This window comes from Streptomyces phaeolivaceus (genome assembly GCF_009184865.1).
Lineage (GTDB): Bacteria > Actinomycetota > Actinomycetes > Streptomycetales > Streptomycetaceae > Streptomyces > Streptomyces phaeolivaceus.
This window is the reverse complement of sequence record NZ_CP045096.1, coordinates 9,524,239-9,581,909: the sequence shown is the minus strand read 5'-3', so window position 1 is coordinate 9,581,909 and position 57,671 is coordinate 9,524,239. Positions and strand designations below refer to the sequence as shown.

Sequence of the window (57,671 nt, the reverse complement as noted above, 5' to 3'; positions counted from 1 at the left end):
TCGACACCCGATGGATGAGGCAGCGCAGCCTACGAGGGAGCACCGATGACCATCGCCTCCAGCAGTCCACCGTTCCGCAGGCGAGGCGACGGTGTCCTGGCCGCCGTCTTCATCGCCCCGGCGATGCTCGGCTTCCTGGTCTTCCTGCTCTGGCCGACCCTGCGGGGCGTCTATCTGAGCTTCACCCGCTTCAACCTGCTCACCCCGGCGGAGTGGGTGGGCCTCGACAACTACGTCCGGATGGTCAACGACCCGATCTTCTGGGACTCACTGGGGGTCACGGTCGAGTACGTGATCCTCAACATCGGGGTGCAGACGGTCGCCGCGCTCGCCATCGCCGTACTGCTCCAGCGGCTTACCCAGTCGGCGCTGCTGCGCGGCATCGTGCTCACGCCGTATCTGATGTCGAACGTGGTCGCCGGTCTGGTCTGGCTGTGGATCCTCGACACCCAGCTCGGCATCGGCAACGAGATCATCGGCGCTCTCGGCGTGGACCGCATCCCGTTCCTCGCCGACGAGACCTGGGCCATCCCCACCATCGCCCTGATCAACGTGTGGCGGCACGTCGGCTACACGGCGCTGCTCCTGTTCGCCGGGCTCCAGGCGATCCCGAACGACGTGTACGAGGCGGCGAGGGTGGACGGCGCGAGCGAGTGGCGGATGTTCTGGCGGGTCACCCTGCCGCTGCTGCGTCCGGTGCTGGCGGTGGTGCTGATCATGACGGTGATCGGATCGTTCCAGGTGTTCGACACCGTGGCGGTGACCACGGCGGGCGGTCCCGCGAACGCGACCAACGTCCTGCAGTTCTACATCTACGGCTCCGCGTTCGGCCGCTTCCAGTTCGGCTACGCCTCGGCGATGTCCGTCGCCCTGCTGGTCGTGCTCAGCGCGATCACCGTCCTGCAGTACCGGCTCACCAGGGCCGGCCGAAGCGACCTCGGCTGACGGACTCGGCTGACGGAAGGGAGACACCGACATGGCCGCCACCACAGCGACGACACCACCGACGCCGACAGACATGCCGGCCGTACGGCCGACGAGGCGCCGCCTCTCCCTCGGACGGGCAGCCGCCTGGACCGTGATGGGGCTGATCGTGCTGATCACCCTGCTGCCCTTCTACTGGATCCTGCGCACCGCGCTCTCCACCAACGCCGGCCTCGGCGCGGATCCCGCGAACCCGCTGCCCGTCGATCTCACCACCAGCGGTTTCGAGCGGGCGCTCGGACTCCAGTCGGCGGAGGAGGCGATCGCGCAGGGCGGGACGGGCGGCGGACTGGACTTCTGGCGGTATCTGGTCAACTCGGTGATCGTCTCGACGCTGATCACCGGCTGTCAGATCTTCTTCTCCGCGATGGCCGCGTACGCGTTCGCGCGGCTGCGCTGGCGGGGCCGTGACCAGGTGTTCGGGCTGTTCCTGGCCGGGCTGATGGTGCCGACCATCTTCACGCTGCTGCCGAACTTCGTACTCATCAAGCAACTGCACCTGGTGGACTCGCTGCTCGGCATCGCGCTGCCCAGCCTGTTCATGACGCCGTTCGCGATCTTCTTCCTCCGCCAGTTCTTCATGAACATCCCGCACGAGGTCGAGGAGGCGGCGTTCCTCGACGGGGCCGGGAAGGTCCGGATCTTCTTCCGGGTGATCCTGCCGATGGCGTCCACCCGGATCCTCACGCTGGCGGTGCTGACGTACATCACCTCCTGGAACGACTACTTCTGGCCGCTGATGGTCAGTTACAGCGACGGCTCCCGGGTGCTGACCGTGGCGCTGGCGATCTTCCGGGCGCAGACCCCGGCGACCGGCGTGGACTGGTCGGGGCTCACCGCCGCGACGCTGATCGCCGCGCTGCCGATGCTGGTGCTCTTCGCCGCCTCCGCCCGCCGCATCGTCAGCTCCATCGGCTTCACCGGGATCAAGTGAGGGAACGCAGATGCGACTTCGTACGCTGACCGCATGGGCCGGGGCGCTGACGCTGTCCCTGGTGACCGGCTGCGCCCAGGGCGACGGCACCGGGGCGTCCTCGAACACGGTGACGTACTGGCTGTGGGACGCCAACCAGGTGCCCGCCTACCAGGCCTGCGCCAAGGGGTTCGCGAAGGAGAACCCCGGACTGAAGGTGAGGATCACCCAGTTGGGGTGGAGCGACTACTGGACCAAGCTCACCGCCGGGTTCATCGCGGGCACCCAGCCGGACGTGTTCACCGACCACATCCAGAAGTTCGGCCAGTTCGCCGACCTCCAGGTCCTCGAACCGCTGGACGACCTGGGCATCGACGAGTCCGACTACCAACCGGGGCTGGCCGCCAACTGGATCGGCCAGGACGGCCACCGCTACGGCGCCCCCAAGGACTGGGACACCGTGGGGCTCTTCTACAACAAGGCGATGGTGAAGGACGCGGGTCTCACCGCCGGCGAGCTGAACGGCCTGTCCTGGAACCCCGAGGACGGCGGCACCTTCGAGAAGGCCGTCGCCCACCTCACCGTCGACGACAAGGGCAGGCGCGGCGACGAGCCCGGCTTCGACAAGGACAACGTCAAGGTGTACGGCCTGGCCAGCAACGGCGGCGGCTACGCCGACGGGCAGACCCAGTGGAGCCCCTTCGCCGGGTCGGCGGGCTGGAGCTACACCGACAAGGCCCGCTGGGGCACGAAGTACCAGTACGACAGCGCGACCTTCCAGTCCGTGATCGAGTGGTACTTCGGGCTGGCGGAGAAGGGCTACATGGTTCCCTTCGCCGACTACAACGTCCAGTCCAACCAGGCCAACACCCAGATCGCCGCGGGCAAGGCCGCCGTCACCTTCGACGGTGCCTGGATGATCTCCACCTACGCCGGTTTCAAGGGGATGGAGATCGGCTCCGCCGTCACTCCGGCCGGGCCGAGCGGCAGGCGCGCCACCATGATGAACGGCCTCGCCGACTCCATCACCAAGGCGTCCAAGAACAAGGCGGGCGCCCGGAAGTGGGTGGCGTATCTGGCCTCCGACGCCTGCCAGACCGTGGTCGGCCGGTACGGGGTCGTCTTCCCCGCCACCCCGGCCGGCACCGAGGCCGCCGTCGCCGCGTACGAGAAGAAGGGCCTCGATGTGTCGGCCTTCACCGAACCGGTCGCCGACAAGCGGGACTTCCGGACCTTCTCGTACCCGATCACCAACTACGCGGCGGACGTCACCGCGCTCATGCAGCCCGCGATGGAGGACATCTACGGCAACGGGGCACCGGTGAGCGGCCTCGACGAGACCAACGACCAGATCAACCTGATTCTCGACCAGTGAAGGACATTTCATCCATGACGTTCTCCCTCGGCATCGTCGGCGCCGGCCAGTTCTCCGGCCAGTTCGCCACGCTGTTCCAGGCGCACCCGGGCGTCGGTGACGTCTACGTCACCGATCTGCTGCCCGAGCGGGCGGAGGAGCTCGTGGCCGCCCAGGGGTTGGCCGGCACCTTCCCGTCGTACGAGGCGATGCTGGAGTCACCGGCCGTCGACGCGGTCGCGATCTTCACCCAGCGCTGGACGCACGGGCCGCTGGTGCTCCAGGGCCTCTCGGCCGGCAAGCACGTCTACTCCGCGGTGCCCATGGCGATCACCGCCGACGAGATCGCGGCGATCATCGACGCGGTCCGGGCGACCGGGCTGACGTACATGATGGGTGAGACGAGTCAGTACAACCCGGCGACCGTGCACGCCCGGAACCAGATTGCCGAAGGGGCGTTCGGGCGGATCTTCTACGCCGAGGGCGACTACGTCCACGACATGGATCTGGGGTTCTACGAGGCGTACCAGTACAGCGGCGGCGAGGAGTGGAAGGCGACCGCCAGCTATCCCCCGCTGCTGTACCCGACGCACTCGGTGGGCGGGGTGCTCGGCGCCTGGCAGACGCACGCGGTCAGCGTGTCCGCGATCGGCGTCGTGGACGAGCGCGGGGACGGGGTGTTCGACAAGGAGGTCAGCCAGTTCGGCAACGACTTCTCCAACGCGACCGCGCTGTTCGAGGTGGCGGGCGGCGGTTCGTTCCGGACGAACGAGTTCCGGCGGGTCGGCTACCCCTCACAGATCCGGGAGTCGCGGTTCCGCTTCTTCGGTACGGACGCCAGCATGGAGCAGCTCGCCACGGTCGCGTTCTGGCAGGACAAGAAGGGGGTCGAGGACATCAGTGAACTCCTGGAGCCCAAGCCCACCCTGTCCCCCGACCACCCCTCGCTCCAGCACATCGCGCCGGATCTGCGGGCCGCCTTCACCTCCGGGTCGGCGCCGGTGCACGACCGGTCGCGGCTGCCGCGGGAGTTCGACGAACTGCACAACGGGCACGAGGGCAGCCACCACTTCCTGGTGGACGACTTCGTGACCGCCGTGAACACCCGGACGCTGCCCTCGGTGAACGCCTGGGTGGCGGCCCGCTACACCCTGCCGGGCATCGTCGCGCACGAGTCCGCGCGGCAGGGCGGGGTACGGCTGGAGATCCCGGACTTCGGGGACGCGCCCCAGGCGTGACGTTTCGCCACGGTCGTCGGGCCGGGCTCCTGGCTGTCCGTCAGGTGCCCGGCTTGCGGCCGTACACGAAGACGTCGTCGCCCGTCTTCAGCAGCGACCAGTACTTCTTGGCGTCGGTCTTGGTCATGTTGGTGCAGCCGTGGGAGCCGGGCGGGTTCCACATGCTGACGCCGACGGAGTGGAAGGCCTGGCCTCCGTCGAAGAACTGGGCGTAGGGCATGGGCACGTGGTAGATCGACGACACGTGGTCGATGTTCCGCCAGTAGATCTTCTTCAGGCCGGTGCGGGTCTCGTAGCCGTCGCGGCCGGTGCGGACCGGGACGGGCCCGTAGACGAGCTTGTTGCCGTCCTGGATCCAGCTCAGCTGGAGCGTGAGGTTCACACAGGCGATACGGCCCTTGTTCGTGGGGCACTTGCCGGCCTTGTTGGGGTTCTTGCCCACGGCCTTCTGCTTGTTCATCAGGTCCATCACGCCCCAGGTGACGGATCCCGCGTAGCCGATGTTCGGCGTGATGCCGTGCTTGGTCTGGAAGGCCTTGATCGCCTTGCAGTCGGCGGCGGACTGCTTGCCGTCGACCGGCCGGCCGAGGAACTTCTCCACCTGCTTCTGGTACGGGCCCGTCGACGTCGTACAACTCGCCGCCTGCGCGGGCGTGATGCCCATCGCGAGTGTGAGCGGTGTGAGCAGTCCGGTGACGGTGAGTCCGACTGCGGCTCTTCTGCCTATGTCCCCCATGGCGGGCCTTTCCCTTCACGCGTTTCGCTGGTCCTGCCTGCCTAGACAGATGTTCGGGCGCAACGGTTGTGGGCGGGCCCGGGTCGAGACGAAACAGTTACACAGCCGGGAATTCGGATATAGAGTTCTCCCCATGAGCAACAGCGATTCCCCCTCTCGTGTGGCCCTCAAGAAAATCACCCCCGATGTGTCCGGAGCGATGGGCGCCCTGCACGGCGCCGCCGTTTCCGCGGCCCGGGACGCGAAGGTCGAGCCCGAGATCCTCGAACTGATACGCATTCGCGCGTCGCAGATCAACGGCTGCGCGTTCTGCCTGGACATGCACACCAAGGACGCCCGCGCGCAGGGCGAGACCGAGCAGCGGATCTACGCCCTCAGCGCCTGGCGCGAGACCCCCTTCTTCACCGTCCGCGAGCGCGCCGCCCTGGCGTTGACCGAGGCCGTGACGCTGGTCACCGACGGTCATGTGCCCGACGAGGTCTACGCCGAGGCGGCGGAGGTGTTCGACGAGGAGCAGGTCGCGGCGCTGATCTGGGCGGCCACCGTGATCAACGCGTACAACCGGATCGCCATCGCGACCCGGATGGTCCCGGGCGCTTACCAGCCCGCTCAGAAGTAGCCCGAGCACCCTGGAAGCACCTCGGCGACATATTCCAGAATAATTCAGTAACGACTTTTGGCGCCGGGCCGATTTCCTTTCGGCCCGGCGCTTTCGCGCGTCTCTGTATCGCTGTGAATTCAGTGGTCCGGCAGGGGATCCATGAGATCGTCCAGCCATTTCCGCCATTCCGGGGCGTGGAGGGCCGGTCCCGGGGTCATCGGACGCCCGGTCCAGGCGGCGACCGGGCGGATGCCGTGGAGGGCGTTGACGAGCCACACCTCGCGGCCGTCCAACTCGGCCAGGGAGCGCTCGCGGTGGGCGAGCCGGACGCCGGTGCGGGCGGCCCGCTCCTGGACGAGGGCCATGGTCACCCCGGGGAGCACGGGCAGTCGGGGCGGCGGCAGACAGAGCGTGTCGTCCTCCCACCAGAAGAGGCTGGAGTTGGCGGCCTCCAGCACCAGACCGGAGGGCGCGATGAGCACGGCCTCGTCGGCGTCGGCGCCGCACGCCCGTCGGCGCACCCGGGCCAGGGCGTCCAGGTCCGGGCCCTTGCGGCGGGGCACGGTACGCGGGTCGGGCTGGCCGGCCGCCCACACCCGGACGTCGGCCGTGATGGTCGGCGCGGGCCGCAGCAGGAGCCGCAACTCCAGGGAGCCCGCCGCGAGTTCGACGCGGGGGAACCACTCCCCCGTGCGCGGCAGGGCGCGGGTCATGTCCTGCCAGAAGTCGACGACGTGCCCGAGGGGCGGTGCGCCGCACTCGCCGCAGGACCGCAGGAACCGCTCGCGGTGCCGGTCGAAGGCGCGCACCCGTCCGTCGCGCAGCAGCCATGAGTCCGCGACGAGAAGGCGTCCGCCCTGGGCCTCGCCGCGGACGAGGCCGTGTTCGGGGGACCAGGTCGACAGACCTTCCGCGATGGCGGGTTGTGTCACTCGGTGCTCCTGTCGGTCTTGCGGTCCCATGGCCGCTGCCGGTCGCCCGGCTGCCGCTGGTTCAGTACTTGCGGCCCACGACGGCCGGGGCGCCGTTCCGGGGGCCGTACGGCGCGTGCTCCAGCCAGGCGCCGCAGCGGGGCACCACGGGGGCGAGGGCCGCCGCCGCCCGCTGCTTGACGCGGACGATACGGCGCCGGGGCCGCAGATGGTCCAGGGCCGTGCCGGCGGCGGCGCTGTTGAACAGGCCCGCCGAGCGCCGGATCCCGGCGAAGGAGTCGACGGCCTCGGGGGTGCCGTCGGCGATCGCGCGGGCCGCGGCGACCGCGTCGGCGATACCGCTGTTCATGCCGCGCGCCCCGAACGGCGGGAAGAGATGGGCGGCTTCACCGGCCAGCAGCACCCGGCGGTGCGGGTCGGTGAACGCGGCGGCGACCTTGCGCAGGAAGCGATAGGTCGACACCCACAGGACGCGCTCGCCGTAGCCGTCGCCGACGACCCGAGGGAGCCAGCGCCGTACGGCCTCCCGGGTGCCGAACTCCTCCGTGGCGTCGTCGTCTTGGCACTGCAGGTCCAGTTGGAAGCCTCCGGTGAACGGCACCCGCATGACACTGCGACCGCCGAGCGCCGGGTGTTCGTAGTGGAAGACCCGTTCCAGGGGCAGTTCGGCGCCGGGGATGTCGGCGATGTCGGCGACGACGTGGAAGCCCTCGCCGTGGGTGCCCTCCAGCGGGATGCCCAGTTCCCGTCGTACGGCCGAGCGGGCGCCGTCGGCGGCGACGGCGTGGGTGGCCCTCCAGGTGCGGCCGTCCTCGGCGGTGAGGGTCACCCCGTCCGGGTCGGTCCGTACACCGCTGATCCGGGCGTCCCACACGAACTCCACGCCGGCGTCCCGGCAGGCGTCGAGCAGGAAGCGCTCGGTGTCGACCTGGCGGAGGCTGGTGAAGGGCGGGGTGCCGGTGGGCGGCGGGAAGGTGCGGGCGTACACCTCGCGTCCCCGGTACAGGGTGCGCTTGGTGTGCCAGGTCCGGCCGTACGCGGCGATCTTCACCGCGAGTCCCGGGTGGGCCTCCTCCAGGAGTTCCAGGGTCTCGCGGTGCACGAACAGGGCGCGGCTGCCGGGGCGTTCACGGCCCTCGGGGTCGGCTTCGAGCAGGGTGACGGGGAGGTCGTGGGCGCGCAGGGCGAGGGCGGCGGAGAGGCCCACGGGGCCGGCGCCCACGACGAGAACGGGGACGGGGGTGGTCATGCGCGGGTGCTCTCGGTGAGCATGCGGGTGATCTCGACCCGCTTGACCTTCCAGGTGGAGGTCATCGGCAGTTCCTCGAACCGCCATTGGCGGGGCTCCGCCATGGCCGGCAGATCGGCGGTGGCCTCGTGCCAGCGGCCCAGGTCGAGCGGGCGTTCGCCGCGTACGCAGACCACGGGGACGGGTTCGCGGTCGACGCCGGGGACGATGACGACCTCGCGCAGCTCCTCCAGCCGGGACATCAGGGTGTCCTCGACCTCCAGGTTGCTGTGCACGGAGTCGATCTGGTCGATCTCGCGGTCGATGAGGTAGAGGGCGCCCCAGCGGCTCTGGTAGCCCATGTCGCCCATCTGCCACCAGCCGCTGTCGAGTTGGCGCAGATAGCGCTCGCGGGCGCCGAGGTAGGTGAGGATGCGGCCCCGGGTGCGGGCCTCGATCCGCCCGGCGGTGCCGGGGGCGACCTTCCGTCCGGCGTCGTCGGCGACGCGGACGCGGGTGAAGCCGGGGATGCCGATGCCGACCCGGCGGCCGTCGGCGCGGGCGGCGCTGCGGCGGGTGAACCACTGGAAGGCGACCGGTCCGGTCTCGCTCTGCCCGTACAGCTGGATCAGCCACGGCGAGCGCCGCTTCGACGCGTCCAGCAGCCGCTGCACGGTACGCGGGTGGATGGCGTCGAAGGTCGAGCCGTACGAGCGGACGCGGGACAGCGGTGCTCCGGGCGCGTCGGCCAACTCCTCCCACAGGACGAAGGTGTTGGGGTGGGTCTCGACGATGCCGGGGCGGTGGCGCGCCAGCAGCGGGCCCACGTTCGAGGGTTCCGGGTCGATGATCAGGACCAGCGGGCTGCCGAAGTGCAGCAGGACGCCGAGCAGATGGTAGAAGCGCGAGTGCACGAACGACATGTGCAGCGCGGCGGTCTCGCCCCGGGTGGGCCAGCCCATCGCCTTCTGCGGGACGAGCCGGTTCCACATGGTGTTCGGGCAGTGCACGGCCAGCTTGGGCAGGCCGGTGGTGCCGGAGCTGTGGGTGATCAGGGAGGGGTCGCGGGGGTGGAGGCGGACGGCCGCCGGGGTGGGGGCGCCCGCGTACTTCTGGAGGGGTTCGGCGCCGGGGGCGTCGTCGACGGAGAGGGTGCCGCGGACGAGGCCGGCGAGGTCGACGCCCTTCAGGGTGCCTTCGAGCTTGGCCCGGTCGGTGATCAGCCAGGGCCGGTGGAGGCGTTCGAGGAGCCGTCCGACCACCGGGCCCGCGAGGCCGGGCGACAGCAGCACGGGGACGGCGCCGATACGGGAGACCGCGCAGGTCAGCAGGACGATGTCGACGTTGTCGGTCTTGTGGACGACCACCTCCTCGGAGGGGCGCACGCCCGCTTCCCACAGTCGGCCGGAGAGTTCGTCGACCACGTCGGCGAGGGCCGTGTAGGAGAGGTCCGTCCCGAGGTCGGGGTTGACGTCGAGGGGCCGGTCCAGGGTGACGAAGACCCGGCCGTGGCGGTCGGCGGCCTCTCTGAGCATCGAGCCCAGATAGAAGCCGCGGCCGGCCAGAGCGGACACGGGGGCGGACGGCCGGTCGGCCTGGAGCTGGTCGCGCATGGGACCGGGCCTTTCTGCGGGGACGAGAGTGTCGGCCATGGCTCACCACGCCCCTTGGCGGACGAGGTGGCGGCGGAGCTTGCCGGTCGCGGTGCGGGGCAGCGTGGGGACGAAGCTGACGCTGCGGGGGACCTTGAAGGCGGCGAGCCGGTCCCGGGCCATGCGGATCAGTTCCGCCTCCAGGCCCACCCCGATCGGCGGGACGGGGACGACGAAGGCCCGCAGCCTGCTGGCGCCGCGCTCGTCGGTGACGGCGGCCACGGCGACGTCCCTGACCCCGGGGTGGGTGCGCAGCAGTGCCTCCACCTCCAGCGGGGAGACGGTGATGCCGCCGACCATCTCCATGTCGTCGGCGCGGCCCAGATGCCGGTAGCTGCCGTCGGGTTCGCGGACGGCCCGGTCCCGGGTGTTGAGCCAGCCGCCGACGAGGGTGCGCTCGTCCTCCTCGGGCCGGTTGAGATAGCCGGGCGTCACCGTCGGGCCGCGGACCCAGAGTTCACCCGTCTCGCCGTCCGCGACCTGGACGCCCGCGCGGTCGCGGAGTTCGATCTCGAAGCCGGGGACGGGCCGGCCGACCGTACCGGGGTGGTTGTGGTCGAAGCTGTTGGCGCAAAAGGCGTGTCCGGCCTCGGTGGAGCCGATCTGCTCCAGGACGGGCGCGCCGAGCAGTTCGGTGACCTGCTTGCCGAGTCCGGCGGGCATGCCCTCGCCGGCCGACACCGCCGCGCGCACCGAGGCGAAGCAGTCCTCGTGGCCGCCGCCCGCCCGGTCGGCGACGAGCGCGGCGTACGCCGACGGCACCGAGTAGAGCAGGGTCACCCGGTGCCGGGCGACGAGTTCGTCGACCGCCGCGGGGGTGGGACGGCGGTCGGCGAGGACTGCGGCGGAGCCGGAGAAGAGCGGGAAGACGAGGGCGTTGCCGAAGCCGTAGGCGAAGTACAGCCGGGAGACGGAGAGTGTGACGTCGTCCGGGGTGATGCGGAGCAGTCTGCGGCCGATGAGGTCGTGGTACGTCTTGGGGTCGCCGTGGACGTGGACGACGCCCTTGGGGTGGCCGGTCGTTCCCGAGGTGTACTGGATGTAGAGGGGGGTGTGGGCGTCGACGGGGTGGGCCCGTTCCCTGGGCGTGGCTGTGGTGCTCAGGGCCATCAGTTGGTCGGAACCGAGGCGCGGCGCTTGCTCGGCCGTCTTGACGGTGCGGCTGGTCCGTGGCTGGTCGCGCCCACGCGGCGGAGCCGCAGATGTCACAGCCCCGCGCCCCTTTCGGGGCGCGGGTATACCCGCCGAACCGTAAGTGGCCAGCCCGGGTCCCGTCACCCACAGGACCGCGTTCGTGTCCTCCGCCATGAACTGGAGTTCCGGCGGGGTGAGTTCGGGGTTGACCAGGACGGCGACCGCGCCGAGGCGGGCCAGGGCGAGGAACGTGGTGACCCAGGTGACGGAGTCCGGGAGGGCGAGCACGACGCGGTCGCCGGGGCGGACTCCGTGGTCGGCGAGGACGGTGGCGGTGCGGGCCGCCAGGTCGTGGATCTCGCCGTGGGAGTGGGCCCGGTGGCCCTGGTGGAAGGCGGGGCGGTCGCTCCAGCCTCGGCGTGCGGCGAGGGCGGCGAGATGGGCCGCGAGGTTGCCGGGGGCGCCGGCGTCGGCCGGGAGCCGGGTGGGCCGGCCCGTCGTCGTGATCGTCGTCGTGATCGTCATCGCGTCGGCTCCTCGGTGACGGCCGGGGCGGTGGCGTGCTCCCGGTGGGCCCGCATCTGTGCCGCCGTCTTCAGCAGCATCTCGTCGTACTCGGCGGCCGGATCGGAGTCGAGGACGATCGCGCCGCCCGCGCCCAGATGCATACGGCCGCCCTGGAACACGGCGGTACGGATGACGATGTTGAGGTCCGCGCCGCCGCTGCACCCGAGGTAGCCGAGGGCTCCCGAGTACACGCCTCTGGCCTCGGTCTCCAGCGAGTCGATGATCTCCATGGTGCGGAGCTTGGGCGCGCCGGTCATCGAGCCCCCGGGGAAGCAGGCCCGGACGCAGTCGACCGCGTCGGTGCCCTCTCGCAGCCTGCCCTCGACCGTGGAGACCAGCTGGTGCACGGTGGCGTAGGTCTCGGTGGCCATGAGGCGGGTGACCTTCACGGTGCCGGTCCGGGAGACCCGGCCGAGGTCGTTGCGGAGCAGGTCGACGATCATCAGGTTCTCGGCGCGGGTCTTGGCGTCCGCGGCGAGTTCGTCGCGCAGCCGGTCGTCCTCCTCCGGGGTCTCGCCGCGGGGAGCGGTGCCCTTGATGGGCTTGGCCTCGGCGACGCCGTCGCGGGTGATCCGCAGGAAGCGCTCGGGGGACGAGCCCGCGATGTCGAGGTCGCCGAACCTGAGGAACGCGGCGTACGGGGCCGGGTTGGTCCGGCGCAGCACCCGGTAGAAGTCGTACGGGTCGTACGGAGCGGGTAACCGGGCCGCGTTGGTCAGGCAGATCTCGTAGCTCGTGCCCGCGTTCAGTTCCGCCTTGCAGGCGTCGATGTCGGCGAGGTAGGTGGCGCGGTCGCGGACGAGCCAGGGCTCGGCGGCGCGCGGGTAGGGCTGCGAGGCCGACCGGAGGGGGACCGTGGCGTCGGAGGAGACGAAGGTCAGCTGGGCCAGCGCGGTGTCGAGCCAGTCGCCGGCCTCACGGGACGCGGCCGGGGTGTCCTCGGACAGGCAGACGGCGTAGGTGTGGCCCTCTTGGTGGTCCACGGCGATCAGGCGGTCCGCGAACAGCCAGGCGGCGTCCGGGGTCTCGGCCTTGTGCCGGTTGGGGGAGCCGGTGTCGGCCTTGAGTTCGTAGCCGAAGTAGCCGACGTAGCCGCCGGTGAAGTCGAAGGGCAGGCCGGTCGCGTCGACCTTGCGGCCGGCCAGCTGCCGCTTCAGATAGTCGAAGACGCTCGCCCGGACGCGGCGGGTGGGCCGTCCCTCCCGCTCGATCTCGCACTGGCCGCTGTCGACGTCGTAGCGGACGACCTCGGCGAGCGGGCCGCTGCCGTCGCCGAAGAACGAGAACCGGGAGAGGCCCGGCTCGACGCGGGAGCTGTCCAGCCAGAACGCGTGCGGCGCGTCGGCGTACATACGGGTGAAGGCGGCCTCGGCGTCCACGGCGCCGGCGATACGGCGGGTGTGCAGCCGGTAGGCCGGTCCCGGGGGGCGCCGGGGGCGGGGGATCGCGCCGGGGAGCGAGGTCGCCTCGGTGTGGCGGGTACCGGCGACGGAGGCGACCGCGGTGTTCTTGGTGCGCGGGCTGCCGGCCCGTTCCGCCGTGAGGTTGCGGAAGTTGACCAGCAGGCGGTGACCGTGGTCGGTGAGGATCGACTCGGGGTGGAACTGGACGCCCCACAGCGGCCGTTCGCGGTGACGCAGGCCCATGAGGACGCCGTCCTCGGACCAGGCCGTGGCCTCCAGGGTCGACGGCAGCGGCTCGCGCACGGACAACGAGTGGTAGCGGACGACCGAGAAGTTCTGCGGCAGGCCCCGGAACAGGTCACGGCCGTCGTGCCGGACCGTGGACAGATGTCCGTGCCGGGGCCACGGGGCGGGCTCGACGTCGGCCCGCTCCCCCACCGCGATGCCCTGATGGCCCAGGCAGACGCCCAGGACGGGGATCTCGGCCTCGGCGATCAGCCGGGCGGCGATACCGAAGTCACGCGGTTCCGAGGGGTGGCCGGGTCCCGGCGACACCACCACGTTGTCGCATTCCCGCAGCTCCGGAATGGCGTCGTCCGCAGCGTCGTTGAGCACGACGACCGGCTCCTCGCCGTTGACCTCGGCGATCAGCTGGAACAGGTTGTACGTGTACGAATCATAATTGTCGATGAGCAGGGTCTTCACCCGCCCACCCCCCTCTGATCGCTCTCGGACCTAGGCGGTCCGTCGTTTGTGCCGGCCGCGCAGCGCCTGCAGCGGCGGATACAGCCATTTCTTCAGGAATCGCTGGAGTCTCGGCATGAGGATCCAGGTGACGATGGCTGTCACGGACAGACACAGCAGAAGTGTACGGAAAAGCGGATTCAGGTCGTTGAGATAGGGAAGAATCGCCAGGTTGAATAAGAGCACGGGCGGGAAGACCGCGCTCATATTCACCAACCACAGTTTCCATTTCGGGGGTGGCCCCGGAGGTCCGGCCGGCGCCGGGGTCCGGGAGGTCTGGGAATCGAACCAGGCCCTCGAACCCGTGATGCTCCGACGTCCGGTCTCCTGGGCCAGACCGTCGGCGCGGGCCGACCACTGCGCCCAGACCACGGAGTTCTCCCAGGTCCGAGCCGAATCCTCGCTGTCGAAGCGGTAGACCACATGCCACTCAGCCTCTCCGTCGACAAGTACGCCACCCCCCAGAAAGCCCGGCTGCCGCGCACTCGTACGCAGCACGGCCCACCCCCAGGAATGGAAGTCGGCCTCGCGCCCCGGCACCACGTGGTACGCGAGGGTGACGGTAACGGGATTCCTGCTCACGACGTCGAATACGGGAGGAACCAAGGCCCCGTTCAAATCTCAACGAACTTTTTCGAGGTGTCCGGATCGTGCGTTTATGACGGACTTTCAGATGCCTTGACGCCTTTCGTCGAGTATTACGGCTGGGTAACTTTCGGTAATTCTGGGAAGCTGTTGCCGGGGCAAGCGGAACAGGCGCACCATCGCCAACAGAATCCGGGGGAATTGCACGAAAGTGAAGGAGAGTCATGTCCAGGTACGACTGGGATATGAACCACGAGGGAATCGACCGGGCGCGCTCCGCGATCGAGCCCGTACGGAAAGAAGTCACCGCGCACCCGATCTATCAGCGCATCGACAGCCGCGCCGATATGGCGGTGTTCATGGAGCACCATGCCTTCGCGGTGTGGGACTTCATGTCCCTCCTCAAGTCCCTTCAGCGGGATCTGACATGTGTGGACGTCCCCTGGGTGCCGCGCGGGTCCGAGGTCAGCCGGCGGCTCATCAACGACATCGTGCTCGTCGAGGAGAGCGACGAGCTGAACGGCGGGTTCACCAGTCACTTCGAGTTGTACCGGTCGGGCATGGGCGAGGCCGGGGCGGACACCTCCCGGCTCGACTCCTTCCTCGGGCTCGTCGGCGAGGGGCACGAGGTGTCGGCGGCGCTGCGGGTCGCCCAGGTGCCCGGTCCGGCCGCCGAGTTCGTCCGGACGACCTTCGGGATCATCGGGGAGCGGCCGTTGCACTGCCGGGCGGCGGCGTTCGCGTTCAGCCGGGAGGACCTGATCCCGGACATGTTCGACCAGGTGATCAAGAAGGAGGGGACGGAGCGGTTCCCGTTGTTCTGCGACTATCTCGCGCGGCACATCGAGGTGGACGGCGAGGAGCACACGCCGATGGCGATGGCGATGGTGGCGGATCTGTGCGGTGGGGTGGAGGGGCGGTGGGAGGAGGCCGTGGAGACGGCGGTGCTGGCTCTGGAGGCACGGGCTCGGTTCTGGGACGGGATTGTGGCCGCGATGGGGTGAGCGGCCCCGCGCCCCTACCGGGGCACGTCCCCTTCCACCTCCCGCCAGGCCCGTGCCGCCCTGTCGAACGATGTGTTGACGGCCAGTAGGCCGCCGTCCACGCGGAGGGTCGTGCCGGTGATCCAGGACGCGTCCCTGGAGGCCAGGAAGGCCACCGCCGCCGCGATGTCGGTCGGCTCGCCCACACGGCCGAGGGGGTAGATCTCGGCGAGATCGTCGAGGTGGGACTCGCGGCCCGCCCAGCCGGGGGTGCGGATCGTGCCGGGGGCGACCAGGTTGACGCGGACACCACGGGGCGCGGCATCGCTCGCGAGGGTGCGGGTGAGGGAGGTGAGACCGGCTTTGGCGGCGCTGTAGGCGTGGTTGCCGAAGGCCTGGAGGCCGTTGACGGAGCCGATGTTGACGATGGCGCCGCGCCCCGAGGCCACCAGATGCGGCAGGGCCGCGCGGGAGCAGCGGAACGCGCTGGTCAGGGTGAGGTCGAGGTCGCGGGCCCAGGTCTCGTCCGTGGTGTCCTCGAAGAGCGGTGTGTCCGGGGTGCAGCCGAAGGCGTTGTTGACCAGGACGTCGAGGGAGCCGAGGGTCGTCACCGTGTGCGCGACCGCCGCCTCCACGGACTCCCGGTCCCCGACGTCGCACCGGTACGCCTCGGCGGCCAGCCCCTCTCCCCGCAGCTCCGTCACCGTGCGCTCGGCCGCCGCGAGGTCCACGTCGGTGACGAGCACTTGGGCGCCCTCCCCGGCCAGCCGCCGGGCCGTCGCCGCGCCGATCCCGCGCGCCGCGCCCGTGATGAGAACCCCGTACCCCTCGAAGCGTGCCGTCGCATCATGCATACGGCAGAACGTACTGCGCCGCCGATCACCGGGACAGATGCGGCGCGATCTTCGCCCCCGCTACCGTCTGGTCATGTCGACGTTCATCCAGCAACTCCCGGCCCTGCTCGGTGTGGTGATAGGCGCGTTCGGCTCGTACCTGGTGGTGATGCGGGGCGAACAGGTGCGGTTCCGCCGTGAGCGGGCGACCCGTTGGGAGGAGCGGCGGCTCGCGGTGTACGCCGACTGGGCACAGGCCCTGAAGCAGTCGATCACGCTGACCTACCGGGTCGCCTCCCATCTCGGCAACGACCCGCATCCCCACCCGCTGTCGCCGGAGAAGGCCGCGCCCCTGATGGCGGAGGCGACGGCCGCCCGGGACCCCTCCGGCGAGGCTCTGCTGCTGCTCGGCAGTCCCGAGGTGGTGGAGAAGGCCCGGGTCTGGGTCGTCACGGTGATGCGGATGGAGGAGTTCCTGCGGGCCGGGACGCGGGACCCGGGGGCCTGGCAGGTGTTGCTGGAGCGGCAGCGCGCCGGGCGGGAGGCGTACTACACCGCCGTACGGGAGGACCTCGCCCTGCCGCCCGGCCACGGGGCGCGTTGGCAGCTGCCGCCCGCCCCGACGACGGGGCTCACCCCTCCGCACGCACCTCCGCACGCACCTCCGTCGGCGCCGCCGTCGGTTCAGCGGTAGCCGGTGGTGTCCGCCGGCTTGCCCGCGTCCTGGACCTCGACGAGGTAGCGCCAGGCGTCCGGGCGGCTGCCGTCGAGGTCGGTGAAGCCGTAGGTCCGGGCGAGGGAGCCGCTGGAGAGGGAGTCGCCGTTGAAGCGGGCGACCTCGGGGTCGGCGGCGAGGGCGGCGACGGCCCGGCCGACGTACCGGGGTGTCTCCGAGATGGCGAAGTGGGGGACGCGGTCGAGGGCGTCGCGCCAGGTGTCCTCGGTGACGCCGAACCCTTCGAGCATCATCTCCGAGCGCAGCCAGCCGGGGGTGAGCGCGACGGCGGTGGCGCCGCGCGGGCCCAGCTCGTGGCCGAGGGCGAACGCCATGCGCAGGACGGAGGACTTGGCGAGGTCGTAGAAGAAGGTGGCCCGGTAGTGGGCCGCGTTGTACTCGGCCGTGCCGTCCGTCATCTCCACGACCAGGCCGCCGGGCCGGCGCAGCAGCAGGGGCAGGGCGAAGTGGCTGGTGATGGCGTGGGTCTCGACGGCGAGGCGCAGCAGCCGCAGGCCGTTGTCGAGGTCGTGCTCCCAGACGGGGCTCTCCCACTCGAACAGTTTCTCGCCGCCCCAGATGTCGTTGACGAGGATGTCGAGCCTGCCCTGCTCCTCGCTGATCCGGTCCACCAGGGTCCGGACCTGGGCCGGTTCGAGATGGTCGGTGGGTACGGCGATGCCGTGGCCGCCCGCCTCGGTGACCAGGTCGGCGGTGTCCTCCAGGGTCTCCGGGCGGTCGTACTCGGATCGTCGTTCGCGGGTGGAGCGGCCGGTGACGTAGACCGTCGCCCCGGCGGCGCCGAGTTCCACGGCGATTCCGCGGCCGGCGCCTCGGGTTGCTCCGGCGACGAGTGCGACCTTGTTGTTGAGCGGCTTCGACATGTCCGGTCTCCTCTGTGTACGGGTGCCACCTTGGTGGACGCGGGGTCCGTCGCGGTGGCTTCGACACGAGGGTGTCGTGGAAGGCGGACATCTTCTGTCGGGTTTTCTCGGGGGGCGCCCAAGGACTCGGTCGGGTGCGTGGTCGGGCGGCTGCGGGTTCGTCGTGGCCTGTCGCGCCCACGCGGCGGAGCCGCATATTGATACAGCCCCGCGCCCCTTCAGGGCTGAGCCCGGCTGCCATGCCTTCGCGGCAGCCGGGCTCGACGGGTTCATGCGTGCTCAGTGACCGCGCGCGATCCACTCCTCCAGCTGCGGGGCCTCCGCCCCGATCGTCGTGCCGTCGCCGTGGCCCGTGCGGACGATCGTGTCGGGCGGGAGGGCGAGGAGGCGGTCGCGGATGGAGTCGATGATGGTCGGGAAGTGGGAGTAGGAGCGACCGGTGGCTCCCGGGCCGCCGGCGAAGAGGGTGTCGCCGGTGAAGACCGTGCCGAGGCCCGGGTCGTACAGGCAGACGGCACCCGGTGCGTGGCCGGGCGTGTGCAGGACGGTCAGGTCGGCACCGGCGGCCTCGATGACCTGGCCGTCGGCCAGCCAGTGGTCCGGGAGGCGGTCCGGGTGGGTCTGCTTCCACAGCGGCAGGTCGTCCGGGTGGAGCCAGATCGGCGCGCCGGTGCGCTCGGCGAGGGCGGGCGCGGCGTCGATGTGGTCGTTGTGGGCGTGGGTGCAGACGATGGCCGACAGCCGGCGCTCGCCCACGGCCTCGGCGATGGCGTCGGCGTCATGGGCGGCGTCGATGACGATCACCTCGTGGTCGTCACCGACGAGCCAGACGTTGTTGTCGACGTCCCAGGTGCCGCCGTCGAGGCTGAACGTGCCCGAGGTGACGAGGTGTTCGATGCGCGCGGCCATCAGAGGACCACCACCGAGCGCAGGACGTCGCCGCCGTGCATCCGCTCGAACGCCTTCTCCACGTCGTCGAGTCCGATGGTCTCGGTGACGAACGCCTCCAGGTCCAGGCGGCCCTGGAGATAGAGGTTGATCAGCATGGGGAAGTCGCGGGAGGGCAGGCAGTCGCCGTACCAGGAGGACTTGAGGGAGCCGCCGCGGCCGAAGACGTCCAGGAGGGGGAGTTCGAGCTTCATCTCCGGGGTGGGCACGCCGACGAGGACGACCGTGCCGGCCAGGTCGCGGGCGTAGAACGCCTGCTTGTACGTCTCCGGGCGGCCCACCGCCTCGATGACGACGTCGGCGCCGAAGCCGCCGGTCAGCTCGCGGATCGCCTCGACGGGGTCGGTGTCCTTGGAGTTGACCGTGTGGGTGGCGCCGATGCTCTTGGCGGTGGTCAGCTTCCGGTCGTCGATGTCCACGGCGATGATCTTCTCGGCGCCGGCCAGCCGGGACCCGGCGATCGCCGCGTCGCCGACACCGCCGCAGCCGATCACGGCGACCGAGTCGCCCCGGCCGACGTTGCCGGTGTTGATCGCGGCGCCGATGCCCGCCATGACGCCGCAGCCCAGCAGTCCGGCGACGGCGGGCGCGGCGGCCGGGTCGACCTTGGTGCACTGTCCGGCGGCGACGAGCGTCTTCTCCGCGAACGCGCCGATGCCCAGCGCCGGGGACAGTTCCTGACCGGTCGAGGCGAGGGTCATCTTCTGGGTGGCGTTGTGCGTGCTGAAGCAGTACCAGGGGCGCCCGCGTCGACAGGCCCGGCAGTTGCCGCACACCGCACGCCAGTTGAGGATCACGAAGTCGCCGGGGGCGACGTCCGTGACCCCGGCGCCGACCGACTCCACCACACCGGCGGCCTCATGGCCGAGCAGGAAGGGGAAGTCGTCGTTGATGCCGCCCTGCTTGTAGTGCAGATCGGTGTGGCACACCCCGCACGCCTGCACCTTCACCACGGCCTCCCCCGGCCCCGGGTCGGGTACGACGATCGTCTCGATCCGCACCGGTTCGTTCTTGCCCGGTGCGATCACGCCGCGTACTTCCTGCGCCATGGTGAACCCTTCCGTCGATCCGAGATGGGGCGGTCGCCCGCCCATGGTCACCCTACGGAGTGACCAGCGGGTAGGGCCTCCCGGGTGGGCGGAACCGTGGCCGAAAAGGTCGCCCGGAACACCTGTGCGCGGGACTGTTCCCGCCCGCCGACCCACAGCGCCTGGATACCCCCCTGGGTATCTCTGCTACGGTTGCCCATATACCCCCGGGGGTAATTTGAGCGAGCTAGGAGAGGAGCGCTGCCATGTACTTCGTCGACACCATCGAGGTGCCGGGGCTGGGCAACCGGGGCTATCTGGCGGGTGGCCCGAGCGGCGCCGCGGCGGTCGATCCGCCGCGTGACATCGACCGGGTGATCGCGGCAGCCGCCCGGCGGGGCGCGCGGATCGCGTACGTCGTCGAGACGCACGTCCACAACGACTACGTCGCCGGCGGGCTGGAACTCGCCCGGCTGACCGGTGCCGCCTATCCGGTGCCCGCCGGGGCGCGGGTCGCCTACGAGCGGGTGCCGGCGCACGACGGCGACACGGTGGAGATCGACGCGGAGCTGACGCTGCGCGCGATCGCCACGCCGGGGCACACCCCGCACCACATGGCGTACGTGCTGGAGGAGAGCGGTGTGGCGGTGGCCGCGTTCACCGGTGGGTCGCTGCTGATCGGCACGGTCGGGCGGCCGGATCTCGTCGAGCCCCGGCTCACGGGCGAGCCGGCCCGCGCCCAGCACGCGTCGGCGCACCGGCCGGCCGAGACGCTGCCGGAGGAGACGGCCGTTCTGCCCACGCACGGCTCGGGAGCTTCTGTTCCGCCGGGCGGTCCGCGAGCGACACGTCGACGATCGGGCGGGAGCGGGTCGGCAACGAGGCCCTGGTCAAGGACGCGGACACGTTCGTCGCGGAGCTGCTGGCGGCGCTCGACGACGTACCGGCGTACTACGCGCGCATGGGTCCCGCCAACGCGGAAGGGCCGGCGCCGGTGGATCTGACACCGCCCGCCCCGGCCGGTGCCGAGGAGATCGCCGCGCGGCTGGCGGCGGGCGAGTGGGTGGTGGATCTGCGCCACCGGGTGGCGTTCGCCGAGGGGCATGTCGCCGGGGCGGTGAACTTCGAGACGGCGGGGCGGCTCGCCACCTGTCTGGCCTGGCTGCTGCCGTGGGGCAAGCCGGTGACACTGCTCGCCGACTCCCCCGGACAACTGGCCTACGCACAGCGTGAGTTGGTACGCGTCGGCATCGACCGTCCGGCCGCGGCGACCACCGGCTCCCCCGCCGACTGGCTGCGCGAGGGTGAGCGCCCGCGGTCCTTCCCGCGCGGCACCTTCGCCGATCTTGCCGAGGCACGTGCCGCCGAGGGCCCCCGGGCGGCAAGGCCGTGATCCTCGACGTCCGCCGCACCGCCGAACGCGCCGCCGCCGGGCACCTGGCCGGGTCGGTGCACATTCCGGTCCACCAACTCCGCGACCGGCTCGGCGAGATACCCGACGGCACGGTGTGGGTTCACTGTGCCGGGGGCATGCGTGCCGCCATCGCCGCGTCCCTGCTGGACGCGGCCGGCCGTTCCGTCGTCGCCGTGGACGACGGCTTCGCCTCGGCGACGACCGCCGGCCTGCCCATGGCCGGCACCGAGACCACGACCGAGACCACGACCGACATCAAGACCGAGACCAACGCCAAGACCAAGGCGACACCGGGCTCCGCGCCGGGCGTCGCACCCACCACGGACGCGGCCCTCGCCGCCTTCGCGCCCGCTTCCACCCCCGCCGGTGTCGCCAGCGGTGTCCCGGCCCGGTGAGCGCGCTCGTTCTCGCCCTGCTCGCCGGGGGCGTGATCGGGCTGTCGCTGGGGGCGTGATCGGGCTGTCGCTGGGGGCGCTGGGCGGCGGTGGCAGTGTGCTCGCCGTGCCCGCGCTGGTCTATCTGCTCGGGTTCGGTCCGGCCACGGCGGCCACGGCGGCCACGGCGGCCACGGCGAGTCTGGTGATCGTGACGGTCACCTCGGCGACCGGGCTGGCCGCGCATCTACGGGCCGGTACGGTCCGGCTGCGCGGCGGGGCACTGTTCGCGGCGGCGGGACTGGTGCCCGCGGCTCTCGGCGGGGCACTGTTCGCGGCGGCGGGACTGGTGCCCGCGGCTCTCGGCGGGGCACTGTTCGCGGCGGCGGGACTGGTGCCCGCGGCTCTCGGCGGGGCGCTGTCGGCACGGTTGCCGGGCACGCTGCCGACCGGGACCTTCGCCCTGGTCGCGGGGCTGGCCGCCTACCGGATGCTGCGCCCCTCGGGGACACGGCGGGCGGAGTCGACGGTACGGCCGGGCCGGGTCGCCCTGTCCGGCGCGGGGCTCGGCGGGGTCACCGGGATCCTCGGGGTGGGTGGCGGCTTCCTCGCCGTACCGGCCCTGGTGAACGTCGTGGGCCTGCGGATGCGGGACGCCGTCGGCACCAGCCTGCTGGTCATCACCGTGAACTCGTACCCGCGCCCGCCGGCCGGACCGGCGCCGCCGAGGGGCTCGACTGGGCGGTGGTCGCCCCCTTCGCCGGGGCGGCGATCCTCGGCGCCTGGGACGGCCGGCGGCTGGCCGACAAGGTCTCCGGGGACACCCTCCGGCGGATCTTCGCCTGGGTACTGCTGGCCGTGGCCGCGTCCATGCTGGTCGACACGGTCACCTCGCTCGGCTGAGCCACGGCCCCAGGCCGAGAGCGCCCCTCATGCCAGCGACAGGAACAGCTTCTCCAGTCGCGCCCGCATCTGCTCGTTCGTCTCGCCGTTCCGCCCGTCCTTCTCGGCGTCGGTGAGGCACTGCTGCAGCCCGGTGGCGATGATCGCGAAACCCGCCCGGTCCAGGGCACGGGAGGCGGCGGCGAGCTGGGTGACGACGTCCTCGCAGTCCCGCCCCTCCTCGATCATCCTGATCACTCCGGAGATCTGCCCCTGGGCCCTCCGCAGCCGGTTGAGCACCGACTTCAGCTCATCGCCTTCGAACTGCAGCTCCACGACCACTCCACTCCTCTACATACCCTTGGGGGTATTTTACCGCCCCCCGCAGGAAAGGATCGCAGGCCACGATGTCCTCCACTCCCCCGCTCCTCAGCTCCTCGGCGTCGACCAGGTCCGCGCCCGGCTGTCCGAGCTGACCGTCGTCGATGTCCGCACCCCCGGCGAGTACGCCTCCGGCCATGTCCCCGGCGCCGTGAACATCCCCCTCGACCAGCCGGAGCGCGCGCTGCCCGTCCTCAAGGAGTCTCGGTCCGACGCCGAGCCGCTGATCGTCTGCCGGTCGGGCGCCCGCTCGGCGAAGGCCTGCGCGTTCCTCACCGAGCACGGCGTCACGGCGGCGGATCTCGCCGGCGGTACGCACGCCTGGGCGGCCGGTGGCCATGAGCTGCACCGCCCGTCCGGCGGGGCGCGGGCCGGCTGGGACATGGAGCGGCAGGTGCGGTTCACCGCCGGTGCGCTCGTCCTCGTCGGGCTGGGCCTCGGACTGCCGTACCCGGCCTGGCAGTTGCTCTCGGCCGGGGTCGCGGGCGGCCTCGTCCTCTCGGCGGTCACCGACACCTGCGGCATGGCGGCGATCCTGAGCAGACTGCCGCACAACCGCCCGCGCCCCGCGGATCTCGACGCCCCGCTCGCCACCCTCGCCGCGCCCGGGGCGCCCGGGGCGCGGTAGCCGCTCCCGTCAGCGCATGAACTCCCGCACGGCCTGGGCGATCACCTTCTCGTCCAGGCCGTCGGCGTCGCCCAGGGCCAGCAGGCGGTGCGGTACATGGACGAGGGTCTCGGCGACACGGCCGGCCGAGGTGCCTGGCAGGCAGGGCTCGACGAGGACGACGTCGGCGTGGTCGGCGGCGAGGACGGCCGTGCGCAGACCGATCTCGTCGAAGGGGCGGATCGTGGTGGCGTAGAGGACGGCGAGGTCGAGTCCGGTGGTGGCGCGCAGCACGGGATCGAGGGCGGCGCCCACGGCGAGGACGACACCGTCGAGGCCCGGCCGGACGAGCCGGAAGCCGCCCGCGGTGTCGTGCGGGGAGGCGTTGGAGCGGGCCGAGACATGGATGTACGCGTGTTCCCCGTGGGCGACGGCGGCCGTGACCGCGTGGCGCACCTCGTCGGGGTGGCCGGGCACGTGCACGGTCCAGCCGGGGGTGACGGCGTACCGGTTGAGCTCGTCCACGGCCCCGTGGCCGACGAGCACGGCGCCCTCCGCGCGCTGCTCGGGGAGAGTCTCGGTGAGCGCGAGAAGCATGTCGTTCCGCATGGCACGGCCCTTCTGTGAAGGAATTTTTTCGGACAGTGGAAACATGAGAAACGGGTGAGGAACAACGCCCGGCCAAAGGAACCCACGGCCCTCTTATAGCGCGCCCTATCTTGCGGAATCCAACCTTCCGCACACCGGAATTCAACCTTTAACGAAGCGAGAGGAAAGTAGCCATCTCTTTGCCTTGTCGAGGCGTACTTCTGGTGTTTGCGCGGACCGGTCCTGCGTAACTTGATGTTGATCAACTCTCTCGTGCAAGCTCCGGAACCAGGAGGCGGCACCCAGCCATGGCCGACAGCGGAACACCCTCCGAGGCACCACCCTTCGTCCACCTCATCGCCGGGCCGACCGGCGTCGGGAAGAGCGCGGCGGCCACGGATCTGGCCCGGGTGACCGGCGCCCCAGTCGTCGTCGCGGACCGACTGCAGTGCTTCACGGACCTGGCCACCACCAGCGCCCGCGCGGGCGCGGCGGTACCGGGCGTGCACCGGTACTGGCTGGGCGACCGGACGGTGGCCGACGGTGACCTGTGTGCGGCGGAGGCGACGGACGCGCTGGTCAGAACGGTGGACGAGCTGGGCGCCCGGCATCGGTTCGTGATCGTCGAGGGCGGTTCGATCTCCCTGCTGCGGGAGCTGTCCGCCCGCCGGGACGATCTGGGCTGGCGGCTGAGCGTACGGCTGCTGCCGGTCCCCGAGCGTGCCGAGTACGTCGCCGCGCTCACCCGTCGGGCCCGGGTGATGCTCGCCCCTCCGGCCCCCGAGCGGGGACTGCTCGACGAACTCGCCACGCTCTGGCAAGATCCACATCATCGCTGGTTCGCGGCGTCCGTCAACGGCTTCGAGGCCGTCCTGGAATGCTGCGCGAAATATTCACTGAATCTGGAGACGCTCCACAAACGGAATCTTCCCGAACACATCCTGGCGCGCATGGCCGGTCTGATCGCCGAGCGGCACGCCGAGCACGGATTCCTGCAGCACCGGGTCTTCGCCGAGATTTTCGAAACCCCGATTTCCGGGAACGGCTTCGACCTCGGATCCCTGGAGCGCGCGGCATGACGGGAATCGGTATGACGGGAATATCCGGTCCTGTTTCACGGCCGGACGTCGACGCGTGTCTCGCGCGGGCCTCGGACGATTTCGGTCACATCGTCACGTCCCGACCGCTGAGCGTCCACACCCCCCGCTCGACCGCCGAGATCCAGGACGTCCTGGCGCACGCGACCGCGCGCCGGCTGCCGGTGTCGGCGCGCGGCGGCGGCTACGCGCTCTACGGGCAGGGGCAGGTGGACGGCGGCTGTGTCGTCGACATGGGCGCGCTGAACGAGGTCCGCTGTCTGCCGGACGAAGGACTGCTGGTCGCCGGGGCGGGCGCGCTGTGGAGCGATGTCGTCCGGGTCGCCCTCGCCGAGGGGCTGACCCCGCCGGTGCTCCCCGACCATCTCGGCGGCAGTGTCGGCGGGGTGCTCGTCACCGGTGGCTTCGGCGGCGCCAGCCACCGCCACGGTGTGGTCGCCGACCAGGTGCGCGAACTGGACGTCGTCACCGGCGCCGGGGAGGCGGTCACCTGCTCCCGCGAGCGGCACCGGGACCTGTTCCACGCCGTCCTCGCGGGCCTCGGCCAGTGCGCGCTGATCGTCCGCGCCACCCTCCGGCTGGTGCCCGCGCCCACCCTCGTGCGCCGCTACCGCCTCTACCACCAGGACCCGGCGACGTACTTCGCCGATCAGCGCCGGCTCGCCCGGGACGACCGCTTCAGCCATGTCTCCGGTCAGGCCCGGCCTGCCGTGGGCGGCACCTGGGAGTACGTGGTCGAGGCGGTCGCCCCGCACGCGGGCCGACTGCCGCCCGACGACGCCCTGTTGATCGGCGGGCTGGCCCACGACCACGACATCGAGGAGATCGAGGACCTCGGGTACGCGGAGTACCTGCGTCGGCCCGACCGCGACGAGCGGCTGCTGCGGGTCACCGGCGAGTGGACGCGTCCGCATCCCTGGCTGACGCTGCTGCTGCCGGAGGAGGCCGCCGCGTCCTTCGTCCCGGCCGTGCTCGCCGACCCGGCCCAGCACGGGCTGCGCACCTGCGGGGCGGTCCAGCTCCGCCCCCTCGACGGCGCCGCCCTGCGCGCCCCGCTGCTGCGCCGGCCCAGGGGCGAACGGCTCTGCCTGCTCTCGCTGATGCGCACGGCACCGCCGGGGGACCCGGACGGTGTACGGCGGTTGGTGGCCGCCAACCGGGCGGTCCACGAGCGGGCCCGGGAGGTGGGCGGGGTGCTGTACCCGGCCAGTGCGGTGCCGATGGCGCCGGAGGACTGGCGGGCGCACTTCGGGCACGCGTACGAGGGGCTCGCGCGGGCCAAGGCGCAGTACGACCCGTACGGGATCCTCACCCGGGGGTACGCACTGTGGCGGTGACCGGGGTGACCGTGTTCTGCGGGGCCTCGTCCGGCCGTCGTCCGGAGCATCTGCGGGCCGCCGCCGAGCTGGGGGCGGCGCTCGCCGGGGCCGGGCTCCGGGTGGTCTACGGGGGTGCCCGTACCGGGCTGATGGGCGCGGTCGCCGACGCGGCGCTGGCGGCCGGGGGCGCGGTGACCGGGGTGATCCCGCGCCGGATGCTGCCGTACGAGATCGCGCATCCCGGGCTCACCGAGCTTCAGGTGGTGGGCGATCTCCATGAACGCAAGGCGCGGATGGCCGAGTCGGGCGACGCGTTCGTGGCGCTGCCCGGGGGTCTGGGCACGGCGGAGGAACTGTTCGAGGCGCTGGCGTGGGCGCAGCTGCGCATCCACCGCAAGCCGTGCCTCCTCCTCGACCCGACGGGCTTCTACCGTCCGCTGCTGGCCTTCCTCCGGCATGCCCACGACGAGGGTTTCCTGCACCCCGGGGACCTGGAACGGATCGTGGTGTGCGGGTCGGCGCGGGACGTGGTGGAGCGGCTGACGGCCCCACCGGCGGCGGTCCCGGCCGTCCCCGCGGCGCCGGAGCTGGGCCGGACGGCGTTCCTGTTCTCCGGCGGTGGTTCGCAGCGGCCGGGCATGGGACGCGAACCGTACGCGTCCTTCCCGGTGTTCGCGGAGGCCCTCGACGAGGTCTGCGCGGCCCTGGACCCGTATCTGGACGTACCGCTGCGGGATGTGATGTTCGCCGAGGCAGGTACGCGGACGGCCGCGCTGCTCGACCGGATCGCCTTCGCCAACCCGGCGGTCTTCGCGCTCCAGGTCGCGCAGTACCGCCTGCTGCGGAGCCGGGACCTGCGGCCGGACGTGCTGTTCGGGTACTCGGCGGGGCGGATGGCCGCCGCCCACGCCGCCGGGGTCTTCTCCCTCGCCGACGCCTGCCGGGCGGTGGGCACGCTGTCCCGGCTCATGGGGGCGGTCGCCACCCCGGGGGCGATGGCGGCGCTGGAGGTCGCCCCGGACGAGCTGGAGCCGGCGCCCGGGGTGGTGGTCGCGGCGGTCAACGGCCCCCGGGCGCTGGTCGTCTCGGGCGACCGGGACGCGGTGACGGCCGTCCACGACCGCTGGGCGGACCGGGGCCGCCGGACCCGGCTGCTGCGGGTGGACCTGGCCGCCCACTCGCCGCACCTCGATCCGCTCCTGGACGCCTACCGCGAGGTACTGCGGACCATGGAGCTGCGGCCCCCGCACACCCCGCTGATCTCCGACGTCACGGCGAGGCCCGTCGAGGCCGAGGCGGCCGAACCGGAGTTCTGGGTACGGGAGTTGCGTGATCCGGTGCGGTTCTCGGACGCGGTCGACCTGCTGCGCCGGGACTGCGTGGACACCTATCTCGAACTGGGTCCGGGCGAGGTCCTGGCGCGGATGCTCGACGAGTATCCGGATCCCGCCGCCGACGGTAGGGGCAGGGCACCGGCCGTACTCGCCGTCGCCCGGGACCGGAGGGTGCTGCTGGGCGGTTGAAAGTCGTTCCCGGTGCTCCGGGGGTCCGACGTAGGCTGAAGCTCCGCGCCCCGTCCCCACTCCCCGACCGATTCGCCGAGGAGCTTCGTGAGCACCCCTGAGACCACGGCCGAGCGGCAGCCGCCCACCTGGCGGCTGCTGCTCGGCTATGTACGACCCCATCGCTGGGCACTGCTGCTGGGCGCGCTGCTGTCCCTCGTCACCGGAGCCACCGGCCTCGCGCTGCCGCTGGTGGCCCGGGAGCTGATCGACGACCTCTCGCACGACCGGACCATCACCTGGGCGCTGGTCCTGATGTCCGTGCTGGTGGTCACCAACGCGGCCGTGGGCGCGGTGGGTTCGTACGTGCTGCGGCGCACGGCCGAGTCGGTGGTGCTCGGCGCGCGGCGCGCCCTGTCCTCGTATCTGCTGCGGCTGAGGATCACGGCGGTGGACCGCAGCGAACCGGGCGATCTGATGGCCCGGATCACCTCCGACACCACCCTGCTGCGCGAGGTCACCACGGACACCCTGGTGGGCCTCGGCACCGGCGGGCTGACGCTCGTCGCGACGGTGGTGCTGATGGGTCTGGTGGACCCGGTGCTGCTGGCCGTGACGCTGGGGGTGATCGTGGGCGCGGGCCTGGTGTTCGGGGTGATCGTGCCCCGGATCAACCGGGCGAGCAGGGCCGCGCAGGACGCGGTCGGCGCGATGGGCGCCTCGCTGGAGCGGATCCTCGGCGCGCTGCGCACGGTGAAGGCGTCCGGTGCCGAGCACCGCGAGGAGGAGACGATCCACGCGGCGGCCGAGGAGTCGTGGCGGCAGAGCGTGCGGGCCGCCAAGTGGTCGGCGGCGGCCGGGAACACGGCCGGGCTCGCCATGCAGATCGCGTTCATCACCGTGCTGGCGGTGGGCGGCGCCCGGGTCGCGACCGGTGCGATCGACGTGGGCACACTGGTGGCGTTCCTGCTGTACGTGTTCTATCTGATGTCGCCGATACAGCAGGTCGTGGGCGCGATCACCCAGTACCAGACCGGTGCCGCCGCGCTCGCCCGCGTCCAGGAGGCGCTGCGCCTGCCCGCCGAACCGGCGGCGCGTCCGGCCCCGCTGCCGGCCCCGGACGCCGAGCCCGCCGCACTCGCCTTCGACGAGGTCCGCTTCCGGTACGCCGACGATCTGCCGTACGTCCACCACGGGGTGACCTTCGAGGTCCCGGCCCGGGGCATGACGGCGTTCGTGGGCCCGTCGGGCGCGGGCAAGACCACGGTGTTCTCGCTGATCGAACGGTTCTACGACCCCGAGGCGGGCCTGATCACGGTCGACGGCCGGGATGTCGCCGAGTGGGAGCTGTCGCGGCTGCGGTCCGCGATCGGGTACGTCGAGCAGGACGCGCCCGTGCTGTCGGGGACCCTGCGCGACAACCTGCTCCTCGGCAATCCGCGGGCCGACGAGAGCGACGTGACACGGGTGTTGAAGACGACCCGGCTGGACGGTCTGGTCGCGAAGCTGCCGCAGGGGCTGGAGACCCTGGTCGGCCACCGGGGCACCAAGCTGTCCGGCGGTGAGCGGCAGCGGGTGGCCATCGCGCGTGCCCTGCTGCGGCGCCCCCGGCTGCTGCTGCTCGACGAGGCGACCAGTCAGCTGGACGCGGTGAACGAGGCGGCGCTGCGGGACACGGTCGCCGATGTGGCCCGTACGACGACGGTGCTGGTGGTGGCCCACCGGCTGTCGACGGTGACGATGGCCGACCGCATCGTGGTCATGGACGCGGGCCGGGTGCGCGCGGTCGGCACCCATCGTGAACTCGTGGCCGCCGACCCGCTGTACGCGGAGTTGGCGGCCACCCAGTTCCTCGCGACGGCCGGATAGGCCGGAGGCCGGGGCCTCGGCGAGGCCCCGGACGCGTCCGTCGGAATCAGAATCCGTCGGAATCAGAAGGGGAAGTGCGCCTGCTGGCCGGCGATCGTCACCCAGCGGGTGTTGGAGAACGCCTCGATGCCCCAGCGTCCGCCGAAGCGGCCGTAGCCGGAGGCCTTCACACCGCCGAAGGGGGCCATCGGCTCGTCGGCCACGGACTGGTCGTTGACATGCACGATGCCGGTGCGGATCCGGCGGGCGACGGCCAGTCCATGGGTGGCGTTCTCGGTGATGATGCCGCAGCTCAGACCGTTGTCGGTGTCGTTGGCGATCTTCACGGCGATGTCGTCGGCGGCGAACGTCTCCAGGACGCAGAGCGGGCCGAAGGACTCCTGGTAGTAGAGGTCGGCGTCCTCGGTGACGTCGGTGAGCACGGTCGCCGGGTGCACCGCGCCCTCCGGCTGTCCGCCGCCGGTGAGGACCGTGGCGCCCTTGGCGACGGCGTCCCGCACCAGCGCGGCGATCCGCCGGGCGGCGTCGGCGCTGACCAGCGGGCCGACCACGGTGTGCGGGTGGTTCGGGTCGCCGGCCTGGAGGGTGCCGACCTTGGCGGTGAACTTCTGCGCGAACTCCTCGGCCAGCGACTCGTGGACGAGGATCCGGTCGCCGGACATGCAGATCTGCCCGGCGTTCATGAAGACGCTGAAGGTGACGGCGTCGACCGCGTAGTCCAGATCGGCGTCGTCGAGCACGATGACGGAGTTCTTGCCGCCCAACTCCAGCACGGCGGGCTTGAGATGACGGGCCGCGAGCTCACCGATGATGCGGCCGACGCCGGTGGAGCCGGTGAAGTTCACGGCCCGCACCCGGGCGTCGGAGATGAGGGCCTCGGCGATCTCGGCGGCGTCCTCGGGCGCGTTGGTGACCACGTTGAGCACGCCGTCGGGCAGCCCCGCCTCCCGGAACACGTCCGCGACCAGCAGCCCGCAGGCGATCGGCGCGTCCTCGCTGGGCTTGACGACGACGGTGTTCCCGGCGGCCAGCGGTGCCGCCACGGCCCGTACGCCGAGGATGACCGGCGCGTTCCACGGCGCGAACGCGGCCACCACGCCCAGCGGTTCACGCACCGCCAGGCTGAGGGCGCCCTCCTTCTGGGTGCCGAGGACCTCACCGCGCGGCGCGGTGATCGCGGCTGCCGCCTCGCGCAGGATGTTCGCCGCGAGCGCCACGTTGAAGTACGCCCACGGGCGGGTGCCGCCCGCCTCCCGGGCCATGATGTCGGCGACCTGGTCGCCCCGGCCCTCCAGCAGCTCGGCGGCCTTGAAGAAGATCGCCCGCCGGGCGAAGGGGCTGAGCGCGGCCCACTCCTCGAAGGCGGCGTCGGCGGCGTCCACCGCCCGCCGGACGTCCTCGGGACCGGCCGCCGCGACCGTCGCGTACACCTCCCCGGTGAACGGGTCGAGGTCCTCGGCGGTGCGGCCGGACGTGGCGGGCACATCCTTGCCACCGATCAGAAGGTCACGGATTATGGCCATGGTGCGACTTCCTCGGATACATATCGACGACGGTACGTGATCGAGCTTGATCGCTCAGCTGCGTTCGTCCTGCGAAATTCGCTTCACGTTACCCTTCCGTGATGTTCTGCCCGGACCCGGGGAAAGTCAAGAGCCCCGCCGCGCTGTCCGCGCGGCGGGGCTCTCGTCGGATTCGACCGGTTTCGCTACTGGACGGCGCCCACCAGGCCGAGGGCGGGCGCGGCCAGGTCGGTGACCTGGTGCAGCTCGTTCAGCCGGTTCAGCTCATGGACGTGGTTGAGGCTCTTGAGCTGCTCCGAGGGGCGCGGCAGGGCCGCCCTGTGCTCCTCGGGGAGGTCGCTGACCGCGAGCGAGTCCAGCGTGGTCATCGGGTTGAGCCCGGTCGCTTCCGCCGTGGCGTCCGCGTTCGCCATCGGTGCGGCCAGTCCCGTGACACCGATGGCGAGACCCACGGCGGCGACGATGCGTCGAGTTGAGATCATGCCCTCAGCAACGCTCCCCGGCCCCGGACGGTCACGGCCGCTCACCCGTGAGGCGCACGCCGCCCGCCGTACCGCACGCCCCGGCCGCGCTTGCCGAGCCCGGCCCGGCGGAGGAGGCTCGAGAAGGAGAGGCCGTTCGCGGCCCGCTGCCCGCTGCCGGGCCACGGCCTTCGAAGGAGGTCATCCATGGGAACCTCGACGAGCCCCGCCTTCGATGTCGAAGCGCTGCGCCGGGGCACGGAGGAAGCGAACGCGGCGACCCTGTTGTCGCTCTACGCGGACGACGCCGAACTGCGCGTCGTGGACCGCGACACCCAGCCCAGCCACCCCAAGGTCCTGCACGGCCGGTCCGAGATCGCCGCGATGTTCGACGACGTGTTCAGCCGCGACCTGACCCACAAGGTCGAGCAGTGCGTCGTCCAGGGCGATCAGGTCGCCTTCACCGAGTCCTGTCTCTACCCCGACGGGGTACGGGTGCTGGCCAGCTCGATGATCTCCCTGCGCGACGGAAAGATCGTCGACCACACCATGATCCAGGCCTGGGACGAGTAGCCGACCGGGACGAACGGAAGGACCTCCGATGCGGATCAGGGTCACCTCTCGGCTGAACTGGACCTTCTCGGCCAGGCTCTCGCTGGGGCACGCCGGACCGCCGCGCCGTCCCCGCCCGCTCACGGCGATGGGCCGACGGCTGTCCACGGCCCTGGTCCGCTCGGCGATGCGCGCGACGCTCCCCCGCCGGCTGCCGCCCACGGCGACCGCGCGGCGGGCGGCCCACCTCCGCCATCACCGGTAGGCGGGTGTCCCGCCCTCGGAGGCGCGGGCTACCGTGGGCGGTGGGTCGTGACTGGCGCTGAGGTGGAGTACCACCGGGGAGCGGCCCGTCGTGATCCGCCGCGCGCCTGGGCGACCGTCGACCTCCGACCACGACGCCCAGGAGCGGCTCATGACCCAGGCACACCAGCTCTCCCCGTCCTCACCCGCATCGTCCGCCTCGTCCGCCTCGCCGACCGGGCGGGCCCGGCTCATGGACGGGACCGGGCTCGCGCGGCGGATCCTCGCGGAGACCGCGCTGCGGGCGGCGGCGCTCACCGCGCGCACGGGTACCGCCCCGTGCCTGGCGACCGTGCTGGTCGGCGCGGACCCGGCGTCCGTCACCTATGTGCGGATGAAGCGGAACCGCTGCCGCGAGGCCGGTATCGCGTCGCGGCAGGTCGAGCTGCCGGCCGGGACGACCACCGCCGAACTGGTCCGCACCCTCACCGAGTTGTCCGACGATCCCGGCGTGCACGGCATCCTGCTGCAGCACCCGATGGGCGAACACATCGACGAGCGGGCCGCGTTCGAGGCGATCGTGCCGGAGAAGGACGTCGACGGGGTGACCCTCGGCTCCTATTCGGCCATGAGCTTCGGGCTGCCCGGGTTCCAGTCCTGCACACCGGGCGGCATCATGCGGCTGCTCGACGCGTACGACGTGGACCCGGCCGGGCGGCGGGCCGTGGTCGTGGGCCGCAGCGCGATCCTCGGCAAGCCGGTGGGCATGCTGCTGCTGGGCCGGGACGCCACGGTGACGTACTGCCACTCCCGGACGAGGGACCTCTCTGCGGAGGTGCGGAGGGCCGACATCGTGGTGGCGGCCGTGGGGCGGCCCGAGTTGATCCGGGGCGAGGACATCAAGCCGGGGGCCGTGGTCGTCGACGCCGGGTACAACCCGGGCAACGTCGGCGACGTCCACTTCGACTCCGCCGTCGAACGGGCCGGACTGATCACCCCGGTACCGGGTGGGGTCGGCCCGATGACGATCGCCACGCTGCTGGAGCAGACGGTGACCGGGGCGGAGCGCCGGTCGGAGCGGTGAGCGGCCCCACCGGGCAAGGGGGCAGGGGCCTTTTCGGGTCATCGCGGTCCGGTCCCCCTGTCTCGCCCCGCCCGCGCCGCCATACTGTCGGGCGTGCGTGTAGCGATCATGACGGCGGGCTCCCGGGGTGACGTGGCCCCGTTCACCGGGCTGGGCCACGGGCTGGCGCGGGCCGGGCACGAGGTCACGCTGGTGACGCATGCCCGGTTCGAGCCGCTCGTGGCGGGCTCGGGAGTCGCCTTCCACTCCATGCCGGTGGATCCGCGGGAGGAGTTGGAGTCGGAGCGCGGGCAGGGGCTGCACCGCAGTTCCACCGGGGCCGGGAAGCTGTACCGGGCGGTGGAGATGGCCCGGAGTCTGGTGGGCCGGATGGCCGGCGATCTGGTGGCCGCCGCCCGCGCCAGTGACGTCCTGCTGCTGGCGGGCACCCTGGCGCCGCTCGGACACACCATCGGCCAGGGACTGTCGACCCCGACCATGGGGGTGAACCTCCAACCCCTGGCGCCCACAAGGGAGTTCGCGCCGCCGATGACCGGGGTCCGCTCCTGGGGCGCCGTCGGCAACCGGGCGGCCGGGCACGCGGTGAACGCGGCCGTCGAGTGGATCTTCACCGAGGAGGTGCGCAGGCTGCGGGCCGAGTACGGCCTTCCGCGCACCGGCCGGGTGGCCGCCCGGCGCGCCCGGGAGCGGCTGGGCTGGCCGGTGTTCCACGGCTTCAGCCCCCGGGTGGTCGCCCGCCCCGGCGACTGGCGGGCCGGGCTGGACGTCACCGGCTACTGGTGGCCGTACGACCGCGAGGACCAACTGCCCGGCCCGCTGCTGGACTTCCTCGACGCCGGGCCGCCCCCGGTCTTCGTGGGGCTGGGCAGCGCGACCGTGCCCGATGCCGAACGGATGAGCGACGAGGTCGTACGGGCCCTGCGGGCGGCCGGGCTGCGCGGGGTGATCCAGCGAGGGTGGGGCGAACTGCGCGGCGAGGGCGAGGACATGTTCACCGTGGGCGAGGTTGCGCACTCCCTCCTCTTCCCCCGTACGGCGGCCGTCGTCCACCACGCGGGCGCGGGCACCACGGCGGCCGGACTGCGCGCCGGTGTCCCTGCCGTGCCGCTCCCCGTCCAGTTCGACGAGGCGTTCTGGGCCGCCCGTCTGGTCGCCCTCGGTGTGTCACCGGGAGCCGTCCCGCTGCGCGGGTTCACCGCCACCGCCCTGACGGCCGCGCTGCGGCGGGCGACCGGCGACCCGTCGTACGCCCGCCGCGCCCGGACCGTGGCCGATGAACTGCGCGCGGAGGACGGGGTCGCCCCGGTCCTGGCGGCGGTGAACCGGCTGGGGTGAGAGGAGTGAGCCGGCCGGTGTGTGGCGTCCTCAGGAAGCCGGCTCACCGCCCCGGGCGCCCTCCGGTCTCCACCCGTCCGGTCGCAGTACCCCCAGCAACAGGCGGACCAGTTCGTCGACCACCTCGTCGAGGGGGGCGTCGACCCAGCCGGCCTGCCAGTCGTGGAGGAGGCCGTTGACGCTGCCGATGAAGGCGGTGGCGGCGATGCGGTAGTCGCGGTGGACGGCCTCGCCGCGCTCGGCGGCGGCGGTCGCCTCGGCGCAGATGAAGTCGATCCAGCGGGAGCGGCGTTCGAGGCGCTGGCGCTCCAGTCGGGGGCTGACGCCGATGATCTCGGTGAAGGTGATGCGCAGTCGGCGCGGGTCGCCGGTGACGTTCGCGGCGTAGGCGCGGAACGCGGCGGTGGCGCGCTCGGCGACGGGCCGTCCGTCCATCGTGGCGAGGCCGGTGAGCGCGGCCTCCTCCGCCCAGTCGTTGACCTGGAGGTGGAGTGCGGCCAGCACGTCTTCGAGGCTGCTGAACTCCTCGTAGAACTGGCGGGTCGACAGTCCGGCGGCCTCGCTGAGCCCCGCGATGGTGGTCGCCCGGAACCCCGGGCTGTCGCCGAAGAGCTGGAGGCCCGCGTCGAAGAAACGGCCGCGGCGCTCGGCCCGGCGCTCGGCCGCGGACCTGCCCCCGTATCGGCCGGTGGGCTGTTTGAGCCTGCCCGCCACGCTGTTCCTCCCGACAGAACGTCACTTGTGCGACGGCCGGGTCCGGCCGCCGCACAAGTCTGTCGTGTCCCGATTCCTCTGGTGAAGTCAGGCCATCCTTACTTTTCGCGAACGGGTGTCGGTCGTCGTTCAGCCGAACTTCGAGGCCAGCCAGCCCGACAGCTCGGTCCGTGCCGCGCTCAGCTGTGCGGCGGTCGGGGCGGTCGCGCCGTTGGTGACCAGGGCGTAGTGGAGCTTGCCCGTGTCGGCGGCGGTGAGCAGGAGACGGCGGCTGCCGGTGCCGCCCGGTTCCTTGGCGGCGGCGATCGGCGTGGACGTGGTGTACGCGGGCGGCGCGGCCGTCACCCCGAGATCGGACACCACGGTGGTGGACGCGGTGGGGAACGACGCCGGGAGGTGCAGCTCGGTCGGTTCGGTACTGCCGTCCGAGCGCCAGACCAGCAGGGAGTACTGGCCGGAGCCGACGAGCGAGGAGACGTTCGGCAGGGAACCGGGCACCGGGTTCCACGTCAGGGTCGTGGAGCCGTCGCGCGAACGGTCCTCGTAGGTGAAGGCGACCGTGCTGCCCGCCGTGGCGCTCGGGTAGATCCGGTCCAGCATCCGGGCGTCCTGGCGGAGCACGGCCGTACCGGAGTCGTCGAGACCGACGGCCGACAGATCCTCGTCGTTCCAGGCGTCGCCCTCGACCTGCGCCTTGTCGGGGTTGTCGTTCATCAGCTCGTGGTGGCGGCCGTTGTAGATGTCCCACTGCCACTGGGAACCGGAGAGGACCGGACCGGAGGAGGCCGGGTTCGCCCACCAGTTCGCGCCCTTCACCCGGGAGTCGAGCGCCTGGTACATGGCCTTGTAGACCGTGGGCGCCTTGTCGGAGACCGAGCCGATGAGCGGGTGTCCGAACTCGCTGATGATCGCGGTGGTGCCACCGGCGGCGGCCCGGTCGCGCACGGTCCCGAAGTCCGTCACGTACTGGCCGTCCTCCGCCTTGCCCCACATGAAGACGCCGGAGATCGCCTTCTGGTCGTAGAAGTGGGTGTTGAAGACGAAGCGCGGTCCGATCGTGCCCGCGTCGAGGAGTCCGCCCTCCTGCCGCTGGAAGTCGAGGTTGGCGTTCCAGAAGACGTTCGGCTCGACGAACGCGGGCTTGGACTGCCAGCCCGCCGCGTCCATCCGGGCACGGACCTTGACGAAGAACGGCCACAGGACGTCCTTCTCCCACGTCCTGCTGGTCTGCCCCGAGTCGAGGATCCCGGGATGCGGCTCGTTCCACGGGTCGAAGCCGACGACGCCCTGGAACTGGGCGGCCGTGAGGTTCGCCCTCATGTACGCCATCGTCTTCTGCGCGGTGTCCAGGAAGGAGTCCTGGACGCCCCGGGTGTTGTGCCAGAAGTCGTATGTCGCCTCCGTCACCGCCGCGTTGGAGGTGATGTTCTGGCCCCAGAACGGGCAGATCCCGCAGTACTCGTCGGGGTAGTCGCCGAGGTCGACGGCCCATTTGGGGGCGCCGTCGCCGGTGTACCAGCTGTCGGAGTCGAACAGCCAGCGGGAGTACAGGTCCTGGTGGAAGTCGGGGTAGATCCTGATCCCGGCGTCCAGGAACGCGCCCATCTGCGCGGTGGCCGCCGCGAGATAGGAGCTGCTGACCTGCCCGCGCACCGGTTCCGCGTACGCCCAGGACAGCAGGAAGCGGACGGAGTTGCCGCCGCCGAGTGCCCTCAGCGCGGTCGCCGACTTCTTCGCGTCGGCGACCGAGGCGAAGGGCAGACCGTTGTTCTCCTTGAGTTTCGTCTCACCCGAGACGTTGTAGCCGCGCAGGACGACCTCGCGGCCGAGGCCGTCCTTGAACGTTCCGCCGTCGACCGTGAGGGTCGCGGCGGCCCGGGCGTCGAACCAGAGTTCGTCAGTGAGAGCGGAGGCGGGCTGGGTGGGGCCCGCCGTGGTCAGGAAGCCGGTGACGAGGATCAGGACACCGAGCAGACGAGTGCGCAATCTTGACATGTCCGCCACATTCGACATGCGCACTACCGTCCCAATGGGCAGGCGGGCCGTCAATAGCAACTGACGCACGAGTAAGTACCCGTTTTCGCAAGACAGTTCACCTGTCACGGCTGATTCTTTGCCCTGGGCACCCCCGGGCGACCTTGCGAGGCCTTGTGCGCCCGCGCGGAGACCCGGTGACGGGGCCCCGCGCGATCACCGGTCGGGCTCAGCAGGTTCTCCGTGCGGTCGAGGGGGTCGAGGTCGGCGGGCGGCGGGGGCGAGGGAACTGTTGGACGCTGGGAGCACGGGGGGACGGATGTGAGAGGAGGTGCGGCCCGTGCGGGAGATTCTTTCGGTGGTGGGGGCGTGGTACGCGGCAGGCGCCCCCTTCGGCCTGGCCACCGTCGTCGCGGTCAGCGGGAGCGCACCGCGCGGACCGGGCGCGGCCATGGCCGTGGGCCCCGGCGACGAGGTCGTGGGGAGTGTGTCCGGCGGCTGCGTGGAAGGCGCGGTGTTCGACCTGGCCCAGGAGGTCGTCACCTCCGGTGAGGCACGGCTGCACACCTTCGGCTACAGCGACGAGGACGCGTTCGCGGTGGGGCTGACCTGCGGCGGGGAGATCACGCTCCTGGTGCGGCGGGTGTCGGCGGCCGAGGACCCCACGTTCGGGCGGGTCGTGGAGTCGGTGGCCGCCGGCCACCCGGTGACGACGGCGACCGTGATCGACGGCCCGGCCCCGCGCGGCGCCACCCTCGCCGTACGGCCGGACACGGCCACCTGCGCGCCCACCACCCCTCCCGGCGCCCCCACCGCCGCCGCCCCCGGCATTCTCGGCACCCTCGGCTCACCGGGGCTGGACGCCGCGGTCGCCGCCGACGCGCGCGGGGAGTTGGCGCAGGGGGCCACCGGGCTGCGGCACTACGGCCCGGACGGCGAGCGGCGCGAGGACTCGGTCGCCGTCTTCCTGCACTCCTACGCGCCCCCGCCCCGCATGCTGGTGTTCGGCGCGATCGACTACGCGGCGGCGGTGGCCCGGATCGGTGACTTCCTCGGATACCGGGTCACGGTGTGTGACGCCCGCCCGGTCTTCGCCACCCCGAAACGCTTCCCGGCCGCCGTCGAGGTCGTCGTCGACTGGCCGCACCGCCATCTGCGCGACACCGCCACCGACGACCGTACGGTGATCTGTGTCCTCACCCACGACCCCAAGTTCGACGTGCCGCTCCTGGTGGAGGCGCTGCGCCGCCCGGCCGCGTACATCGGGGCGATGGGCAGCCGCCGTACGCACGACGAGCGGATGCGGCAGCTGCGGGAGGCCGGGCTCGGCGCGGCCGAACTGTCCCGGCTGCGCTCGCCCGTCGGCCTGGACCTCGGCGCCCGTACGCCGGAGGAGGTGGCCGTCTCCGTCGCGGCGGAGATCGTCGCGCTGCGGTGGGGCGGCAGCGGGATGCCGCTGACGGCGACGACCGGGGTGATCCATCCGCCGCACCCGAGTGGTTGAGGGCGGCGGCGGGCGCCCGGTTCAGGTCCGGGGCGGGAGTCGGTGCAGTTCCACGTCCGTCAGCTCGCCGTCCGTGACCGCCGCCGTCATGTAGGTGCAGTGGGGCTGGCGGCGGCGGTCCGTCGGGGAGCCGGGGTTGAGCAGGCGCAGGCCGGTGGACGCGGTCGTGTCCCAGGGGATGTGGCTGTGACCGAAGACCAGGACGTCGGTGTCGGGGAAGCGGGCGGCGCAGCGGGGCTCGCGGCCCTGGGCGCCGCCGGTCTCGTGGACGACGGCGAGCCGTAGCCCGGCCAGGTCGGCGCGGGCCACCTCGGGGAGGCGGGCGCGCAGGCCGGGGCCGTCGTTGTTGCCGTACACGGCGACCAGCCGGCGGGAACGGGCTTCGAGGAGGTCGAGGGTGGCCTCGTCGACCCAGTCACCGGCGTGGACGACCACGTCGGCGCGCGGGAGTTCGGCGAGGAGCGGCTCGGGCAGCGCCTTCGCGCGCTTGGGCAGATGGGTGTCGGACATCAGCAGCAGACGCACCCGGCCAGCTTGTCACTCGCCCCAGGGCCTGTCGTCACATTCCCGTCGTCGCCCGAAGGGCGGCCCCGCGCCGTCGTGGGGGTACCTCCCGGTCGAGCGAAGCCGAGACCGGGGGAGCGTGCTCTCGGCGTGCCGGGCGGAAGCCCTCGTACTGGATGTACTTGGGCTTTCGCCCGGTGCGGCGAGAGCACGTGCCGGGCGTCGCGGGGCAGACGGGAATGTGACGACAGGCCCTGGGCCGTCACTCGATGGGGATCTCCGCCCACACCTGTTTGCCGCCGCTGACCGGGACCGTGCCCCAGGCCGAGGACATGGCCTCGACGAGGAGGATGCCGCGCCCGCCCGTGGCCTCCCAGCCGATGATGGTGGGTTTCATGGGGGTGCGGGGCGAGGAGTCGGCGACCGCGACACGGAGGCGGTCGGCCAGGAGGGTGAGGTCGAGGCGGACCCGGCCGTCGGTGTGGACGAGGGCGTTGGTGACGAGTTCGGAGACGACCAGGAGCACGGTGTCGGCCGTGGACTCGACGCCCCAGCGGCGCAGCACACGCCGGGTGTGGCGGCGGGCCTGTCCGACGGCCTGGGGGACGCGCCACACGCTCCAGTTCTCGCGCTGGGGGCGCAGGGCCATGCCGTCGTAGCGGATGAGGAGCAGGGCCACGTCGTCGTCGCGGTTGGCGCCGCCCAGCAGGGTGTCGGCGACCACGCCGAGGTGGGCGGGGTCGGCGCCGGACAGTTCGGCGGCGAGGTGGTCGAGGCCGTCCTCCACGTCGACGTCGGCGGACTCGACGAGACCGTCCGTGGTGAGGGCCAGCAGGGTGCCGGGGGCCAGCCGCAGGGGGCTCATCGGGAAGTCGGCCCGCATGACGACGCCGAGCGGGGGTCCGCCCTCCGCCTCGCTGATCTCGGTGGTGCCGTCCGGGTGCCGCACCACGGGTGGGATGTGGCCGGCGCGGACGTACCAGGCGGAGCCCTCCTCCATGTCGATGTCGACATAGCAGCAGGTGGCGAAGAGGTCGGTCTCCATGTCCATGAGGAGCCGGTTGGCGTGCGAGACGACGACGTCCGGGGGGTGCCCCTCGACGGCGTACGCGCGCAGGGCGGTGCGCATCTGGCCCATGAGGGTGGCGGCGCCCGCGTTGTGGCCCTGGACGTCGCCGATGACGAGGGCCACGTGGTTGTCGGGGAGCGGGATGACGTCGTACCAGTCGCCGCCGACCTCCAGACCGGCCGTGGTGGGCAGATAGCGGGCGACGGCGACCGCGCCGGGCAGCTGGGGCAGGCGGCGCGGGAGCAGGGTGCGCTGGAGCATGCCGACGAGTTCGTGCTCGGCGTCGAAGGCGTGGGCGCGCATCAGGGCCTGCCCGGCGAGGCCCGAGGCGGCGGTGAGCAGGGCGCGCTCCTCGGGGCCGAAGTCGTGGGGGTTGTCCCAGCCGATCAGACAGGCCCCGGCCATCCGGCCGCCGGCGGGCAGCGGGAGGACGGCGAGGCCGCCGGGGCCGACGTGGGCGAGGGCCGGTTCCAGATCGGCTCCGGCGGGCCAGATGCCGGCGCGGCCCTCACGGAGCGCGGTGGCGAGGGTCGGCATGGTGCGCACCGGCGCGTCCGGCCACTCGCCGCGCCACTCCGAGCGCCACACCTCGGGCCAGACCTCCGGCTGCGGTGGATCGAGGACGGTGACGACCAGGCGGTCCCCCTCCAGCTCGGCGAGGGCGATCCGGTCGGCCTGGAGGGGCTTGCGCAGGGCGGTCACCACGGCCTGGCTGACGTCGCGCACGGTGCCGGCGGTGGCGAGGGCGGCGGCGAGGCGCTGGATACGGGCCACGTCGCCGCGGCCGGTGCGCAGGGTGGAGGCGTCGGCGACGGTGCCGACGAGCCGGGTGGGGCGGTCCTCGCCGCCGGGCAGCATCCGGCCGCGCAGCCGGAGCCACTTCTGGCCGCCGGAGGGCTGGAGGATGCGGAACTCCAGCTCCCGGTCGCCGATGGACATGTGGTCCGCCTCCACGACGGACATCAGCGCGGGCAGGTCCTCGGGCACGGTCAGCGCGATCAGGGTCTCGACGCGGCCGTCGAAGTCGTCCGGGCCCATGCCGAACAGCTCAAGCAGCTTGTCGTCGACCTCGACCCGTCCGGTGTCCATGGCCAGGTCGAAGGCGGCGCCGGGCCCGGCGGGCGGGGCGGGAGCGGCGCTGGTCACCGCCTCGGCCAGCAGATCCAGACACCGCCGATCCTCCGCGTCGAACGCGTCCACCCCATCACCGACGGCAACCAGACAACCACGCTCACGCAACGGCAACACACCCAGCGAGAACCCCTCGTCCGGGATCCGCCGGACATCCGACGCCGGTGAGGGGGCGGGGCTCGGGGAGGGGGCGGGGCCGGGGGAAGGGCCCGTGTCCGGGGCTGAGGCGGAGTCCTGGGAAGGGTCGGCGTCCCGGGCCGGGCCGGAGTCGTGGGAGTTACCGGCGTCCCGGGCCGGGCCGGAGCCCTGGGCCTCGCCGCCGTCCCGGACAGGGCCGCCGTCCCGCGCGTTCCCGGCGTCCCGCGAAGGAGCCGAGTCCGGGGAAGGGCCGGCGCCCGGGGAGGGGCCCGTGTCCGGGTCCGGGGCGGACCCCAGGGAGGGACCGGCGGTCTCGGAGGGAGGCATGGCTTGGGGCAGGTGGTGCGACGTGGACCAGGTCGGGTGGCCCGTGCGGCAGGTTTCGGCGATGGGGGTGGGGCCCGTGGACGGGTAGCTGTCGCGCAGGCCGTAGAGGCTTCTCGGGACGCCGGCCGAGCCGGCCAGGGAGAGTGCCTCGCCCTCGCCGTCCGGGAGGTAGACCATGACGACGGTCGCGCTCGTGAACACGAGCACCTGTTCGAGGATGGCGTGCAGCCGCTCCTGCGGATCGAGATCGCCTGCGAGCGTCTTGAGCGCGAGTTCGGCACGCAGCGTCCTCGTTCCGCGTTCCGCCGCGCCCTCTCTGACCACGTCCGCAATTACAGCGCTTCCGGCACGCGCGCGCAGCCCCTGGGACCGTTCCGCGAGGCCGGGGCCCCGCTCCCCGCCCGCACCCGCGTTCGAATGCGGCCGAACAGATCTTTACGTATGCGTTCCGCACGGTGGGCGCGTGACAGCCGTGACGGGTTTCTGGTGACAGCCGTGACTGTCCGGCCCTCCGGCGGGCTGGAAGGCTCGTCGTCACCCGGCACAGAGGGCCGGGGCGACGCCGGCACACGGACTCGGGGGACGCGCACGGACAAGCGGTACGAGGCGTACGCGCTCGCCGACAGGCACTTCTACGAGACACCGGACCGCCTCTCGGCCACCACCCCCTCCGCCCCGGCGGCCCCGGCGGCCCCGGCGGCCCCGGCGGCCCCGGCGGCCCCGGCGGCCCCGGGCTACGAGACCGCCCGGCGCCCGGTCCCCGACGGCTGGCGGGCCGCCCGGATCGGTGACTGGCTGACCCTGCCCCCGGTCGACGACGGCGGCCGGCCCCGTCCCGGCCCCACAGGGATGGAAGGTGCACGCCTCCGCCACCCGGGCGAACGCGGACCGGATCGCGGCGCTCGTGTGGGACTACTGCGTGCCCCGGTCGATTCCGTTCAAGTTCGTGCCGGGCCCGCGTCTGCTGCATCTGCGCAACGCCAAGTACGCGTCCCGCGACACCAGCGGCAAGTTCGTCACGATCTACCCGGCCGACGAGGAGGGGCTGCACTTCGTCCTGCGCGAGCTGGGCGCGCTCCTGGACGGCCTCGACGGCCCGTACATCCTCACCGACCTGCGCTGGAACGAGGGCCCCCTCTACGTCCGCTACGGCGCCTTCGCCCGCTCCTTCGTCGTCGACGAGCGCGGCACGCTCGTCCCGGCGGTCCGCGACGGCGAGGGCACGCTCGTGCCGGACCAGCGGAAGCCGACCTTCCATGTCCCCGACTGGGTGCCCCTGCCCGCGTTCCTGGAGCCGCAGCTCGCGGCACGCAACACGACCACGGTCGGCGATCTGCCCTACCGCATCGAGAAGGCGCCGCACTTCTCCAACGGCGGCGGGGTCTACGTCGGCACCGACACCCGCGACGGCCGCCGGGTCGTCCTCAAGGAGGGGCGCCCGCACGCCGGGCTGGCCGCCGACGGGGCCGACGCGGTCACCCGGCTGGAGCGGGAGAGGGCCGCCCTGGAGCGGCTGGCCGGGCTCGGGGTGGTGCCCGAGGTGCGCGACCACTTCACTCTCGGCGACCACCGCTTCCTGGTCATGGACTTCGTCGAGGGCCGCCCGCTCAACTCGTACGTCGCCGAACGGCACCCCCTGCTGGCCACCGATCCCGAGCCGGGCGCGGTCGCCGCGTACACGGCCTGGGCGTTACGCGTCCACCGGGCCGTCGAACAGGCGGTCGAGGCGGCGCCCGCGCGCGGCGCCGCGCATCACCGAGGGGGCATGACGGGGACGAGAGCGGGTACAGCGGTTCGTCCACGGCACGGCGCTCGCCGTGCGCGGGCGGCCCCCGGGGAGGAGCCTTGACCCTGGGGTCCGGCACGCGGTCGTACGAGGTGCGAGGAGGTGGTCGGCATGGCCGGCGCCCACGCGTCCGGAGGACGGACGACCGTCGAGACGGCCCGCGTCGGCCATCCGCTGCTGTCGCTGGCGCTGGCCGCGATGATGGACGACGTCGAGGCCCACTCCGGCGCGGTGTATCTGCTCACGCCCGACGAACCGGTCCTGGAGATGGCGGTCATGGCGGGGCTGCCCCGGTCGTTCGCCGCACCCTGGGAGCGGGTGGGGCTGAGCGCGCCCGTCCCGGTCTCCGAGGCCGTGCGGGGGCGGCGGCTGGTGTGGGTCAGCGGCGAGGAGCAGATGGCCCGCCGCTATCCCCGGATCGCCATGGTGCTGCCCTATCCGTTCGCCCTGGCCGCGCTGCCGGTGGCGACCCGCGACACCACCTACGGTGCCGTCTTCCTGACCTGGCCCGGCTCCCACCCGCCGGAGCTGAGCGAGCGCGAGCGGGACCAGCTGACCTCGGCCTGCGACCGGCTCGCGAAGCGGCTGCGGCGCGCGGAGGAGGAGGGCCGGCCGGTGCTGCCGGAGCCGGACCTGTCGGCGCCGTCCGCGACCATGGTGGCCGGCACGCTCGGCACGGTGGAGGCGGCGCGGATGGTGGCGCGGCTGCCGTACGGGATGTGCGCGCTCGATCTGCACGGGCGGATCACCTTCGCCAACGCGGCCACGGCCGAGCTGCTCGGGATCCCGGTGAGCGCCCTGCTGGGCACCCAGCTGTGGGCGTCGGTGCCGTGGCTCAACGATCCCGCGTACGAGGACCGGTACCGGGCGGCGCTGATGAGCCAGCACGTGACGTCGTTCGTGGCGCTGCGACCGCCGAGCGACTGGCTGTCGTTCCGGCTGTACCCGGGGACGAACGGGCTGAGCGTACGGATCTCCCGGGCCCGCGCGGTCGCCGAGGCCGAGCACGCGGCACGCCTGGAGGGCGAGGGGCCGGGCCGGCTGGTGACGATCAACCATGTGCTGGCGCTGGCGAGCGCGCTCACCGAGGCGGTCGGGGTGCAGGACGTGGTGGAGCTGGTCGCCGACGAGATCGCCCCGGCCATCGGCAGCCAGGCCCTCGTGATGTTCGGCTCGCGCGGCGGGCGGCTGCATGTCCTCGGGCACCGCGGCTACACCGATCCGCATCTCGTGGAACGCTTCGACGGGATGCCGCTCTCCGCGCCGATGCCGGGGGCGCACGCCCTGACCACCGGGGTGCCCGCGTTCTTCGAGTCCCGGCAGCAGCTGGAGCACCTCTATCCGATGCGGCAGGACACACCGGACGGGCTGGGCGCCTGGGCGTATCTCCCGCTGATCGCTTCGGGGCGGCCGGTGGGCACCTGGGTGCTCGGGTACGCGGACCCGCATCCGTTCCCGGCGGACGAGCGCGCGGTGCTGACCAGCCTGAGCGGTCTGATCGCCCAGGCGCTGGAGCGGGCGCTGCTGTACGACGCCAAGCACCGGCTCGCGCACGGGCTGCAGCAGGCGCTGCTGCCGCACTCGCTGCCGTCGATCCCCGGGATCGAGGCGGCCTCCCGCTATCTGCCCGCGACTCGGGGCATGGACATCGGCGGTGACTTCTTCGACCTGGTCCTCTCGCACGGGCGGGCCTCCGCCGTGATCGGTGACGTGCAGGGGCACAACGTGACGGCGGCGGGGTTGATGGGGCAGATCCGTACGGCGGTCCGCGCGTACACGACGGTCGGGCAGCCGCCGGAGGAGGTGATGAGCAGCACCAACCGGCTGCTGATCGATCTGGGGTCGGAGCTGTTCGCCAGCTGTCTGTATCTGCGGCTCGACCCGGAGCACGGGACGGCCGTGATGGCGCGGGCGGGGCATCCGCCGCCGTTGCTGCGCCGGCCGGACGGGAAGGTGCGGGTGCTCGATCTCGCGGGTGGGCCACTGCTCGGCATCGACGCGGCGGCGACGTATCCGACGACCGAGGTGGCGCTGGCGGAGGGGTCCGTGCTGGTGCTGTACACCGACGGGCTGATCGAGAAGCCGGGCGTCGACATCGAGGACGCGCTGGCGGATCTCGGGGACCGGCTGTCGACGGCGGCGACGGGTGAGCGGTCGCTGGACGCGCTGGCCGACAGTCTGGTGCGGGAGATCGAGGCGGCGGAGGAGCGGGCGGACGACGTGGCGTTGCTGTTGCTGCGGGCGACGGGCACTTCCCCGCGCCCCTGAAAGAACGAGGCTCCGCCCCTTTTTCGGAGTTGCGGAGCGGCGCCCGCGACGCGAAGCGGTCCGACCCTCCCGCCGGAGGGCCGGACCGTTCCACCTGTCGGCCGGAACCGCTGAGGTGGGGCCGACAGGTGGGCCGTGAGGCGACGGCCGGGGTTCAGTGGCCGCTGATCCCTGGGCCGTCGTCCACGTTCTCGGTGGCGTTCGCCTACTGCTCGACGCCCTGCTCGTCGACACCCTGGTCGCCGATGCCCTGCTCCTGCTCCTGGCCCGCGGCGTCACCGGCACCGGCGACGGCACCCGCGTCGCCCTCCTCGCCGGCTCCGGCGGCAGCGGCGCCCTCTTCCTCGCCCGCGCCCGCCGCGGCGGCCTCTTCCTCACCGGCACCGGCCACGGCACCGCCGTCGGCCTCCTCGCCGGCTCCGGCGGCGGCGCCACCGTCGGCCTCTTCACCCGCACCGGCGGCGGCACCGCCGGCGGCCTCTTCACCGGCGCCCGCGCCGGCGTCGCCGAGGGTCGCGCCGACCGCCGCGAGGGCGGTGGTGACCGGCTGGAAGAAGGTCTCGCCGCCGACCGTGCAGTCGCCGCTGCCGCCGGAGGTCAGACCGATGGCCTGGCCGTCCTCGGTGAACAGCGAGCCGCCGCTGTCGCCGGGCTCGGCGCAGACGTTGGTCTGGATGAGGCCGGTGACCGTGCCCTCGGGGTAGTTCACCGTGGCTTCGAGGCCGGTGACCTGACCGTCGGCGAGACCGGTGGTGCTGCCCATGCGGAAGACCTGGAGGCCGACCGCGGCCTCGCCGGCCGCGTTGATGTCGACCGTCTGGCCGTTGCCGAGGTCGACCGTGCTGGCCGCCTGGGTCGCCGGGTCGTTGTAGTTGACCAGGGCGAAGTCACCGGCGCCGGGGAACGTGGCGGTGGCCGCGTCGACGGTGGCGATCGGCGCGCCGCCCTCCTCCTCGGACCACTCGGCCTCGGCGACACCGCAGTGACCGGCGGTCAGGAAGGCCGGGGCGCCCTCGGCGTTGACGACGTTGAAGCCGGCCGAGCAGCGCGCGCCGCCGCCGAAGATGGCGTCGCCGCCCTCCAGGAACGTCTTGAACGTGCCGGCGGACTTCTTGATGGTCGCCATGCCCGAGCCGAGCGACTTGACGGCCGTCTCGATGGTGTCCCAGTTCTCGCCCGTGACCGTGGAGTCGGCGGTGACCTGGAGCTGGTTCGTGCGGGGGTCGATCGCCCAGGCCGTGCCGGGGACGCTGGCCTGCTCCTTCAGCGTGGCCGCGCCCTCCTGGAGCTCGGACCAGCTGTTGTCGACCTCACGGACCTCCGCACCGGCCGACTGGGCCTGGATGATCACGTTGTTGTCGTCGCCGTCGATCTCGAGGCCGTCGATGACGTTGATGACGAGCTGCTGCTCGCCCGAGTCGTAGTACGCGCCTGCGAACGCGTCACCGAGCAACTCCTGGAGCTGGGAGGCGAGGTCCGAGGCGTCACTCGCCGCGAGCGTCTTCGGGGCCGCGTCCTTCGACTCCGTCTGCGACGCCATCGCGTTCGGCAGGATGAGGGCCGCCGCACCGATCGCCGCCACGCCGCCTGCGGCTATGAACGCCTTACGCTTGGTGGCTCGTTTGTGACTCAACTCTTGACCTCCTGGGGACGGGGTCCGTACCGCCGTCCGGCGGATGAACTGGGGGCGCCTGGTTGCCAGTTGGTACGGATGGTTCCGGTGGGGTGTTCAACGCTCCGCAAAAAGATTTCGATCTTCCATTTCGCAAAGCGCGCTACGCCCGTCGTTCGCCCGCCATTTCACGACTTCCCGCCCGCGCGCCCCTGCGGGCTCCCTGTGGGCTCCCTGTGGGCCCTCTGTGGGCGCCACCGGCCCGCACCCCGCCGGGCACGGTCCGCGACCGCCCGACAGCGGTCCGTTCATGCCGGTGATCGGGAAACCGGCTTCAGGGAATCTCCACACCGCATGCTCAGCGGAGTCACGGCCGGTGGCAGTTCTGCACAGGCCCGCATCGTGTGCCGTGCCTTTGAGGCAGGACTGTCCAGTTCGTTTTCCGGCTGGCAATGAAGGGCGTATGACGATGCCGCGATCCGTGTGAAGAAGCTGGACCCAAGCCGTGCGCACTCCTGCACCAATGAACCGTCTTGGTCACCAACTGCGCTGGTGAGAGGCCATGTTGATTGGATGTGCGCGGCGGCGATCTGCTTATATCCATCGCACCGCGGGGGCCGCCGAGCTCTCGGAGTCGGGGGCAGCCAGCTCTCCGGATCGAGAAGTGGGTACCCACGTGCGCGGCCGTCGTTCTGTCCCCAGAAGGGGGCCGCTCCCCCCTTATGAATAGCTATGCGAAGGGAAGTTCCATCATGAACTCCACCCCCCAGGTTGAGACCGCCGAGATCTCGGACGCCGCCCTCGACGCCGTCTCCGGCGGCCTCTCGGTCAACGCCGTCGGCACCGTCACCGGCCTGGTGGACGGCCTCGCCCCGGTCGCCGGTCTGGTCAACACGGTCGTCGGCACGGTCGAGGGTGTCACCGGCCTGCACACCGCCCCGGTCACCGGCCTGGTCACCGGTCTCTGATCGAGCCCCAGCGCCGCTGAGTCCCGGAACCACCTGACAGGTTCCGGGACTCTCGGGGTGCCCGAAAGTCCTGGGCGCCCTCGTCGTCCCGTGTTCTGTCGTCTCCTGTCGCGCAGGTGAGGGAAGTCCCGTGCAGTTCCGCCAACAGGCCCTCGCCAAGCTCCAGTCACCGGAGGAACTCGATCTCCCGGTGCGCTTCGCCCGCCCGCAGGGCTGGCTGGTGCTGTCGGTGACGGTGGTCGCCATGGCCGCCGCGTCCGTGTGGGCCGTCACCGGTTCCGTCGCGTCCACGGTCAGCGCGCCGGCCGTCCTCACCCACGGCCAGGGCAGTTACATACTGCAGAGCCCGGTGGCCGGCCAGGTCACCGCCGTGCTCGCGAAACAGGGCGAGCGGCTGCCCGCCGAGGCCCCCGTCCTGAAGGTCGCCACCACCGACGGCGAGAAGGTCGTAAGGTCCGTCGCGGCCGGCCGGGTCTCCGCGCTCGCGGCCACGATCGGCCAGATCATCCAGACCGGCGCGAACGTCGCCGCAGTCGAGAAGGTCGCCGACGCCGACGACCCGCTGTACGCCACCGTGTACGTCCCCGCCGAGAACGCGGCCTCGATCCCCGAGGACGCCGCCGTGGACCTGACCGTGCAGTCGGCGCCCACCCAGCAGTACGGCGTGCTGCGCGGCCATGTGCAGAAGGTGGACCGCACCGCGCAGACCCCGCAGTCGATCGGCGCGTTCCTCGGGGACAGCCAGCTGGGCGAGCAGTTCACCAAGAAGGGCCGCCCGGTGGCCGTGACCGTACGGCTGGACCGGAAGGCGTCGACCGAGTCGGGCTACCGGTGGTCCTCGCAGGACGGGCCGCCGTTCGAGCTGACCTCCATGACCATGGCCACGGGTTCGATCCGGCTGGCCGACGAGCATCCGATCGATTGGCTGCTGCCGTGACCGCGCCCCAGGACACCGTCCCGCCGCCCGTACGCGGCAGACGCAAGGCCGCCCCGCAGAAGCGCCCGGTGCCCAAGGCCAGGCGGAGGACGGTCCGTACGCCGACCGTGCTGCAGATGGAGGCCGTGGAGTGCGGCGCCGCCTCCCTCGCCATGGTCCTCGGCCACTACGGGCGGCACATCCCGCTGGAGGAGCTGCGGATCGCCTGCGGTGTCTCCCGGGACGGCTCGCGCGCCAGCAATCTGCTGAAGGCGGCCCGCAGTTACGGCCTCACCGCCAAGGGCATGCAGATGGACGTGGCCGCCCTCGCCGAGGTGAAGGCACCGGCGGTCCTGTTCTGGGAGTTCAACCACTACGTCGTCTACGACGGCATGGGCCGCCGCCTCGGCCGGCGCGGCGTCCACATCAACGACCCGGGCAAGGGCCGCCGGTTCGTGCCGATGGAGGACTTCGACGCGAGCTTCACCGGGGTCGTCCTCGTCATGGAGCCCGGCGACGGTTTCGAGAAGGGCGGGCGCAGGCCCGGTGTCCTCGGTGCCATGCCCGCCCGGATGCGCGGCACCGCGGGCACCCTGCCCGCCGCCGTCCTCGCCAGTCTGCTGCTGGTGGCGGTCGGCGCGGCGGTGCCCGCGCTGAGCCGCACCTATATCGACATGTTCCTGATCGGCGGCCAGACCTCCCTGCTGGGTGTGCTGTTCACGTCGATGGGCGCCTGCGTCCTGCTGACGGTCCTGCTGACCTGGCTGCAACAGGCGAATCTGCTGCGCGGACGCCTGATCTCCTCCACTCTCTCCAGCGCCCGCTTCCTGCGCCATCTGCTCCGCCTGCCCGTCACCTTCTTCTCCCAGCGCAGCCCCGCCGACCTGGTCCAGCGGCTCCAGTCCAACGACGCGGTCGCCGAGACCCTGGCCCGCGATCTCGCGGCGGCCGGCGTGGACGCGGTCGTGGTCGTCCTCTACGCCGTGCTCCTCTACACGTACGACCCGCAGCTCACCTTCGTCGGCATCGGGGTGGCGCTGCTGAACGTGGTGGCGATGCGGGTGGTGATCCGGCTGCGCGCGACCCGTACGGCGAAGCTGCGCGCCGACAACGCCCGGCTCACCAACACGGCGTACACCGGCCTCCAGTTGATCGAGACAATGAAGGCGACCGGCGGCGAGGAGGGCTACTTCCGCAAGTGGGCCGGGCAGCACGCCACCACGCTGGAGGAGCAGCAGCGGCTCGGGGTGCCGAGCGCCTGGCTGGGGGTCGTCGCCCCGACCCTCGCCACGCTCAACAGCGCGCTGATCCTCTGGATCGGCGGGATGCGCGCGGTCGAGGGCCATATATCCGTCGGTCTGCTGGTCGCGTTCCAGGCGCTGGTCACCCGGTTCACCGCACCGATCACCCGCCTCAACGGGGTCGCGGGCCGTATCCAGGACTTCGCGGCCGACGTGGCCCGGCTCAAGGACGTGGAGAACTTCCGGGCGGACCCGCTGTACGCCCGCCCGGACGCCGGTGAGTCCACCCGCCGCCTCCAGGGCCATGTCGAGCTGGAGAACATCACCTTCGGCTACAGCCCCCTCGACAAGCCCCTGCTCACCGGCTTCGACCTCACCGTCGGCCCGGGGCAGCAGGTGGCGCTGGTCGGCGGCTCGGGCAGCGGCAAGTCGACGGTGTCCAGGCTGATCTCGGGCCTGTACTCGCCCTGGGAGGGCGTGATCCGTATCGACGGCCGCCGGCTGGAGGACATCCCCCGGGGCGCGCTCGCCGCCTCGGTCTCCTTCGTCGACCAGGAGGTGTTCCTCTTCGAGGGCACGGTCCGCGACAACGTGGCCCTGTGGGATCCGTCGATCTCGGAGGAGGCCGTGGTGGAGGCGCTGCGGGACGCGGCCCTGTACGACATGGTGACGCGCCGACCCGGCGGGATCAACAGCCGGGTCGAGCAGGACGGCCGGAACTTCTCCGGCGGTCAGCGGCAACGCCTGGAGATCGCGCGGGCGTTGGTCCGCAGGCCCAGCATCCTGGTCCTCGACGAGGTGACCAGCGCGCTGGACGCGGAGACCGAGCTGACCGTCATGGACAACCTCCGCAAGCGCGGCTGCGCGTGTGTGGTGATCGCCCACCGGCTCTCCACGGTCCGCGACAGCGACGAGATCGTCGTCCTGCAGCACGGCACGATCGTGGAACGCGGACGGCACGAGGAGCTGGTGGCACGCGGCGGCGCGTACGCCCAGCTGGTCAGGGAGCGCTGAGATGACGACGTCCGTATCCGAGGGCGGCGACCTCGTCCTCGGCGCGCTCGGCGCCATGGGCACCCCCCTCGACCGCGCCGGCCACACCCGCCTCGACCTCGAAGGCCCGCAGACGCTGTGGCTGGTGGCCTCCGGCGCCCTGGACCTGTTCGCGGTCGACGCCGTCGAGCAGGGCCACTGGCACCATCTGGGCCGTCTGGAGGCGGGCGCGCTGCTGCTCGGCCCGGTCGCCGGGCCCCAGCACACCCTGGTCGCCCGCCCGCTCCGCGACTGCGTGGTCCGGCGCATCGGGCTGCGCGAGCTGTACCAGCAGGTGAACACCGAGACCTGGTCGTACGACGAATGGGGCAATCCCCAGCTCGTACCCCCGCAGACCAGCCCCCTCGAATACGCCCTCGCCCTCGGCGTCGGCCGGGGCCTGTCGATCCTCTTCCAGGCGCCGATGGCCACCGAGCAGGCCGCCGCGCCCACCGACGACGACGTGTTCTGGATGCGGGTGCCGCCCGGCAGCGTCCAGTACGGCTCGCTGTACGGCGCGGAGGCGGCGGCCGATCTGCTGATGGACCCGGGGGTCTGGCAGAGCATGGTCGACCAGCAGTTCCGGCTGCTGGCCACGCTGGACCGCTGGATCGAGCAGCTGGAGCGCACCCACGAGGACCGTACGGCCGCCGGGATCAAGGCCGGTGAGGCGGTGCGCGCCCAGGCCGACCGCACGCTGCTCGCGTCCATCGGCAAGCCCTCCGCGAACCGGCGGACGACGGCCGCCGACGCGGACGCCACGTACGCGGCCTGCAAGCTCGTCGCCCGGACGGCCGGGATCACCCTCTCCGAGCCCGCGCAGAGCGGCACCGAGAGCGACCGCCTCGACCCGGTGGAGCGCATCGCGCTCGCCTCCCGGGTGCGGGTCCGTGCCGTACGCCTCGGCGGGAGCTGGTGGCGGGAGAACGTGGGCCCGCTGGTCGGGCACCGGGCCCTGTCCGGGGCGCCGGTGGCGCTGCTGTGGCGGCGCGGCGGCTATGTGGCCGTACAGCCGTCGTCCGGCCGGGAGACACCGATCGAGAAGGCGAACGCGGCGGAGTTCGAGCCGCGCGCGGTGATGTTCTACCGGCCGTTGCCCGAACGGGTGTTGAGCCCACTGCGGCTGATGCGGTTCAGCCTGCACGGCACGCGCGGCGACACGACGGGGCTGCTGCTCAGCGGTCTGGTGACGGTCCTGCTCGGCTCGCTCGTGCCCCTCGCGACGGGCAGGGTCCTCGGCGAGTTCGTGCCGAAGGCGCAGGAGAACCTGATCGTGCGGGTCTGCCTGGCGATCATGCTCGCCAGCGTGGTCTCGGCCGCGTTCCTCCTCCTCCAGAACCTGACGATCCTCCGGTTGGAGGGCCGTATCGAGGCGACCCTCCAACCGGCGGTCTGGGACCGTCTGTTGCGCCTCCCCACCGCCTTCTTCGCGTCCCGTTCGACCGGCGAACTGGCGAGCGCGGCGATGGGCATCAGCGCGATCCGCCGCACCCTGGCCGGGGTCGGTCCGGTGGTCGCCCAGTCGGTGACCGTGGGCGCGGTGAACCTCGGTCTGCTGCTCTGGTACAGCGTGCCCATGGCCCTGGCGGCGATCGGCATGCTGGTGATCGTGGCCACGGTGTTCCTGGGCCTCGGTCTCTGGCAGGTCCGCTGGCAGCGCCGCCTGGTCGTGCTGAGCAACAAGCTCAACAACCAGGCCTTCCAGACCCTGCGGGGCCTGCCGAAGCTGCGGGTGGCCGCCGCCGAGAACTACGCCTACGCCGCCTGGGCGGGCGAGTTCGCGCGCAGCCGGGAACTGCAGCAGAAGGTCGGCGGCATCAAGAACCTCAACACGGTGCTGGGCGCGGTGTATCTCCCGCTCTGCACCCTGCTGATGTTCATGCTGCTGGCGGGCCCGGCACGCGGCTCGATGTCGGCGGCGGAGTTCCTCACCTTCAACACCTCGGTGACGATGCTGCTGACGTCGGTCACCCAGCTGACGGGCGCGTTCGTGTCGGCGGTGGCGGTGTTGCCGTTGTTCGAGGAGATCAAGCCGGTGCTGGAGGCGACACCGGAGGTGCGTACGGCGAGCACACGCCCGGGTGTCCTCTCCGGCGCGCTGGAGGCCCGCAGGCTCTCCTTCCGCTACGCGGACGACGGCCCGCTGGTGCTGGACGACGTGTCCTTCGACATCGGGTCGGGCGAGTTCGTGGCGATCGTCGGCCCGAGCGGCTGCGGCAAGTCCACGCTGCTGCGTCTGCTGATCGGCTTCGACAAGCCGGTCTCCGGGAGCGTGCTCTACGACGGTCAGGACCTCGGCGCCCTCGACCAGTCCGCCGTGCGCCGGCAGTGCGGTGTCGTGCTCCAGCACGCGCAGCCGTTCACCGGCTCCATCCTGGACGTCATCTGCGGCACCGAGCCGTTCACGCCCGAGGAGGCGATGGCGGCGGCCTCGATGGCGGGCCTCGCCGAGGACATCCAGCGGATGCCGATGGGGCTGCACACCATCGTCCAGGGCAACGGCGCGATCTCCGGCGGGCAGCGCCAACGCCTGATGATCGCGCAGGCGTTGATCCGCCGCCCCCGTCTCCTCTTCTTCGACGAGGCCACGAGCGCGCTGGACAACGAGACGCAGCGGACGGTGATCGAGAGCACGCGCGCGCTGAACGCGACGCGGGTCGTGATCGCGCATCGCCTTTCCACGGTCATGGACGCGGATCGGGTGGTGGTGATGGAGGACGGCAAGGTGGCGGAGGTGGGAGCCCCGGCCGAGCTTCTCGCCAACCCGGCGGGGCGCCTGCACGAGCTGGTACGCCGCCAGATGTCCTGAGCCGCGCGGAAGAACTCGGAGAGCGAGGGTTCCGTGGCGGGTGCGGGTGCGTGGGGGCTTCTCGCCGCAGTTCCCCGCGCCCCTAAGAACAACGGCCCCTGCGGGCCGTTCAAAAAGCACGGGGCGCAGCCCCTGCTTTTTCAGGGGCGCGGGGAACTGCGCGACCGGCCCCCACCGGACCCGCACCCGACAACGCACCCCCCAGGGAGGGCCCGCGGGGGCGAGACTAAGGTCGCGCAGGACTGCGACGCGGCAGCAGCAAGATCGCCCCCACCGGAACCACCGCGAGCACCGCCCAAGGCACCACCCCCGACACCCCGGCATCCATCAGCGCCCCGGCCCCCGCACTACCCCCCAGCACGATCAGCCCGGAGACGGACGACATCGCCCCGGTATAGAGCCCCAACCGCCCCTCGACCGCAAGATCCGGCACCCACGCCCGCGCAGCCGGCGCCACCAGCATCTGCCCCACCGTCAGCAACACCACGAACCCGGCGGCGGGCAACAACCCCGCGTTCCCGGTCCACCCGGCCGGCAACGCCACGGCCACCACCAGGAACCCACCGGCGATCAGCAGCAACCCCACCGCCATGGACCGCCGCAGATCCAGCCGCTCCGCCACCCACCGCGTGACCGGCAGCTGCGCGGTCACCACCAGCAGCGAGGACAGCCCGAACAGCCAGGCCAACGCCGTCTGCGACCCCGTGGCCCGCTCCACCTCGTCGGGGAGGAGCAGATACAGCTGGTTGTACGCCAACAGGTACGCGCCGTAGGCGCAGCACAGCGCCAGGAACCGCCGATTGCGCAGCAGCCCGCCGAGCCCGCCCTTGACCCCGACCCGCTCCCGCCCGGGTATGTGCTGCGGCAGCAGCCACGCGTGTCCGGCGAGCACGAGCACGAAGACCCCGGCGCCCGCGAGACACACCACCCGGAAGTCCACGGCCAGCAGCAACGCGCCGATCAGCGGCCCGACGAACGCGCCGGCCTGTCCCGCCACCGTGAACAGCGCGAGGACGCTCGTCCGGGGCCCGCCGCCGGACTCCTCCCAGACCACGGCCTGGCGGGCGACCTCCGACTCGACGGCGGGCGAGAACAGGGCCGCCGCGAAGCCGATCAGGAGGACCGACCCGATGACCGACCAGTCCGCGTCGGCGTAGCCGAGCCAGGCGAACCCGGCGATCCGCAGCACACATCCCACCAGCACCACGGGCCGGACGCCGTAGCGGTCGGCCAGCGCGCCGCCCACCACGAACAGACCCTGCTGGCTGAAGGTCCGCAGTCCGAGCACGAAGCCGACCATCCAGCCGGCCATGCCGATCGCCGTGCCGAGGTGCTCGGCGAGGAACGGCAGCACGGCGAAGAATCCGACGTTGAAGGCGAGTTGGGTGAGGATCAGCAGCCGAAGCAGCGGATTGAGCCTCGCCCAGGTACCGCGCCGAGAGGTCTCGGCCGGGCCACCTTCGGCCGCTCCGTCCGCTCCGGCCGCTCCGTCCGCTCCGGCCGCGGTCCGTGGTCCGGGCACCGTGCTCTTCGCCTTCGCCTGCTTCTCGGACACGTCGTCCACCGCTCGCTTCTCCCGGCCCTCGCTCGTCGTCTGTTCCTCGGCCGGATGCCCGGCCGGTCGCCGCCGAGGCGGCCTCGTCGGTTCGTCCACGGGCCCGGTCAACCCGTCTCGCCGACGGTCGCGGCGACAGCCGGCTTCGGCTGTCGTGCTCCGTCGGCGAACGGCGAACGCGGCCACCGCACCCCGCCCGCCGCCGTGACCGCGAGGGCGCCCAGGAGGGCGAGGGCGGTGGCGGGGGCGAGGACGGCCCAGGGGGCGCGTTCGGCGTAGGGCTGGTTCTCGGCGAGGAGGAGGCCCCATTCCGGGTCCGGTGGCTGTGCGCCGAGGCCGAGGAAGCCGAGGGCGGTGAGGGCGAGGGCCACGCCGGGCAGCCGGAGGAGGGCGTGCCGGGCGACGGGAGGCAGCACGGCGGGGAGCAGTTCGCGGCGGAGCAGGTACGTGTTGTCCGCGCCGAGTCCCTTGGTGGCCGTGATGTGTGTCGTGGCCCGTTCCTGTTCGAGGAGGGCGGTGGTGTGCGCGGCGAGCGGTACCCAGGCGACGGCGGCGACGGCCAGCGCGGGGGTCGCCGCGCCGCTGCCTGCGACCCCGGCGACGAGCAGACCGGCGAGGACCGGGGGGATGGCGTTGACGGTGTCGACGAGGGGCCCGGAGAAACGGGGCAGCAGTCCGAGCAGCAGGCCCGCCAGCAGTGCCGCGGCGCTGATCGTGACGGCCAGGGCGAGGGTGGTGAACGCCCCGTGGCCGATGCGGGCGAGGAGGTCGCGGCCGAGGGCGTCGGTGCCCAGCGGGTGGGCCCAGGACGGGGATCGGAGCCGGGCGCCGGTGTCCAGGGCGAGCGGGTCGCGGGTCAGGCCGAGCGCGACGACCGCGAGGAGCAGCGTGCCGTAGAGCAGGGGGGTGCGGCGGGGCACGGGCGGCTTCGGGCGGTGCAGGGAGTGGAGCGCGCCGTCGCGGAGGGCCGGGCCGATGAGGAGGCGGGCGGCGAGCCGGGCGAGGGCGCCGGTGACGGCGGCCAGCAGGACCAGGGCGAGGGTGCCGGCCTGGAGGACGGGCAGGTCCTGGGCGATGGCTGCCTGGAGGGTGGTGCGGCCGAGGCCGGGTATGTCGAAGATCTGCTCGACGGTGACGGCGCCGCCGGTGAGGCCGACCACGAACAGGCCGAGGTTGGGCAGCAGTCCGGGTATGCAGCGGCGTACGGCCTGGCGGGCGGTGGCCCGCCCGGGTATGCCGCGGGCGGCGGCGGCCAGCGCCCAGGGTTCGGCGAAGGCGCCGGGCAGCAGGTCGTCGAGCATCCGGCCGAGGAGCGCGCCCGCGGGCAGCCCGAGGGCGAGGGCGGGCAGCACCATCCACTGCGGCCCGTACCAGCCGAGCGCGGGCAGCCAGCCGAGGTGTACGCCGACGACGACGGCGAGCACGGAGGC

Annotated in this window: 44 protein-coding genes, 3 pseudogenes and 1 riboswitch (1 of these 48 running past the window's edge); of the genes and pseudogenes, 25 read left to right on the top strand and 22 right to left on the bottom strand. The window is 72.2% G+C overall.

From position 1 onward, the window contains the following. Positions 1-45: 45 nt before the first annotated feature. Genes F9278_RS43600 through F9278_RS43585 form a run of 4 tightly spaced genes read left to right on the top strand, consistent with a single transcriptional unit; the run spans position 46 to position 4,489 of the window. Entirely contained in the window at positions 46-945 is a 900-nt protein-coding gene (locus tag F9278_RS43600; RefSeq protein ID WP_152173253.1) for a carbohydrate ABC transporter permease, read from the top strand. A gap of 31 nt (positions 946-976) precedes the next feature. After that, positions 977-1,918, top strand: coding sequence for a carbohydrate ABC transporter permease (locus F9278_RS43595; protein ID WP_193241905.1), 942 nt, complete (start codon positions 977-979; stop codon positions 1,916-1,918). Between the two features lie 10 nt (positions 1,919-1,928). Beyond that, on the top strand, positions 1,929-3,272 hold the full coding sequence (locus tag F9278_RS43590) for an ABC transporter substrate-binding protein (RefSeq protein WP_152173252.1): 1,344 nt from the start codon (positions 1,929-1,931) through the stop codon (positions 3,270-3,272). A gap of 14 nt (positions 3,273-3,286) precedes the next feature. After that, complete coding sequence (locus tag F9278_RS43585; RefSeq protein ID WP_152173251.1) at positions 3,287-4,489, top strand: Gfo/Idh/MocA family protein; 1,203 nt, start codon at positions 3,287-3,289, stop codon at positions 4,487-4,489. Positions 4,490-4,529: 40 nt separating this feature from the next. Here the strand turns inward: F9278_RS43585 and F9278_RS43580 are convergent, their stop codons facing one another. Beyond that, positions 4,530-5,225, bottom strand: a complete 696-nt coding sequence (locus tag F9278_RS43580; RefSeq protein ID WP_152173250.1) for a L,D-transpeptidase family protein — start codon at positions 5,223-5,225, stop codon at positions 4,530-4,532. Positions 5,226-5,358: 133 nt separating this feature from the next. Between F9278_RS43580 and F9278_RS43575 the strand changes: the two genes are divergently transcribed. Beyond that, positions 5,359-5,844, top strand: coding sequence for a carboxymuconolactone decarboxylase family protein (locus F9278_RS43575; protein WP_152173249.1), 486 nt, complete (start codon positions 5,359-5,361; stop codon positions 5,842-5,844). Positions 5,845-5,963: 119 nt separating this feature from the next. Here the strand turns inward: F9278_RS43575 and F9278_RS43570 are convergent, their stop codons facing one another. The 6 genes from F9278_RS43570 to F9278_RS43545 all read right to left on the bottom strand — a co-directional run bounded on the left by F9278_RS43570 (position 5,964) and on the right by F9278_RS43545 (position 14,104). Further along, entirely contained in the window at positions 5,964-6,758 is a 795-nt protein-coding gene (locus tag F9278_RS43570; RefSeq protein ID WP_152173248.1) for an aminotransferase class IV, read from the bottom strand. A 61-nt stretch (positions 6,759-6,819) separates the two neighbouring features. After that, positions 6,820-8,007, bottom strand: a complete 1,188-nt coding sequence (locus tag F9278_RS43565; protein WP_152173247.1) for an FAD-dependent monooxygenase — start codon at positions 8,005-8,007, stop codon at positions 6,820-6,822. Beyond that, positions 8,004-9,638, bottom strand: a complete 1,635-nt coding sequence (locus tag F9278_RS43560; protein ID WP_152173246.1) for a class I adenylate-forming enzyme family protein — start codon at positions 9,636-9,638, stop codon at positions 8,004-8,006. Before F9278_RS43560 ends, F9278_RS43565 begins: the two co-directional genes overlap by 4 nt. A gap of 3 nt (positions 9,639-9,641) precedes the next feature. Next, the gene (locus tag F9278_RS43555; RefSeq protein WP_152173245.1) at positions 9,642-11,297 is read right to left on the bottom strand and encodes a benzoate-CoA ligase family protein; all 1,656 of its coding nucleotides are present in this window, start codon (positions 11,295-11,297) and stop codon (positions 9,642-9,644) included. After that, positions 11,294-13,447: an aminodeoxychorismate synthase component I gene (pabB, locus tag F9278_RS43550; protein WP_152173244.1), complete on the bottom strand. Its 2,154-nt coding sequence runs from the start codon at positions 13,445-13,447 to the stop codon at positions 11,294-11,296. The genes F9278_RS43555 and pabB overlap by 4 nt, the downstream gene beginning before the upstream one ends. Before the next feature lie 30 nt (positions 13,448-13,477). After that, positions 13,478-14,104, bottom strand: a complete 627-nt coding sequence (locus tag F9278_RS43545) for an antibiotic biosynthesis monooxygenase (RefSeq protein WP_152173243.1) — start codon at positions 14,102-14,104, stop codon at positions 13,478-13,480. Positions 14,105-14,295: 191 nt separating this feature from the next. Between F9278_RS43545 and F9278_RS43540 the strand changes: the two genes are divergently transcribed. Continuing rightward, positions 14,296-15,075, top strand: coding sequence for a DUF3050 domain-containing protein (locus tag F9278_RS43540; protein ID WP_193241904.1), 780 nt, complete (start codon positions 14,296-14,298; stop codon positions 15,073-15,075). Between the two features lie 14 nt (positions 15,076-15,089). Here the strand turns inward: F9278_RS43540 and F9278_RS43535 are convergent, their stop codons facing one another. Further along, the gene (locus F9278_RS43535; protein ID WP_152173242.1) at positions 15,090-15,908 is read right to left on the bottom strand and encodes an SDR family NAD(P)-dependent oxidoreductase; all 819 of its coding nucleotides are present in this window, start codon (positions 15,906-15,908) and stop codon (positions 15,090-15,092) included. A 73-nt stretch (positions 15,909-15,981) separates the two neighbouring features. Between F9278_RS43535 and F9278_RS43530 the strand changes: the two genes are divergently transcribed. Beyond that, positions 15,982-16,581, top strand: a complete 600-nt coding sequence (locus F9278_RS43530) for a hypothetical protein (protein ID WP_152173241.1) — start codon at positions 15,982-15,984, stop codon at positions 16,579-16,581. On the opposite strand, the gene F9278_RS43525 is transcribed toward F9278_RS43530, so the two are convergent. From F9278_RS43525 to F9278_RS43515, 3 genes are all read right to left on the bottom strand, one after another. Beyond that, positions 16,572-17,486 carry an SDR family oxidoreductase gene (locus F9278_RS43525; RefSeq protein ID WP_152173240.1) on the bottom strand — a complete coding sequence of 305 codons (915 nt, stop codon included), beginning with the start codon at positions 17,484-17,486 and terminating at the stop codon, positions 16,572-16,574. The genes F9278_RS43530 and F9278_RS43525 overlap by 10 nt on opposite strands. Positions 17,487-17,765: 279 nt before the next feature. Continuing rightward, positions 17,766-18,395 carry an MBL fold metallo-hydrolase gene (locus F9278_RS43520; RefSeq protein WP_152173239.1) on the bottom strand — a complete coding sequence of 210 codons (630 nt, stop codon included), beginning with the start codon at positions 18,393-18,395 and terminating at the stop codon, positions 17,766-17,768. Then, entirely contained in the window at positions 18,395-19,483 is a 1,089-nt protein-coding gene (locus F9278_RS43515) for an S-(hydroxymethyl)mycothiol dehydrogenase (protein WP_152173238.1), read from the bottom strand. Before F9278_RS43515 ends, F9278_RS43520 begins: the two co-directional genes overlap by 1 nt. A 245-nt stretch (positions 19,484-19,728) precedes the next feature. On the opposite strand from F9278_RS43515, the pseudogene F9278_RS43510 reads away from it, so the two are divergent. Further along, positions 19,729-21,271: pseudogene (locus tag F9278_RS43510) on the top strand (MBL fold metallo-hydrolase). Between the two features lie 55 nt (positions 21,272-21,326). Then, a pseudogene (locus F9278_RS43505) lies at positions 21,327-22,153 on the top strand (sulfite exporter TauE/SafE family protein). A 27-nt stretch (positions 22,154-22,180) separates the two neighbouring features. On the opposite strand, the gene F9278_RS43500 reads toward F9278_RS43505, so the two are convergent. After that, positions 22,181-22,468 (bottom strand): metal-sensitive transcriptional regulator, encoded by a 288-nt coding sequence (locus F9278_RS43500; protein WP_086756759.1) that lies wholly within the window; start codon positions 22,466-22,468, stop codon positions 22,181-22,183. A 58-nt stretch (positions 22,469-22,526) separates the two neighbouring features. On the opposite strand from F9278_RS43500, the gene F9278_RS43495 reads away from it, so the two are divergent. Then, on the top strand, positions 22,527-23,141 hold the full coding sequence (locus tag F9278_RS43495; RefSeq protein WP_152174502.1) for a rhodanese-like domain-containing protein: 615 nt from the start codon (positions 22,527-22,529) through the stop codon (positions 23,139-23,141). A 9-nt stretch (positions 23,142-23,150) separates the two neighbouring features. On the opposite strand, the gene F9278_RS43490 is transcribed toward F9278_RS43495, so the two are convergent. Then, complete coding sequence (locus F9278_RS43490; protein WP_152173237.1) at positions 23,151-23,729, bottom strand: transketolase; 579 nt, start codon at positions 23,727-23,729, stop codon at positions 23,151-23,153. Positions 23,730-24,016: 287 nt separating this feature from the next. Between F9278_RS43490 and F9278_RS43485 the strand changes: the two genes are divergently transcribed. The 4 genes from F9278_RS43485 (at position 24,017) to F9278_RS43470 (ending at position 29,495) form a co-directional block, all read left to right on the top strand. Further along, entirely contained in the window at positions 24,017-24,787 is a 771-nt protein-coding gene (locus F9278_RS43485; protein ID WP_152173236.1) for an isopentenyl transferase family protein, read from the top strand. Then, positions 24,784-26,142 carry an FAD-binding protein gene (locus tag F9278_RS43480; RefSeq protein ID WP_226967193.1) on the top strand — a complete coding sequence of 453 codons (1,359 nt, stop codon included), beginning with the start codon at positions 24,784-24,786 and terminating at the stop codon, positions 26,140-26,142. The genes F9278_RS43485 and F9278_RS43480 overlap by 4 nt, the downstream gene beginning before the upstream one ends. Further along, positions 26,139-27,647 carry a TIGR00730 family Rossman fold protein gene (locus F9278_RS43475; protein WP_226967192.1) on the top strand — a complete coding sequence of 503 codons (1,509 nt, stop codon included), beginning with the start codon at positions 26,139-26,141 and terminating at the stop codon, positions 27,645-27,647. Before F9278_RS43480 ends, F9278_RS43475 begins: the two co-directional genes overlap by 4 nt. Positions 27,648-27,734: 87 nt before the next feature. Next, positions 27,735-29,495: an ABC transporter ATP-binding protein gene (locus tag F9278_RS43470; protein ID WP_152173234.1), complete on the top strand. Its 1,761-nt coding sequence runs from the start codon at positions 27,735-27,737 to the stop codon at positions 29,493-29,495. Between the two features lie 62 nt (positions 29,496-29,557). Here F9278_RS43470 and F9278_RS43465 read toward each other — a convergent pair whose 3' ends face one another. Both F9278_RS43465 and F9278_RS43460 read right to left on the bottom strand, forming a co-directional pair. Beyond that, entirely contained in the window at positions 29,558-31,018 is a 1,461-nt protein-coding gene (locus F9278_RS43465; protein WP_152173233.1) for an aldehyde dehydrogenase family protein, read from the bottom strand. A gap of 185 nt (positions 31,019-31,203) precedes the next feature. After that, positions 31,204-31,500, bottom strand: coding sequence for a hypothetical protein (locus F9278_RS43460; protein WP_152173232.1), 297 nt, complete (start codon positions 31,498-31,500; stop codon positions 31,204-31,206). Positions 31,501-31,686: 186 nt separating this feature from the next. On the opposite strand from F9278_RS43460, the gene F9278_RS43455 reads away from it, so the two are divergent. The 4 genes from F9278_RS43455 (at position 31,687) to F9278_RS43440 (ending at position 34,693) form a co-directional block, all read left to right on the top strand. Then, positions 31,687-32,052, top strand: coding sequence for a nuclear transport factor 2 family protein (locus F9278_RS43455; protein WP_152173231.1), 366 nt, complete (start codon positions 31,687-31,689; stop codon positions 32,050-32,052). A 28-nt stretch (positions 32,053-32,080) separates the two neighbouring features. Then, positions 32,081-32,296: a hypothetical protein gene (locus F9278_RS43450; protein ID WP_152173230.1), complete on the top strand. Its 216-nt coding sequence runs from the start codon at positions 32,081-32,083 to the stop codon at positions 32,294-32,296. A 37-nt stretch (positions 32,297-32,333) separates the two neighbouring features. Beyond that, a riboswitch (ZMP/ZTP riboswitch) is annotated at positions 32,334-32,415 on the top strand. Positions 32,416-32,527: 112 nt separating this feature from the next. Beyond that, positions 32,528-33,358 carry a bifunctional 5,10-methylenetetrahydrofolate dehydrogenase/5,10-methenyltetrahydrofolate cyclohydrolase gene (locus F9278_RS43445; RefSeq protein WP_226967388.1) on the top strand — a complete coding sequence of 277 codons (831 nt, stop codon included), beginning with the start codon at positions 32,528-32,530 and terminating at the stop codon, positions 33,356-33,358. A 108-nt stretch (positions 33,359-33,466) separates the two neighbouring features. After that, positions 33,467-34,693 (top strand): glycosyltransferase, encoded by a 1,227-nt coding sequence (locus tag F9278_RS43440; RefSeq protein WP_152174500.1) that lies wholly within the window; start codon positions 33,467-33,469, stop codon positions 34,691-34,693. Between the two features lie 30 nt (positions 34,694-34,723). Here F9278_RS43440 and F9278_RS43435 read toward each other — a convergent pair whose 3' ends face one another. Then, the gene (locus F9278_RS43435) at positions 34,724-35,407 is read right to left on the bottom strand and encodes a TetR/AcrR family transcriptional regulator (RefSeq protein WP_152173228.1); all 684 of its coding nucleotides are present in this window, start codon (positions 35,405-35,407) and stop codon (positions 34,724-34,726) included. 129 nt (positions 35,408-35,536) lie between these two features. Further along, complete coding sequence (locus tag F9278_RS43430) at positions 35,537-37,420, bottom strand: cellulase family glycosylhydrolase (protein WP_152173227.1); 1,884 nt, start codon at positions 37,418-37,420, stop codon at positions 35,537-35,539. Between the two features lie 301 nt (positions 37,421-37,721). Here F9278_RS43430 and F9278_RS43425 point away from each other — a divergent pair, with 301 nt between their 5' ends. Next, entirely contained in the window at positions 37,722-38,885 is a 1,164-nt protein-coding gene (locus F9278_RS43425; RefSeq protein WP_152173226.1) for an XdhC family protein, read from the top strand. A gap of 21 nt (positions 38,886-38,906) precedes the next feature. Here the strand turns inward: F9278_RS43425 and F9278_RS43420 are convergent, their stop codons facing one another. Next, complete coding sequence (locus tag F9278_RS43420; RefSeq protein ID WP_152173225.1) at positions 38,907-39,410, bottom strand: metallophosphoesterase family protein; 504 nt, start codon at positions 39,408-39,410, stop codon at positions 38,907-38,909. 241 nt (positions 39,411-39,651) lie between these two features. Continuing rightward, the gene (locus F9278_RS43415) at positions 39,652-42,378 is read right to left on the bottom strand and encodes a SpoIIE family protein phosphatase (protein ID WP_226967190.1); all 2,727 of its coding nucleotides are present in this window, start codon (positions 42,376-42,378) and stop codon (positions 39,652-39,654) included. A 267-nt stretch (positions 42,379-42,645) separates the two neighbouring features. Between F9278_RS43415 and F9278_RS43410 the strand changes: the two are divergent. Together F9278_RS43410 and F9278_RS43405 are read left to right on the top strand one after the other, a co-directional pair. Beyond that, positions 42,646-43,798, top strand: a pseudogene (locus F9278_RS43410) (class III lanthionine synthetase LanKC N-terminal domain-containing protein); the annotation flags it as partial. A 153-nt stretch (positions 43,799-43,951) separates the two neighbouring features. Then, complete coding sequence (locus F9278_RS43405) at positions 43,952-46,108, top strand: SpoIIE family protein phosphatase (RefSeq protein ID WP_152173223.1); 2,157 nt, start codon at positions 43,952-43,954, stop codon at positions 46,106-46,108. 205 nt (positions 46,109-46,313) lie between these two features. Here the strand turns inward: F9278_RS43405 and F9278_RS43400 are convergent, their stop codons facing one another. Continuing rightward, positions 46,314-47,741, bottom strand: a complete 1,428-nt coding sequence (locus F9278_RS43400) for a S1 family peptidase (RefSeq protein ID WP_226967189.1) — start codon at positions 47,739-47,741, stop codon at positions 46,314-46,316. Positions 47,742-48,472: 731 nt separating this feature from the next. Between F9278_RS43400 and F9278_RS43395 the strand changes: the two genes are divergently transcribed. The 4 genes from F9278_RS43395 to F9278_RS43380 all read left to right on the top strand — a co-directional run bounded on the left by F9278_RS43395 (position 48,473) and on the right by F9278_RS43380 (position 54,686). Next, positions 48,473-48,688, top strand: a complete 216-nt coding sequence (locus F9278_RS43395; RefSeq protein WP_152173222.1) for a type A2 lantipeptide — start codon at positions 48,473-48,475, stop codon at positions 48,686-48,688. A 130-nt stretch (positions 48,689-48,818) separates the two neighbouring features. Beyond that, complete coding sequence (locus tag F9278_RS43390) at positions 48,819-49,625, top strand: HlyD family efflux transporter periplasmic adaptor subunit (protein ID WP_152173221.1); 807 nt, start codon at positions 48,819-48,821, stop codon at positions 49,623-49,625. 68 nt (positions 49,626-49,693) lie between these two features. Next, positions 49,694-51,859 (top strand): NHLP family bacteriocin export ABC transporter peptidase/permease/ATPase subunit, encoded by a 2,166-nt coding sequence (locus F9278_RS43385; protein WP_152174498.1) that lies wholly within the window; start codon positions 49,694-49,696, stop codon positions 51,857-51,859. A gap of 1 nt (position 51,860) precedes the next feature. Next, entirely contained in the window at positions 51,861-54,686 is a 2,826-nt protein-coding gene (locus F9278_RS43380) for an NHLP bacteriocin export ABC transporter permease/ATPase subunit (protein WP_152173220.1), read from the top strand. A gap of 226 nt (positions 54,687-54,912) precedes the next feature. Here F9278_RS43380 and F9278_RS43375 read toward each other — a convergent pair whose 3' ends face one another. Together F9278_RS43375 and F9278_RS43370 are read right to left on the bottom strand one after the other, a co-directional pair. Continuing rightward, complete coding sequence (locus F9278_RS43375) at positions 54,913-56,094, bottom strand: MDR family MFS transporter (protein ID WP_226967387.1); 1,182 nt, start codon at positions 56,092-56,094, stop codon at positions 54,913-54,915. A 254-nt stretch (positions 56,095-56,348) separates the two neighbouring features. Next, positions 56,349-57,671, bottom strand: partial view of an ABC transporter permease subunit gene (locus F9278_RS43370; protein WP_226967386.1) — the 3' portion only. 147 nt of this gene lie beyond the right edge of the window; the window shows 1,323 of its 1,470 coding nt (coding positions 148-1,470); its start codon lies beyond the right edge, outside the window — the gene reads right to left on this strand; it ends in the stop codon at positions 56,349-56,351.

Bases quoted from the DNA above. Each gene is read 5' to 3' on its own strand.
- F9278_RS43600 (WP_152173253.1), top strand. From the start codon at position 46: ATGACCATCGCCTCCAGCAGTCCACCGTTCCGCAGGCGAGGCGACGGT.
- F9278_RS43595 (WP_193241905.1), top strand. From the start codon at position 977: ATGGCCGCCACCACAGCGACGACACCACCGACGCCGACAGACATGCCG.
- F9278_RS43590 (WP_152173252.1), top strand. From the start codon at position 1,929: ATGCGACTTCGTACGCTGACCGCATGGGCCGGGGCGCTGACGCTGTCC.
- F9278_RS43585 (WP_152173251.1), top strand. From the start codon at position 3,287: ATGACGTTCTCCCTCGGCATCGTCGGCGCCGGCCAGTTCTCCGGCCAG.
- F9278_RS43580 (WP_152173250.1), bottom strand. From the start codon at position 5,225: ATGGGGGACATAGGCAGAAGAGCCGCAGTCGGACTCACCGTCACCGGA.
- F9278_RS43575 (WP_152173249.1), top strand. From the start codon at position 5,359: ATGAGCAACAGCGATTCCCCCTCTCGTGTGGCCCTCAAGAAAATCACC.
- F9278_RS43565 (WP_152173247.1), bottom strand. From the start codon at position 8,007: ATGACCACCCCCGTCCCCGTTCTCGTCGTGGGCGCCGGCCCCGTGGGC.
- F9278_RS43560 (WP_152173246.1), bottom strand. From the start codon at position 9,638: ATGGCCGACACTCTCGTCCCCGCAGAAAGGCCCGGTCCCATGCGCGAC.
- F9278_RS43555 (WP_152173245.1), bottom strand. From the start codon at position 11,297: ATGACGATCACGACGACGATCACGACGACGGGCCGGCCCACCCGGCTC.
- F9278_RS43540 (WP_193241904.1), top strand. From the start codon at position 14,296: ATGTCCAGGTACGACTGGGATATGAACCACGAGGGAATCGACCGGGCG.
- F9278_RS43535 (WP_152173242.1), bottom strand. From the start codon at position 15,908: ATGCATGATGCGACGGCACGCTTCGAGGGGTACGGGGTTCTCATCACG.
- F9278_RS43530 (WP_152173241.1), top strand. From the start codon at position 15,982: ATGTCGACGTTCATCCAGCAACTCCCGGCCCTGCTCGGTGTGGTGATA.
- F9278_RS43525 (WP_152173240.1), bottom strand. From the start codon at position 17,486: ATGTCGAAGCCGCTCAACAACAAGGTCGCACTCGTCGCCGGAGCAACC.
- F9278_RS43520 (WP_152173239.1), bottom strand. From the start codon at position 18,395: ATGGCCGCGCGCATCGAACACCTCGTCACCTCGGGCACGTTCAGCCTC.
- F9278_RS43515 (WP_152173238.1), bottom strand. From the start codon at position 19,483: ATGGCGCAGGAAGTACGCGGCGTGATCGCACCGGGCAAGAACGAACCG.
- F9278_RS43490 (WP_152173237.1), bottom strand. From the start codon at position 23,729: ATGCGGAACGACATGCTTCTCGCGCTCACCGAGACTCTCCCCGAGCAG.
- F9278_RS43485 (WP_152173236.1), top strand. From the start codon at position 24,017: ATGGCCGACAGCGGAACACCCTCCGAGGCACCACCCTTCGTCCACCTC.
- F9278_RS43480 (WP_226967193.1), top strand. From the start codon at position 24,784: ATGACGGGAATCGGTATGACGGGAATATCCGGTCCTGTTTCACGGCCG.
- F9278_RS43465 (WP_152173233.1), bottom strand. From the start codon at position 31,018: ATGGCCATAATCCGTGACCTTCTGATCGGTGGCAAGGATGTGCCCGCC.
- F9278_RS43460 (WP_152173232.1), bottom strand. From the start codon at position 31,500: ATGATCTCAACTCGACGCATCGTCGCCGCCGTGGGTCTCGCCATCGGT.
- F9278_RS43455 (WP_152173231.1), top strand. From the start codon at position 31,687: ATGGGAACCTCGACGAGCCCCGCCTTCGATGTCGAAGCGCTGCGCCGG.
- F9278_RS43450 (WP_152173230.1), top strand. From the start codon at position 32,081: ATGCGGATCAGGGTCACCTCTCGGCTGAACTGGACCTTCTCGGCCAGG.
- F9278_RS43445 (WP_226967388.1), top strand. From the start codon at position 32,528: ATGGACGGGACCGGGCTCGCGCGGCGGATCCTCGCGGAGACCGCGCTG.
- F9278_RS43440 (WP_152174500.1), top strand. From the start codon at position 33,467: ATGACGGCGGGCTCCCGGGGTGACGTGGCCCCGTTCACCGGGCTGGGC.
- F9278_RS43430 (WP_152173227.1), bottom strand. From the start codon at position 37,420: ATGTCGAATGTGGCGGACATGTCAAGATTGCGCACTCGTCTGCTCGGT.
- F9278_RS43405 (WP_152173223.1), top strand. From the start codon at position 43,952: ATGGCCGGCGCCCACGCGTCCGGAGGACGGACGACCGTCGAGACGGCC.
- F9278_RS43395 (WP_152173222.1), top strand. From the start codon at position 48,473: ATGAACTCCACCCCCCAGGTTGAGACCGCCGAGATCTCGGACGCCGCC.
- F9278_RS43380 (WP_152173220.1), top strand. From the start codon at position 51,861: ATGACGACGTCCGTATCCGAGGGCGGCGACCTCGTCCTCGGCGCGCTC.